Raw genomic sequence first — 57,671 nt, 5'->3', positions numbered from 1 at the left:
TGACATCCTGCTCGGTGGAGCGGGCAACGACTCCATTCTCGGCGGCTACGGCGATGACGTCCTCGTCGGTAGTTGGGGTAACGACACCCTCAACGGCCATGACGGCAGTGACACGTTCATCTTCAAGCGCGGTGATGGTCAGGACACCCTGACCGAGACCTATGAAAACACCGCCGACAACTATCTCTACACCGACATCATTCGCTTCGGCGAAGGTATCGATGTTGCCGACATTCGCATGAGTCGCGAAGGCAGAAACCTCATCCTGCACTACAGCGACACCGACAGCATCACGCTCACACACTGGTACACCAATCCGTACGTGCGGATCGAAAAGGTCGAGTTCGCCGATGGCAGCAGCCGCACCATCAACAGCCTGGAAATACAGCTAGGGGTCACTGGCACAGCCGGTGACGATGGCTTCGCGCCCTATGGCAACGATGCCGCGTACTTCAAGGGCATGGCAGGCAACGACATACTGAACGGCGCTGCCGGTAATGACATCCTCGATGGGGGTGACGACGACGACAGCATCAATGGGGGCTACGGTAATGACACCCTGCTCGGTGGAGCGGGTAACGATTCCATCCTCGGCGGCTACGGCGATGACATCCTTACCGGCGGCAAGGGCAACGACACCCTCGACGGCCATGAAGGCAGTGACACCTATGTCTTCAGCCTCGGTGATGGTCAGGACACCCTGGCCGAGACCTTTGCAAACGGCAGCGACAACTATCTCGCCACCGACATCATTCGCTTCAACGAAGGTATCGATGTCACCGGCATGCGCATGAGCCGCGAAGGCAGAAACCTCACCCTGCACTACAGCGCCACCGACAGCATCACGCTCGCCGGCTGGTACAGCAATCCATACCTCCGGGTTGAAAAGGTCGAGTTCGCCGATGGCAGCAGCCGCACCATCAACAGCCTGGAAATGGAGCTCGGGGTTACCGGCACAGCCGGTGACGATGGCTTTGCGCCCTATGGCAACGATGCCGCGCACCTCAAGGGCATGGCAGGCAACGACACGCTGAACGGCGTTGCCGGTGACGACATCCTCGATGGCGGTGACGGCAACGACAGCCTCAATGGGGGCGCCGGTAATGACACCTTGCTCGGTGGCGCGGGCAACGACTCCATCCTCGGCGGCCACGGCGATGACGTCCTCATCGGCGGCAAGGGCAACGACACCCTCGATGGCCATGACGGCAGTGACACCTACCTTTTCAGCCTCGGTGATGGTCACGACACCCTGGCCGAGACCTATGTAAATACCAGCGACAACTATCTCGCCACCGACATCATTCGCTTCGCCGAAGGAATCAATGTCTCGGACATGCGCATGAGTCGCGAGGGTAGCAACCTCACCCTGCACTACAGCGCCACCGACAGCATCACGATCCCCCTCTGGTACAGAAATCCGTATAAGCGGATCGAGAAAGTCGAGTTCGCCGATGGCAGCAGCCGTACCATCAACAGCCTGGAAATGGAGCTCGGGGTCACTGGCACAGCCGGTGATGATGGCTTCGGGGGCTACAGCAACGATGCCGTGCACTTCAAGGGCCTGGCAGGCAACGACGTACTGAACGGTGCTTCCGGTAACGACATCCTCGATGGCGGTGAAGGCAACGACACAGTCAATGGCGGCTATGGCAATGACACCTACTTGTTTGCCAAAGGGGATGGCCAGGACCTGGTAGCCGATGCAGATGGCAACGACACCCTTCTCTTCGGTGAAGGCATCTCCGCCAACGACATCTGGCTCCAACGCAACGGCAGCAACCTGGAGCTGACCCTGCGCGACTCCACCGACAAGGTCACCATCAGCAACTGGTACTCCAGCACCTCGAACCACATCGAGACCATCAAGTCCGGTGACGGCAAGACCCTTCTCGACAGCCAGGTGCAGAACCTGGTCAACGCCATGGCGGCCTTCGCGCCGCCTGCAGGCGGCAGTTCCAACCTGACGCCCGAGCAGAGGGCGCAGCTGGAGGTGGTGATCGCCGCGAACTGGCAGTAACCGCTGAGTAAATGAACAAGACCCCTCACGGGGCCTTGTTCATTTCCGGGGTTTGGAACTGTTCAGCGCGCCATCCACCCATCCCCTCACCTGCTCGGCGCTGGGTGCTTCGGGGGCGAAGAGGATGCGGTAGATCATCGGGGCGACCACGGCGTCGATCAGTTGTTCGGCGCTGGGGGCGGGGTCGTGGCGCTGGGCGGCGCGGTCGAGGATGAGTTGCAGCTGGCAGCGGACGAGATCGGCGCATTGGCCGGGGTAGTCGCCGGCAAGATCTGAGACGACGTCACGGATCAGGGTGCGGCCGAGTTCGGAGCTCATCTCGTCGAGGTATTGCTCGGCCCAGGCGTGCAGGTCGCCGGCGAGGGTGCCGGTGTCCTGGGGCTCGCCGGGGAGCATGCGCTCCAGGGCGACGTCGGCCAGCAGGGCGGAGAGATCGCCCCAGCGGCGGTAGATGGTGGAGGGCGTGACGCCCGCGCGGGCGGCGATCTGCGGGACGGTGAGGTCGGCGCGGTCGCGCTCCTCGAGCAGTGCACGCACTGCCGCGTGGATGGACTCCTGCACCCGGGCGCTGCGCCCGCCAGTGCGGCGGTTTTCTTTGATGGCCATGGCGGCGGACCTTATCACAAAGAATTTGCGTTAAGGAATTGCCGGGCGCAGACTGCGCAAACGCAATTACTTAGCTTTAGCGAGACGACCATGGCCCAGTCCGCCGACACCTGCCTCGACCAACGCCACGCCCGCAGCGGCATCGCCTTGCTGGCCGCCACCCTGCTGAGCTTCCTGGCCGCCTCCAGTGCGCCCACGCCGCTGTATCCGGTCTATCAGGCGCAGTGGAGCTTCAGCCCGGCGATGCTGACCCTGGTGTTCGCCATCTATGCCTTCAGCCTGCTGGCCGCGCTGCTCACCCTGGGCAAGCTGTCGGACTACCTGGGCCGGCGGCCGGTGATCCTCGCCGCCCTGTTGCTGGAGATGCTGGCGATGGCGCTGTTCATCGAGGCCGATGGTGTCGCCTGGCTGCTGGCGGCGCGGGTGATGCAGGGGTTCGCCACGGGGATGGCGACCAGCGTGCTGGGGGCGGCGCTGCTGGATCGCAACCCCGAGCGCGGGCCGCTGTTCAACAGCGTGGCGCCGCAGCTGGGCATGGCGTGCGGCGCGCTGGGTTGCGGAATGCTGGTGGAGTGGGCGCCCTGGCCGTTGCACCTGGTCTACCTGGTCCTGCTGCTGGTGTTCGCCACCCAGGCATTGCTGGCGTGGTGGCTGCCGGAATCCATCTCGCGCCGCCCGGGTGCCATCGCCTCGCTGCGTCCGACCCTGAAGGTACCGCCCCAGGCCCGTGGGGCGCTGTGGCGCACGCTGCCGGTGAACGTCGCGGTCTGGTCCCTGGGCGGCTTCTACCTGTCGCTCGCGCCGTCGCTGATCCGCGCGGCCACCGGCTCCAACTCGGCGCTGGTGGGCGGGCTGGCGGTGACGGCTCTGACCTTGAGCGGCGCGCTGTCGATCCTGTGGTTGCGCCAGCACACGGCACAGCAGGTGCTGCGCATCGCCACCGCCCTGCTGCTGGCAGGTGTGGGCGCCATGCTGGTGGCGGTGCAGGCCGGCTGGCTGTGGCTGTTCCTGGTGGCCTCGCTGGTTGCCGGCGGCGGCTTCGGTTCGGGCTTCCTCGGGGCACTGCGCAGCGTGATGCCGTTGGCTCATGCCCATGAGCGCGCCGGGCTGATGGCCACCTACTACGTGATCAGTTACCTGGCGTTCTGCGTACCGGCGCTGCTGGCGGGGGTATCGGCGCGCCACTTCGGATTGGTGGCGACCGCCACGGGGTTCGCGCTGGTCCTGATCGGCCTGATCCTCGTCGCACTGCGGGGCGTGTGGCGGGCCGAGCGCGCCTGAAGCAAGGGGCCCGTCCAGCCGACGATTGGATTACACCCGTAATATACAAGCGTTTGAATTACGCATATCATCCTAAGCATGCGCCTCGTCGGATCGCTCGTACCCCGGCGCTCCCGCCGGCTCCGCCCGGCCCAACCTGCAAGGACCCGAGATATGCAATCCATCGTCATCGCCGGTTTCGCCCGTTCGCCCTTCCACTTCGCCAAGAAGGGCGGGCTGATCAACATCCGCCCGGACGACCTCGCCGGCCAGGTCGTCAAAGGGCTGGTGGACCGCCTGGACATCGACCCCAGCGAGATCGAGGACCTGATCCTCGGTTGCGCCTACCCCGAGGCCGAACAGGGCATGAACCTGGCGCGCATCGTCGGCTTCCTCGCCGGCCTGCCGCAGAGCGTGGCCGGGGCCACGGTGAACCGCTTCTGCGGCTCGTCCATGACCTCCATCCACTTCGCCGCCGGGCAGATCCAGCTCGGTGCCGGCGAGGCCTTCATCTGCGGCGGCGTGGAATCCATGACCCGCGTGCCGATGGGCGGCTTCAACATCTCGCCCAACCCGCGCCTGACCAGCGGCGAGATCCAGGCCTATATCCCCATGGGCCACACCGCCGAGATCGTCGCCGAGCGCTACGCCATCAGCCGCGTGGACCAGGAGGCGATGGCCGTGCAATCCCACGGGAAGGCGGCCGACGCGCGCCTGCGCGGCCTGCTGCAGGACGAGATCATCACCATCGAGACACCGGACGGCCCGGTCACCGAGGACGGCTGCATCCGCCCCGGCACCAGCGCCGAGGCCCTGGCCCAGTTGAAGCCGGCCTTCGGCGGCAGCGTGACCGCCGGCACCGCCTCGCCGCTGACCGACGGCGCGGCGGCGGTCTTCGTCTGCACCGAGGCGTTCGCCCGGCGCTGGAAGCTGGACATCCTCGCCCGCATCAAGGCGGTCGCGGTGGTCGGCTGCGCGCCGGAAGTGATGGGCATGGGCCCCTTGCACGCCACCCGCAAGCTGTTGCAACGCAGCGGCCTGTCGGTGAACGACATCGACCTGTTCGAGATCAACGAAGCCTTCGCCAGCCAGGCGCTGGCCTGCATCCGCGAGCTGGACATCGACATCGCCAAGGTCAACCTGGACGGCGGCGGCATGGCCATCGGGCACCCGCTGGGCGCCACCGGCGCGCGTATCACCGGCAAGGCGGCCTCGCTGCTCAAGCGCACGGGGGGCCGCTACGCCGTCGCCACCCAGTGCATCGGTGGCGGCCAGGGCGTGGCCACCCTGCTGGAAAGCGTCGAGTGAGGCGCCGGGGGAGGTGCGAGCGCGCCTCCCCTTTCGTCGGCCATCGGCATCGCTGCGACGGCAACTGCATACAGGCGGTGAATATGGAATTACAATCGCCATACTAACGTCCGGAATTTGAGGCCACTGCCATGCGCTACTCGGAAGACCACAAGGCCGAAACCCACAAACGCATCATCGCCGAAGCGTCCCGCCGCTTCCGTGCGGACGGCATCGACGCCACCGGCCTGCAGCCGCTGATGAAGGCATTGGGCCTGACCCACGGCGGCTTCTACGCCCACTTCAAGTCCAAGGATGCGCTGGTGCAGGAAGCCCTGCGCGCGGCGGCCAACGACGCCAGCGGCCAGTGGGCCAAGGTGCTCGCCAAGCCGGAGCCGCTCAAGACCCTGTTCAAGCGCTACCTCTCGCCGGAACACCGCGACAACCCGGACGCCGGCTGCCCGCTGCCGACCATGTCCTCGGAGCTGGGCCAGCGCGGCCAGGCCAGCCCCATCAGCGACGAGGTGGTGGGCAACCTGCTGAGGATGATCGAGAAGGAAACGGGCGACCCGCAGGAAGCGATGGCGATGGTCGCCACCATGGTCGGCGCGCTGAGCCTATCCCGCAGCGTGGCGGACGAGGCCCTGTCCAAGCGCATCCTCGAGGATGCCTGCAGCAACCTGACCGCACGCCTGGAGGAGAAGAAAGGCGGCAAGGCCTGAGCCCGCCGCCACGATTCCCATGAGCGGCCGCAAGGGCCGCTCCATTCAGCCCATCCAGCGCCGGAACAGCGCGCTGGCATTCACCCCGCCGAAACCGAAGCCGTTCGACAGCGCGTAGTTGATGGTCATCGGCCGCGCCGCGCCATGGACGATGTCCACGCCGGCGGCGTCTTCGTCCGGTTGTTCGAGGTTCAGGGTGGGCGGCGCCACCTGGTCGCGGATGGCCAGTACGGTGAAGATCGCCTCCAGCCCGCCGGCGGCGCCAAGCAGGTGCCCGGTGGCGGACTTGGTGGCGGAAACCGCGATCCCACCCTCCTCGCCGAACACCGCCTTGATCGCCGCCAGCTCGCCTTTGTCGCCCACCGGCGTGGAAGTGGCATGGGCGTTGAGGTGCTGGATCTGCCGCGGCTCGATGCCGGCCTGGGCGATGGCGGTGCGCATGGCACGCTGGGCGCCGCTGCCGTCCTCCGGCCCTGCCGTGAGGTGGTAGGCGTCGGCACTGGTGCCATAGCCCACCAGCTCGGCGATGGGCGTGGCGCCGCGTGCCAGGGCATGGTCGAGCGATTCGATCACCAGCATGCCGGCGCCCTCCCCCATGACGAAGCCATCGCGACGGCTGTCGAAGGGCCGGGAGGCCTGTTCCGGGTGATCGTTGAAATCGGTGGACAGCGCCCGGGCCGCCGCGAAGCCGGCCAGCGCCACGCGGTCGATCGAAGCCTCGGCGCCGCCGCACAGGGCGATGTCCACCTCGCCGGAGCGGATCATCCGCGCCGCATCGCCGATGGCCTGCACGCTCGCGGCGCAGGCGGTCACCGGGGCGCCGATGGGGCCCTGGAAACCATGGCGGATGCTGACGTGCCCGGCGGCCAGGTTGACCAGGAAGGAGGGAATGGTGAAAGGCGACAGGCGTCGCGGGCCCCGGCTATCGGTGGTGCGCACGGCGTCGGCGATGGCACCGAAGCCGCCGATGCCGGAGCCGATCACCGTGGCGGTACGGGCCTTCTTCTCGTCGCTGTCGGCGACCCAACCGGCTTGCTGCAGGGCTTCATCGGCGGCGGCCAGGGCGAAGAGGATGAAGCGGTCCATCTTCTTCTGCTCCTTCGGCGGCGCCGCACTGTCGGGATCGAAGCCACCCTCGGGGTCTTCTTCCCGCGTCGGTACGCTGCCGCCGACCTTGGTCGCAAGATCCCGCACGGTGTCTTCGGGCAGGGCACGCAGGCCCGAGCGGCCCGCCAGCAGGCGCTGCCAGGCGGTTTCCACGCCGCAGCCCAGGGGCGAGACGAGCCCCATGCCGGTGACGACGATTCGTTGCGAGTTCATCATTTCCCTCCAAGTATCAGGCAGGTCGTGGAGCCGGTGGCGTAGAGCTTCCCGTCCACGTCATAGATGCGGCCCTCGGCCAGTGCGGTCGAACGGCCCACGTGGATGATGCGCCCTTCCGCCCTCACCGGCCCGGTGTCCATGGTCATGGCCCGCACGTAGCTGATGCGCAGGTCGGTGGTGGTGTAGCCCTGCCCCGGCTTGACGTGCATATGGATGGCGCAACCCATGCAGGAGTCCAGCAGGGTGGCCGCATAGCCGCCATGCACGGTGCCCAGCGGATTGTAGTGGCGGGCATCCGGAACGCCCTGGAATACGAAGCGCTCCTCTGACCATTCGATGGGCACGAAGCCCATCAGTTCACCTATCGGGGGCGAGGGCAGGTCACCCCGGCCGATGCCGTCGAAGAACTCGCGCGGACTCAGCTGGACCACCTCGGACATGCTCAGGGTGCCGGGCTTCAGTCGCTCCAACATGGCACGCTCGGCTTCCAGCCAGGCCTGCAGCTTTTCTTCACGGCTCGATTCGCTCATGGCACTTCCCCTCTCGCTTGGCCCGGGGGCCTGACTTGGATTTCAACCATCATATAACGAGGCGCAGGGCCTTGCGCAAGGCCACCCGATGGGCGCCTCGCACAGGGGGTCAGAGCCCCATCTGCTTGCTGATGATCTCGTTCATGATCTCCCGCGAGCCGCCGCCGATGGAGAGAATGCGGTTGTCACGGTACAGGCGCTCCACCAGGCTTTCGCGCATATAGCCCATGCCGCCGAGCATCTGCACGGCGTCGTAGGTGAGGCGGTCGGCGATGTCGGTGGCGAAGTTCTTGGCCATGGATATCTCCTTGATCACGCTCTTGCCGGCGGCCATCTTCGCCGCCTGGCGGTAGGTGAACTCGCGGGAGACTTCCAGTTGCGTGGCCATCTCGGCCAGGCGGTGCTTGAGCACCTGGAACTTGCCGATGGGCTTGCCGAAGGCCTCGCGCTCCCGCGCCCAGGCCAGGGACTCTTCCAGCGCCAGTTGCGCCGTCATGTTGGCCATGATGGCCAGGGCCAGGCGCTCGGATTGGAAGTTGGCCATGATACAGGCGAAGCCCATGTTCTCGACACCGATCAGGTTGGCCGACGGCACCCGGCAATCCTCGAAGAACAGTTCGGCGGTGTCGGAGGCCCACCAGCCCATCTTCTTCAGCTTGCGGCCCACGCTGAAGCCGGGGGTGCCCTTCTCGATCAGCAGCAGGCTGACGCCGCCGAAGCCATCGCCGCCGGTGCGTACCGCCACGGTGTAGTAGTCGGCGCGCACGCCGCTGGTGATGAAGGTCTTGCTGCCGTTGACCCGGTAGAAATCCCCCTCGCGCACGGCACGGGTCTTGAGGTTGGCCACGTCGGAGCCGCCGGACGGCTCGGTGATGGCCAGGGCCATGATCTTCTCGCCGGCCAGCACCTGGGGCGCGATGCGCTCGCGCAGTTCCGGGTGGCCCCACTTGATCAGCGGGGGCAGGCCTATATCCAGGGAGCCCAGCCCGGCCACCAGGCCGCCGGAACCGCTGCGCATCAGCTCTTCGCTGGCTGCCACCTTGGCGAATAGGTCACCCTCGTGGCTGCCGCCGTACTGCTCGGGGTAGCCGATGCCGAGGATGCCGGCAGCGCCGGCCTTGAGGTAGAGCTCGCGGGGGAATTCCTCGGCCTCCTCCCAGTCGCCGATGTGCGGGAGGATCTCCCGCTCGACGAAGCGGCGCACCGAGTCGCGCACCAGTTGATGGGATGGATCGAAGTATTCCTGGCAAGCGGACATGGCGTGGCTCCCTGTTTGAGTCAGAGAAACTTACCGAGCGCTTGCTTGGTTTTCAAGGCGTGACATGCGCCATCGATCAGGACGTATGCGCCGCTCCGAAGCGCTCCCGATAGGCCGAAGGCGGGAGCCCGACGGCGTTGCGAAAGGCCACGCGAAAGCTCTCCACCGAACGGAAGCCGCACAGCTCGGCAATGCGCTCGCTGCCGTCGACACCGCCCTCCAGCAGCTCGCGGGCACGGGCCAGGCGTTCGTGCTGCAACCAGGCCTTGGGTGTCATGCCGGTGGCCTCGCTGAAGCGGCGCAGGAAGGTGCGCTCGCTCATGGCCACGCGGCGAGCCAGTTGGCTCACTTCCAAGGGCTCGTGCAGGTGCTGCCGGGCCCACTGCATCAGCGCCGAAAGATCGTTACGCGGAGCACGGGCCACCGGGGCGGGAATGAATTGCGCCTGCCCGCCGGCACGCTGGGGCGACATCACCAGGCGTCGCGCCACGGTGTTGGCCACCTGGGTGCCGAAATCCCGCGCCACCAGGTGCAGGCAGGCGTCGATGCCGGCGGCGCTGCCCGCCGAGCTGATCAGTTGGCCGGCATCGACGTAGAGCACCTCGGGGTCCACCTCGATGGCGGGAAAGCGCCGCGCCAGCTCCTCGGCATAGCGCCAGTGGGTGGTGGCGCGCTGGCCATCCAGCAGGCCGCTGGCGGCGAGGACGAAGACGCCGGAGCAGATGGACACCAGCCTCGCCCCGCGTGCGTGGGCGTCGCGCAGTGCATTCAACAGCCGCTCGGGCGGGGCCTCGGCACGATCGCGCCAACCGGGGATGACGAGGGTACGGGCCTCGGCCAGGCGCTCCAAGCCGGCATCGGCCAGCACCTGGATGCCCCCCATGGCGCGCATGGGGCCGTCGTCCAGGCCGACGATGCAGTGGCGGTACCAGGGAAAATCGAACTCGGGCCGGGGCAGGCCGAAGACCTCCACGGCGATGCCGAATTCGAAGGTGCAGAGGCCGTCGTAGGCGAGGATGGCCACCAGGCCGGGGTCGTCGTTCATTTGGCGGATACTTACCAGTCGCTGTCCTGCCCGCCACTGTAGAGCAGCAAGCGCGCTGGATACAGTGGCGCCATCAAACCAACCGATGGAGAGCCACCATGCCCAGCCTCATCAGCCAGTTCCCCGCCGCCGCTCCCGATGCGGCCCTGGCCCACTTCACCCAGCGCCTGGCCTTCGAGACCGACTGCTCGGACGTGAACGCCAGCCAGCAGGCGGGCGAGATCGACTACGTGCTGGTCGATGTGCGTGGCGAAGCAGCCTACGCCGCCGGCCATGTGCCGGGCGCGATCAACATCCCCCATCGGCTGATGAGCGCCGAGTTCATGGCCTCCTACCCGCGCGACACGCTGTTCGTCGTCTACTGCGCAGGCCCCCACTGCAATGGCGTCCACCGCGCCGCCGTGCGCCTGGCCGGGCTGGGCTTCGCGGTGAAGGAGATGCTCGGCGGCGTCACCGGCTGGCTGGACGAGGGGCTGAGCCTCACCGGTGCGCAAAGCCCGCAGGAAGCCCGCCCGGCGATCGCCTGCGCATGCTGAGCCCCGTGGTACGGGAGGCGCGGGCCGAGGACGTGCCCGCCCTCCTCCCGCTGATGCGCGAGCTGGCCCGTTTCGAGGATTACCTGGAGGACTTCGCCGTGGACGAGGCGCAGTTGCTGGCCCGGGCGTTCGGCCCGGAGCCCCAGTGTCGGGTGTTCGTGGCCGAGGCCGCAGGCACGTTGCTCGGCTACGCGGTGGCGCTGGAGATCGCCTTCACCTATGACCTGCGCCCCAGCGTGCTGCTCAAGGAGCTGTTCGTGGCAGCGCCGGCACGATCGCTCGGCATCGGCGAACGCCTGCTCGCGGCCGTCGCGCGATTTGCGTTGGCGCGCGGGGCGGGGCGAATGAAGTGGGATGTACTGGCGGGCAACGATGATGCCGAGCGCTTCTACCAGCGCCTGGGCGGGCGGCCGGACGGCAAATGGATCGCCTATGGGATGGGTGCGGAGGCGCTGGCGGCCTTGGCGGATGAATCCGTGCCCGAGTCGGCAGCGGCCCCGGGCTGAAGCCGGGGCTATGTGCCGCCCCGATCAGAGGCCGATGGGGCGGCGACCGGCCAGGGCGTGGGTCAGGGTGCCGCCGTCCACCAGCTCCAGCTCACCACCCAGCGGTACGCCGTGGGCGATGCGCGAGGCGATCAGGCCCTTGGGCGCCAGCAACTGGGCGATGTAATGGGCAGTGGCCTCGCCTTCGACCGTGGGGTTGGTGGCGAGGATCACTTCGCTGAAGGCGCCGGCGTCGACCCGCGCCATCAGCTCGGGAATGCCGATGGCTTCCGGGCCCAGGCCATCGAGGGGCGAGAGGTGCCCCTTGAGCACGAAGAAACGCCCCCGGTAGCCGGTCTGTTCGACGGCGAACACGTCCAGCGGCCCTTCCACCACGCACAGCAGCGAATCGTCGCGACGCGGGTCGGCGCACTGCGGACAGAGGTCGTCCTCGCTGAGGGTGCGGCACTGCTTGCAATGCCCCACGCCTTCCATCGCCGAAGTCAGCGCCTGGGCCAGGCGCAGGCCACCGCTGCGATCACGCTCGAGCATCTGCAGCGCCATGCGCTGGGCAGTCTTCTGCCCTACACCGGGCAGGATGCGCAGGGCGTCGATCAGTTGGCGGATCAGCGGGCTGAAGCTCATCGGAAAGTCTCAAAGAAGAAAGCTGGAAGCTGGAAGCTGGAAGCTGGAAGCTGCAAAGAATCGGGGAAATCGTGCCAGGCCACCCGCTTCTGCTTGAAGCTTGCGGCTTGGCACTTGGAGCTATTTGATCAGAAAGGCATCTTGAAACCGGGCGGCAATTGCATGCCGGCCGTCATGCCGGACATCTTTTCCTGGCTGTTCTGCTCGATCTTGCGCACGGCGTCGTTGACGGCAGCGGCGATCAGGTCTTCGAGGATTTCCTTGTCTTCCTGCATCAGGCTGTCGTCGAGGGTGACGCGCTTGACGTCATGGCGACCGGTCATCACCACGCTCACCAGGCCGGCACCGGACTGGCCGGTGACCTCGGCATTGGCCAGCTCTTCCTGCATCTTCTGCATCTTTTCCTGCATCTGTTGGGCCTGTTTCATCAGGCCTGCCATGCCACCCTTCATCATGATGGTTGTCCTCAGCGGTCAAGGGGTTCAATGGTGTCCGGGCGAACGCTCGCGCCGAACTGTTCGATCATCTTCTGTACCAGCGGGTCGAGCGCGATGGATTCCTCGGCGTCACGCTGGCGCGCGGCGCGCTTGCGGGCGGCGGCCTGGGCGGGGGTTTCCTGCTCCGGCCTGCGCACCTCCACTTCCAGCACCAGGGTGCGCCCGTGGTACTGGTTCAGCGCATCGTTGATACGACGCTGCTGGTTGGCGTTGAACAGGGCACTCTGCGCCGGGTCGAGGTGCAGGCGCCAGACATCGCCCTCCACGGAGACCAGGGAGCAGTTGGCCGCGATGTTGCCGGTGAGGCCGCTGATGCCCAGGCGCGGGAACAGGTCCAGCCATTCGGCGGCGAGACCGGTGGCGGGTTGCGCGGCGGGTACGACCTCCGGCACGGCGACAGGCTCGGGTTCGGCGACCGGCAGCTCGTCCATGTAGGCGATGGAGTCGACATCGGCCTCGTAGTAATCGTCATAGTCGCCGGGCGGCGGCTCGTCGTCGTCCGCATCGTCGATGGCGACGGGCTCGGGAAGCGCCTGGGCGGCAACGGGCTGCGCCACGGCAAGCGGTTCGGCGGAGGGCTGCGCGGGGGGAGCGGCAATCTCCACTGCCGGAGCGGACGGCTCGATGGGCTGCTCGACCGGTGCAGGCTCGACGATCGCAGTCGCGGCCTGCGCAGGTTCGGCAGGACGCTCTTCCCACGGCAGGTCGATCACTTCGGCGGGCTGAGCGGCCTGGACCGGCTCGGCCTCTGGCTGCGGTTGCGGTTGCGGTTGCGGTTGCGGTTGCGGTTGCGGTTGCGGTTGCGGTTGCGGTTGCGGTTGCGGTTGCGGTTGCGGCGCAGTCTCTGCAACGGGAGTCGCCTCGGCCACAACGGGCGCAACCGGTGTTTCGACGACGGGAGCCGCAGCCACCGGCTCCGGCGCGACCGGGGTCGGCACGACGGCAGGAGGCGCAACCACGGGCTCGGCAACCGGCTGGGGAGCCGCTACCGTCGCGACGGGGGATACGGGAGCAACCGGCGCCGCGATGCTGGCGCCGGCCACTGGTGTGTTCGAGGAATCAGCCGTGGCCTTGCTGATTCCCGGGTCCTTTAGCGTGACCCTCGGGGCGCCGTCCACATCCGCTGGACGGAACGCCAGCATGCGCAGCAGCACCATCTCGAAGCCGCCGCGCGGGTCCGGCGCCAAGGGCAGGTCACGACGGCCGATCAGGCCCATCTGGTAATAGAACTGCACGTCTTCGGCAGGCAATGCCTCGGCCAGGGCCAGTACGCGATCACGGTCGCCCTGGCCGTTGTCCACCGCGTCCGGCAAGGCCTGGGCGATGGCGACACGGTGCAGCACGTTGAGGATCTCGGCAAGCACGCCGCTCCAGTCCGGGCCCTGCTCGGCCAGGTGGCGGATGGCTTCGAGCACGCCACGGGCGTCACCCTGCAGCAGCGCATGGAGCACGCCATAGACCTGGCCATGGTCGAGCGTGCCGAGCATGGCGCGCACGTCGGCAGCCAGGACCTTGCCCTCGCCGAAGGCGATGGCCTGGTCGGTGAGGCTCATGGCGTCGCGCATCGAGCCGTCGGCGGCACGACCCAGGAGCCACAGGGCATCGGGCTCGAACGGCACGTTCTCGGCACCCAGGACGTGGGTCAGGTGCTCTACCACACGCTCCGGCGGCATGTTCTTCAGGGAGAACTGCAGGCAGCGCGAAAGGATGGTGACGGGCAGCTTCTGCGGGTCGGTGGTGGCCAGCAGGAACTTCACATGGGGCGGCGGCTCTTCGAGGGTCTTGAGCAGCGCGTTGAACGAGTGCGTAGAGAGCATGTGCACTTCGTCGATGAGGTAGACCTTGTAGCGACCACGGCTCGGCGCGTACTGCACGTTGTCCAGCAGTTCGCGGGTGTCCTCGACCTTGGTGCGGCTCGCGGCGTCCACCTCGATCAGGTCGACGAAACGGCCTTCGTCGATCTCGCGGCACACCGAGCACTGGCCACAGGGCGTGGAGCTGATGCCGGTCTCGCAGTTCAGGCACTTGGCCAGGATGCGCGCGATGGTGGTCTTGCCCACGCCACGGGTACCGGTGAACAGGTAGGCATGGTGCAGGCGCTGGTTATCCAGGGCGTTGATCAGGGCCTTCAGCACATGGGTCTGGCCGACCATTTCGCGGAACGAGCGCGGACGCCATTTACGTGCAAGAACCTGATAACTCATTGAAAACCGTCGCAGCTTGGAAATCGGAAGGGGCTAATGCTAGCGGAGCAAACCGCAAATTGCATCCGATGCGAAGTGCTCTATTTTCATCGGATCAGACAAGGGGCATTGTGAACGCTCCTCCACGCCCCTACGAGGGAGCCCGATGCGCCCATTGCTGCTCTTCCCGCTGCTGGCCGCCAGCGCGCTGGCCTTGGCCGAGCCAGCACCCTTGCGTTTTTCCGCGGTGGACAGCTGGGCCATGCCGGTGGCGCAAATCGAGGGCAACGAGCTGACCGGCGGCATCCTCTTCGACATCATCCAGGGGCTGAGCCAGCATCTCGACCGCCCCCTGGAAGTCGAGGTGCTGCCGCGCACACGCGTACAGTTGGCGCTGGAGCACGGCGACATCGACGTGCGCTGCTACGTGAGCCCCAACTGGATGGGGGACCTGGGCGTGAATTACCTGTGGAGCGAGCCGATCCTGGTGCAGCGCGACCTGCTGGTGAGCGCTCCCGACAACGCGCTTCCCGTCGACCCGCAGCGCTTGCCGGCGCAGAACATCGGCACCGTGCTGGGCTACGCCTACCCGAGCCTGCAGCAGCGCTTCGACAACGGCACCCTTCAACGGGACGACGCACGTAACCAGGGCCTGGTGCTGCAGAAGCTCGGCGCGGGCCGCTACCACTATGCGGTGAGCAGCGAGCTGGCACTGAAATGGTTCAACCGCGGCATGCCGGCAAGCGAGCGCCTGGCTGCGGTGGCGGTACTGGAGGAGGAACCCGTGGCCTGCCTGGTGCGCAATGCGCCCGAGATACCGGCGAACGAGATCGTGCGTGCACTGGCGCGCATGCGCGCATCGGGGGAGATAGAGAGAATCGTTTCGCGCTACCGGTGAATCGCAGCGCTGGGAGGTGGGGGTGACCCTACCAGCCACACCCCGGCACACAATGTTCCCGCTGTGGCTGCTTCCTTCCGGATCTGACCAGGTTCACGGGTAATCGTTGCGGGGGGACCGGCAGGGCCACCATAACGCAGCTCGCCAGATCGGCGAGCCGCGCCATTGTACCGGCTCTTCGCCAACTTACAACTGCTAAAAACATTTCCGTTACAAGCACTTGCGGCTCATACCCGGAAGCGCCCGACCAGCTTCGCGAGGCCACTGGAAAGCTCGGACAGGTGCCGGCTCGCCTGGGTGCTCTGCTCGGAGGTCTGCGCGGCTTCGTTGGACAGGTCTCGGATGTCGCTGATGTTGCGGGCGATCTCTTCGGTCACGCTGCTCTGCTCCTCGCAGGCGGTGGCGATCTGCGCGGCCATGTCGTTGATCCGCTGCACCGAGTCGCCGGTGTCCGAGAGCGCCTGGTCGACACCCGCGGCACGCTCGACGCTGTCACGGGCCTGGACGCTGCCCGAGTGCATGGCCTTCACCGCGTTCTGTACGCCGACCTGCAGGCGCTCGATCATCTGCTGGATGTCCTTGGTGGAGTCCTGGGTCCTTGCGGCCAGGGCGCGGACCTCATCGGCCACGACGGCGAAGCCCCTGCCCTGCTCGCCCGCCCGCGCCGCCTCGATGGCCGCGTTGAGCGCCAATAGGTTGGTCTGGTCGGCGATGCCCTTGATCACGGCCAGCACGGCGCCGATGTTGGCGGTTTCCTGCTCCAGAGTGCCGATGGTGGTGGAGGCGCTTTCCACTTCCTGAGCGAGCTGGCGGATCGCCTTGATCGTCGCCCCCACTACCTGGGCTCCCTCGCGGGACTGGTTCTCGGCGAAGCGCGCGGCATCGGCGGCGTTCTGCGCGTTGCGCGCCACCTCATGGACGGCTGCGCTCATCTCGGTGGCGGCGGTGCTGACCTGGTCGACCGCGGCGTGCTCGCTGCTGATCAGCCGATCATTGGCGGCCGCGAGCCCGGCCAGGCTCTGCGCCGAGTCGGCTACCTCGCCGGTCACCCGGCCGACCTCCCTGATCAGCGGCTGCAGCTTGTCGAGGAAGCGGTTGAAGGCATGGCTGAGCTTGCCCAGCTCGTCACGCGAGGTGACGTCGAGCCGCACCCGCAGGTCGCCGTCGCCATCGGCGATCTGTTCGATGCGCTCGAGCAGGCGGAGCAGCGGCCGGGTCACCAGGGTTGGGAAGCCGATCACAAGCACCATGCAGATGCCCAGGCCGATGACGATGATCACGCCCTGCTGCCAGCTGCGCGCCTCACCGATGGCGATCGACTGCAGCCCTTCGGCATTGGCCGCGCTGTCTTCGAGCTCGCCCAGCTTGTCGATTGCATCGCGCATGTTCTGGAACTGGCTTTCACTGTCGCCGAAGCTCAGGGCGCTGGCGGCATCCGGGTCGGACGCGGCGAGTTGGACCACCTTGAGAGAGGTGATCTTCCACTTCTCGAAGCCGCTGTCGAACTGGGCGATCAGCTGGCGCGAGTCGGCACCGGTGCTCATTTCGGCGTACTTGTGCACGCGGTCATAGGCTTGCTGCAGGTTTTCCGCATGGTCGGCCTTGAGCTGGTCGATGTGCGCCCCGGCGCTTTCATCCAGCAGGCTGCGCTCGGCGGTGAAGGCCTGATAGAGGTCACGGTCGGCATTGAGCAACAGGCTGATGGCCGGCAGGTAGCGGTTGGTCAGCTGCTTGCTGGAGTCCGCGACCTGGGACACCCCCTGCATGCCCAGGCCGCCCATCAGCACCAGGAGGACCACCAGGAGCAGGATCGGCAGGGCGATCTTCCAGCGAAACCCCAGATCGGCAAAGGCACGTAGCATGGTGGATCTCCGCGATGTCATGGCGATGTAACAGCAAGCGTAGACGGCCCGGAACGGCCTGTCGGCCCCGTCGCGCCACACCCTGGCGATGAGCGGAAACACTTCGTCGCCGGCCCGACACGGCTTTTGTGCTAGCGTGCCGCCGGCTTCGCCACCGGGCCCGCTACCATTGCACTTTCAGCGCAGGCGCGGGTCTCAATCCGCGCCGGCGATCCCGGCGCGGCAGCGAGCCGAACCCACCCCCACTGGAGCTACACCATGGCAATCACCAAAGACCAACTGATCGCAGATATCGCGGAAGCCACCGACACCACCAAGGCCGCCGTGCGCGCCGTGCTGGAACAGCTGAGCGAGATCGTCAGCGATACGCTGGAGAACAGTGATGAAATCACCCTGCCGGGCATCGGCAAGCTGAAGACCACCGAGCGCCCGGCGCGTACCGGCCGCAACCCGCAGACCGGCAAGAGCATCGAGATCGCGGCCAAGAAGGTCGTCAAGTTCGTGCCGGCCAAGGGCCTCAGCGACGCCGTGAACAAGTAAGGGATCGGCAATGAAAAGGCCGGGCGGATGCCCGGCCTTTTCATTTGCGCTTTCGGTGCGCCCTGCGCTCGCGGGAGCGCCGGCGGATCAGACCGAGACGCCCAGCCCCTTCAGCTCGGCCAGGAACGCCTCCTCGTCCAGCACGCGTACGCCCAGCTCGGTGGCCTTGGCCAGCTTCGAACCGGCGCCGGGGCCAGCCACCACGCAATGGGTACGGGCCGAGACCGAGCCAGCCACCTTGGCACCCAGGGCCTCCAGCTTCTCCTTGGCCACATCGCGGCTCATCACCTCCAGGGTGCCGGTCAGCACCCAGGTCTGCCCGGCCAGCGGCAGGCCTTCCACGACCTTCTTCTCACTCTGCCAGTGCATGCCGAAATCACGCAGCTGCGCCTCGATCCGCGCGGCGCGCTCGGCATTGGCAGGCTGGTCGAAGAAGTCGCGCAGGGATTTGGCCGCCTTCTCGTTGAGGCGCTCCACCTGGCGCAGGTCCAGCCAGTCGGCCTTGATCACGCCTTCCAGGCTGCCGAACCTGGTCGCCAGTTTCTCTGCGCCGGTGGCGGCGATGAAGGGGATGTTGAGCTTGTCGAGGAAGCCCGGGAGAGTGGCGCAGGCGGCGAACTCGGGGCTGAGGTCGCCTTCCTCCTGCAGCACGACACCACGGGCCAGCAGGTCGTCGATGACCTTGAGGTTATGGGCGTCGCTGAAGAAGTTGTGGATCTCGAAGGCGACCTCCAGGCCCACGTCAGGCAGGTAGGTAAGCACCTCCGGCAGCGCCTGGCGGATGCGCGCCAGGGAGCCGAGGGCGCGGGCCAGCAGCTTGGCAGTCTCCTCACCCACATCGGGAATGCCCAGGGCGTAGATGAAGCGCGCCAGGGTCGGCCTGGCGCTGTCCCGGATCGCCGCCAGCAGGTTTCGGGTCGACAGGTCGGCGAAGCCTTCCAGCGCCACCACCTGGTCGTAGGTCAGGGTGAACAGGTCCGCTGGCGATGCGACCAGCCCGGTATCCACCAGTTGCTCGACGATCTTGTCGCCCAGGCCTTCGATATCCAGCGCACGGCGGGAAGCGAAGTGGATGATCGCCTGCTTCAACTGGGCGCCACAGGCCAGGCGGCCAACGCAGCGGTAGACCGAGCCCTCGCTGGTGGTTTCCTTGCCCTTGGCACGCTTGACCAGTTGCGTGCGCTCCACGGCGGAGCCACACACCGGGCACCGCTCGGGCACATGCACCTCGCGGGCGTTCTCGGGGCGGCGCTCGAGCACGACCTGCATCACCTGGGGGATCACGTCACCCGCACGGCGGATGATCACGGTGTCGCCGATCTTCAGGCCCAGGCGCGCGACCTCGTCCATGTTGTGCAGGGTGGCATTGGCCACGGTGACGCCGGCCACCTTGACCGGCTTCAGCCGTGCCACCGGGGTGACGGCACCGGTACGGCCGACCTGGAACTCCACGTCCAGCAGCTCGGTGAGCTCCTCCTGGGCGGGGAACTTGTGGGCCAGCGCCCAATGCGGGGTGCGGGCGCGGAAGCCCAGCTGCTGCTGGTCCTCGATGTTGTTGACCTTGAACACCACGCCGTCGATGTCGTAGGCCAGGCCCATGCGGCGTTCGCCGATGTCGTGGTAGTAGGCCAGGCAGGCTTCAACCCCCTTGGCCAGCTTCAGCTCGCGGCTGATGGGTACGCCCCAGGCCTTGAGCTGCTCAAGCATGCCGACCTGGGTAGCCGGCAGCTCGCCGCTGACCTGGCCGATGCCGTAGCAGCAGAACTCCAGCGGGCGGCTGGCGGTGATGCGCGGGTCCAGCTGGCGCAGGCTGCCGGCCGCGGCGTTTCGCGGGTTGGCGAAGGTCTTGCCGCCGCTTTCCGCCTGGCGCGCGTTGAGCTCCTCGAATCCGGCCTTGGGCATGTACACCTCGCCGCGCACTTCGAGCACGGCGGGCCAGCCCTCGCCCTTGAGCCTGAGCGGTACGTTGCGGATGGTGCGCACGTTGGCGCTGATGTCCTCACCGGTGCTGCCATCGCCCCGGGTGGCGCCGCGCACCAGCTGGCCGTCGCGATACAGCAGGCTGACCGCCAAGCCGTCGAGCTTGGGCTCGCAGCTGTATTCCACCTTGGCGCCACCGCCGAACAGGTCGCCGGAGGAAAGCCCCAGGCCGCTCTGCACGCTGCGGTCGAAGGCGCGCAGGTCTTCTTCCTCGAAGGCGTTGCCCAGGCTGAGCATGGGCACCTCGTGGCGCACCTCGCCGAAGGCGCTGAGGGCTTCGCCGCCCACGCGCTGGGTGGGCGACTCCGGCGTCACCAGCTCGGGATGCTCGGCCTCCAGGGCCTGCAGCTCGCGGAACAGGCGGTCGTATTCGGCATCGGGCACGCTGGGTTCGTCCAGCACGTAGTAGCGGTAGTTGTGCTCATCCAGTTCGGCACGCAATTGGTGGATGCGCTGGGCGGCAGTCTGGGCGTCGGTCATGGTTCGTGCTCTTTTCTATGCAAACGAAAAGAGCAGCCTGAGCTGCTCTTTCGATGGATCCTGTGGTTCAGCGCTTGTGAGTCAGGCTGCGGCGCTCGAACTCGACGATGCGCTGGCGGTAATGCTCGATCGTCTGCGCGGTCATCACGCTGCGCTGGTCGTCCTTCAACTCGCCGTTCAGTTCCTGGGACAGCTTGCGGGCCGCAGCGACCATCACGTCGAAGGCCTGCTTCGGGTGGCGCGGGCCGGGCAGGCCGAGGAAGAAGCTGACCGCACGGGTGCTGAAATGGTCGATGTCGTCCAGGTCGAAGGTGCCGGGCTTGACGCCGTTGGCCATGGAGAACAGCACCTCGCCGTTGCCGGCCATGCTCTCGTGGCGATGGAAGATGTCCATCTCGCCGAAGCGCAGGCCGCTTTCGAGAATGTTCTGCAGCAGGGCCGGGCCCTTGAAGCCGTCCCCGTCGCGGGCCACCACGTTGATCACCAGCACTTCCTCCACCGGAGGCAGTTCCTGGGCGGGGGCGTGGGCCTTGCCGTTCTTGGCGCCCTTGGCTGGAGCAACCTCGTCGACCGGATTGAGCAGGGTCGGCACCGGCTCGTCGAGGTTGAGGTCACCCTGGTGAGGCTCGCTGCCACGGCGCTTATTCAGCTCCTTGGCACTCATGGGCGGCAGGTCTTCCTCGTCCAGCGAGGGCTCCTGATGGCGTTCCTTGACGCGTACCGGACCGACCAGGGCGGGGTCCTCCTCGTCGTCCGGCAGGTTGGAGAAACTACGATCGAGCTTGAACTTGAGTTTTCCCTTGCCGCCGCTCATGCGGCGCCAGCCATCGAACAAAATGCCGGCGATTACGATGATGCCGATGACGATCAGCCACTCGCGCAGACCGATATCCATTAATCCTGTGTCCCCTGGTCAAAAAATATTCTGATGATGGTGAAGAAAGGACATCCGGTCCTCTGAAAACGTGGCGCCCAACTCCATGTTCTGAATGGCGTTTTCCACGTGCGACAAAATTGGGCATTAAGCTAGCACGGCCAGCCCAGCAGAGAAACCTCTGATAGAGGCTTCACGGCCCTCCGGGCGAAAAGGTTGCACCCCCGCCCGATCAGGCCTCTACGAGGGAAAGAGCCTCCTCGACGTCCACCGCGACCAGGCGCGAGCATCCCGGCTCATGCATGGTCACGCCCATCAGCTGATCGGCCATTTCCATGGCGATCTTGTTGTGGGTGATATAGATGAACTGGACCTTCTCCGACATCTCCTTCACCAACCTTGCGTAACGTCCGACGTTGGCATCGTCGAGTGGCGCGTCCACTTCGTCGAGCATGCAGAACGGCGCGGGGTTGAGCTGGAAGATGGCGAATACCAGGGCCAGCGCGGTGAGCGCCTTCTCGCCACCGGAAAGCAGGTGGATGGTGCTGTTCTTCTTGCCCGGCGGCCGCGCCATGATGGCGACGCCGGTATCCAGCAGGTCTTCCCCGGTCAGTTCCAGGTAGGCGTGGCCGCCCCCGAAGACCTTGGGGAACAGCGCCTGCAGGCCGGAGTTGATCTGGTCGAAGGTCTCCTTGAAGCGGTTGCGCGTCTCCTTGTCGATCTTGCGGATGACGTTCTCCAGGGTCTCCAGCGCCTCCACCAGGTCGTCGTTCTGGGCATCCAGGTAGCGCTTGCGCTCGGATTGCTGCTGGTACTCGTCGATGGCCGCGAGGTTGATCGGCCCGAGGCGCTGGATGCGCGCCGCGAGGCGTTCGAGTTCTTCTTCCCAGGCCGCTTCGCTGGCCTCCCCGGGGAGCGTGGCGAGCACGCCGTGGAGGTCGTAACCGTCCTCGTGGAGCTGGTCCTGCAGCGTCTTGCGACGCACGCTCAGGGCCTGCCACTCCATGCGCTGCTGCTCCAGCTGGCCACGCAGCAGCTGCGACTGCTGCTCGGCCTGGGTGCGACGCTTCTCGGCATCGCGCAATTCGCGGTCGGCGTCCTCCAGGGCCAGGCGCGCGAGCTTGAGCTCTTCCTCCACGCCCATGCGTCGGTCAAGAAGCTCCTCGAGCTTCATGCGCAGCTCCTCCAGCGGAGCGGTGCCCTCCTCCAGGTTCAGGCTGAGCTGTTCGCGACGCTCCTCGAGGCGCTCGAACTGCAGGCTCAGGCGCTCCAGCGCCTGGCGCGTGGAGTCGTGCTGGGCGCGCAGCGAGCCGACGCGCACAGCCAGTTGGTGAGCGTGGTCCTTGTGCTGACGGGCCTCCTGGCGGATTCGGTCGAGGCGCTCGCGCAGGTTGTCGCGCTCGGCGAGCAGCTTCTCGCGCTGCTCGGTGTCGGTTTCCATCGCATCCAGGGCGTCCTGCAGGGTCAGGCGCGATTCGCCGAGCTGCTCGTGCTCGATGGCGCGCTGCTCGTCCAGTTCGGCCAGCTCGGCCTCCAGGCGGCGGCGACGCAGGGTGAGCTGCTCGACCTTGGCCTGCTGGGCGGACAATTGCGCTTTGAGCTCACCGAGACGACGGGATTCGTCCTGCGCGCGGCGACGCTGCTGCTCGCGGCTTTCCTCCTGCTGGCGCTGGTGGTCGCGCAGCTGTTGCAGGCGCTCCTCAAGGGCTTCCAGGGCAGCCTGCTGCTCGTCGCGCTCGCCGTGCAGGCGCTCCAGTTCCTGGCCGCGGGCCAGCACGCCGCTCTCGGCTTCGCTGGCACGGCGCACCCGCAGGAAATTGCGCCCGACCCAGTAGCCGTCACGGCTGATCAGGCTCTCGTCGGCAGCCAGCGTCGCGCGGGCGGCCAGGGCCTGGTCGAGGCTGTCCACGGGTCGCACCCGCGCCAGCCAGGGCGTCAGGTCGACGGCGGATTCGACCTTGTCCAGCAGGCTTCCGGGTACTCGGGCACCGCCGTTGCCGGCGCTCGCCAGGCGCAGGTCGCCCTGGGTGAAGCCACTCAGGTCGAGGGTGTCGAAATCATCCAGCAGCACGGCTTGCAGGTCGGCGCCGAGCACGGTCTCCACCGCCAGCTCCCAGCCCGCTTCCACGCGCAAACCCTCGGCCAGGCGCGGGCGCTGGTCGAGCCGCTGGTCGCGCAACCATTCGGCGGTGCCGGTGCCGGGGTCGAGCGCGGCCTGCTGCAGGGCCTCGAGTGAGGCGATACGGCCGTTCAAGCGCTGCAACTCGCCCTGGGCGCGCTGCTGGGCCTGGGTCGCCTGCTGCAGCTCCTCTCGCAGTTGCTCCAGGCGCTCGACCTGGGCCTCTTCGGCGGCCTGCAGCTCTTCCAGTTGCAGCTCGCCGGTGGCGAGCTGTTCGCTCAGTTCGAGAATGGCAGCGTCTTCCGGATCGGCCGCGAGCTGGGCGCGCTCGTCGTTGAGGCGACGCTCGCGCTCCAATAGGCGTTCCAGGCTCTGTTCCAGCTGCTGGATGCGTGCCTGCTGCACTTCGGCCTGGCGGCGCGGCTCGGCGCTGCGCTGGTTGAAGCCGTCCCATTGCTCCTGCCAGGCGTGCATGCCGGTCTCGGCTTCCTCCAGCTGGGCGGCGGCCTCTTCGGCGGCGGCGGCGCTGACTTCCTGCTCGGGCGCGAGCATCTCCAGCTCCTCGCCGAGGGTCGCCAGCAGGGTGCGATCGTGGCCGAGGTGGGATTCGGTTTCCTGGCGGGCACGTTCGGCGTCACGCAGGTCGTCCTGCAACTGGCGCAGGCGCTGCTGGCCGTGCTGGATGCTCTGCTCGACCCGGGCGATATCGCCCCCCACCGAGTAGAAGCGACCCTGGACCAGGTTGAAGCGCTCGGACAGCTCGTGGTGGCCGTCGCGCAGGCGCTCGATACTGGCGTCGGCGCTGCGCTGCTCGGCTACCAGCGCTTCGAAGCTGACTTCCTGGCTGCCGATCACCGCTTCGCGCTGGCCCACCTGCTCGTTCAGCGCCTGCCACTTGAGGGCGGCGAGCTGGGCGCGCAGCTGGCGCTCCTCGGCCTTGTATTCCTGGTACTTCTCGGCGGCCTGGGCCTGGCGGTGCAGGCGTTCGAGCTGGCGCTCCAGCTCTTCGCGCAGGTCGGTGAGGCGCGCGAGGTTCTCGTGGGTGCGGCGGATGCGGCTCTCGGTCTCGCGGCGGCGCTCCTTGTACTTGGAGATGCCGGCGGCTTCCTCGATGAAGTTGCGCAGGTCCTCGGGCTTGGCCTCGATCAGCTTGGAGATCATCCCCTGCTCGATGATCGAGTAGCTGCGCGGGCCGAGGCCGGTGCCGAGGAAGATGTCGGTGATGTCGCGGCGCCGGCACTTGGTGCCGTTGAGGAAGTAGGTGTTCTGCCCGTCGCGGCTAACCCGGCGGCGGATGGAGATCTCGGCGAAGGCCGCGTACTCGCCCACCAGGGTGTTGTCGGAGTTGTCGAAGATCAGCTCGATGCTGGCCTGGGCCACCGGCTTGCGGGTGTTGGAGCCGTTGAAGATGACGTCGGTCATCGACTCGCCGCGCAGGTTCTTCGCCGAGCTTTCGCCCATCACCCAGCGCACGGCGTCGATGATGTTGGATTTGCCGCAGCCGTTGGGGCCGACGACCGCGGCCATGTTGCTGGGGAAGCTGACCGTGGTCGGGTCGACGAAGGATTTGAACCCCGCCAGTTTGATGCACTTGAGCCGCATCCCTGCCTCCCTCGGTCAGTGAACCGTCAGCGCCCGGCCAGCGCGGCGAGCACCAGCTGGCAGTTGTGCTGGCCGTAGGCGAGCAGTACGTCGCGGATACGCGCCGGCTCGCGGGCGATCACCGCCTGCAGCAGGTCGGCGAAGGCGAGCATGAACTGGGCCATCTCGCCTTTGCGCTGCTCCAGCGCCAGGTGATAGGTGCGGCTGATGGCCGGCAGCAGGTTCTCCACCGTCTCTTCCAGGTAGGGGTTGTCGGCGAAGGGATAGGCGGCACGCATGATGTCGAAGCTGGCGTCGACGAAGTTGCCGATGTCGTGCTCCTTCAGGCACTCCTCCAGGCGCAGCTGGATGGCGCGGAAGGGCGCGAGGTCGTCATCGGTCCGCCAGCGCTGGGCCACGGCATTGGCCAGCAGGATGTACATCTCCATCATCAACGCATAGAGGCTCTGCACGTGATGAGGGGTGAGCTCGGACACCTGCGCCCCGCGGCGCGGGAGGATATTGATCAGGTGGCGACGCTCGAGGATCAGCAATGCCTCGCGCACCGAGCCGCGGCTGACGTTGAGGGACTGGGTGACCTTCTGTTCCTGAATCCGTTCGCGGGCCTTCATCTCGCCGCGGATGATGCGCTCGGCGAGGTGGTGGGCGATCTGTTCGGCGAGGCTGTCCGGTGCCTTGAACGTCATGGTTTTCCTTCGGTCATGGAGGCTGGGGATGTCCGTAAGGCGCCCTCGGCGATAGCTCCGGCGTTGGCGAAAGCCCGGGAACGCAGCAGCTACAAGGGTTTGCGGCCCGCAGCGGAACGCTGCAGGGGGCGAAGTGTAACACAGGGTGTTACCCCGCAAAGGTGACATCAAGCGGGCATTCAGACCTAAAGGTCGGTCGCCGGGCGGGGCTGGGAGGCGCACGATTGTCTGACAATCTTACAAGAACCCATCCACCTCGACGCGGAGACCACCCATGTTCGAACGCCTGCCTTCCAACTGGATGCTCGCCCTGAAAAAGGTCGGCTACTGGATCTGGCTGATCCCGGTAGCCGGGATCCCCATGAGCTTCTATTGGTCGCTGGACAGCAGCCATCCCAATGCGTGGCCCTGGCTGGTGATCACCGTGGTCTTCGGGGTGATCCCGATCCTCGACGCCATCGTCGGCCGCGATCCGGCCAACCCCGACGAGGCCGAGCAGGTGCCGGAGATGGAGCGCCAGGACTACTACCAGGTGCTCAGCCTGGCCACCGTGCCGCTGCTGCTGGGCATGCTGGCCTGGAGCGGCTGGGTCTTCATCCACCACGAGGACTGGAACTGGGTCGGCCGCCTCGGCTGGCTGCTCTCGGTGGGCACCGTGATGGGCGCCATCGGCATCACCGTCTCCCACGAACTGATCCACAAGGACCCGAAGATCGAGCAGAACGCCGGCGGCCTGCTGCTGGCGGCGGTGTGCTACGCGGGGTTCAAGGTCGAGCATGTGCGGGGCCACCACGTTCATGTGTCGACGCCCGAGGACGCCTCCTCCTCCCGCTATGGCCAGAGCCTCTACGCCTTCCTGCCCCACGCCTACAAGCACAACTTCCTCAATGCCTGGCAGCTGGAGGCCGAGCGCCTCAAGCGCAAGGGCCTGCCTGCACTGCATTGGCGCAACGAGCTGATCTGGTGGTACGCCATCAGTGCAGCCTTCACCGCAGGGTTCGGCCTGGCGTTCGGCTGGCTCGGCGTGCTGTTCTTCCTCGGGCAGTCGGCCATGGCCTTCACCCTGCTGGAGATCGTCAACTACGTGGAGCACTACGGCCTGCACCGGCGCAAGCTGGAGAACGGCCGCTACGAGCGGACCAGCCCGGCACACTCCTGGAACAGCAACTTCCTGCTCACCAACCTGTTCCTCTTCCACCTGCAGCGCCACTCGGACCACCACGCCTACGCCAAGCGCCGCTACCAGGTGCTGCGCCACTTCGACGACAGCCCGCAGCTGCCCAACGGCTACGCGGGGATGATCGTCCTGGCACTGATCCCGCCGCTCTGGCGCGCGGTGATGGACCCCCGCGTCCGTGCCTACTATGCAGGCGAGGAGCACCAGCTGACGGAGTCGCAACAGGCCGCCTGACCCCTTCCCCGCCCGACCTTTCGACCGACGCCCCCGCATGGGGGCGTCGGCGTTTCTACACTTGCAGATGACTGGCACGGATTAAGCAACTTTGCCGTGCCAGAGCGGGCGCGCCGGCCTCATGGCCCATTGGCGTGAAGATTTTCTGACTTTTGAGTCAAATATTTATTGACCAGAAAGTCAGGGGATTCTAAATTCGCCGCCATACGAGCCCTCGTAAAAACAATAAAGTGCCTGGAGGTCGTCCTTGATCCAGTTTTTAGTCAATCGGGAGCTGCGCACCGAGCGCGATCTCGATCCCAACGTCACCGTGCTCAACTACTTGCGTGAACACCTGGCCAAACCCGGAACCAAAGAGGGCTGTGCCTCGGGCGACTGCGGCGCCTGCACGGTCGTCGTCGGCGAGCTGCAGGGGGATCGCATCCGCTATCGCACCCTCAACTCCTGCCTGACATTCGTTTCGTCCCTGCACGGCAAGCAGTTGATCACCGTGGAAGACCTCAAGCACAAGGGCCAGTTGCATTCCGTGCAACAGGCCATGGTCGACTGCCATGGCTCCCAGTGCGGCTTCTGCACCCCCGGCTTCGTCATGTCGCTGTTCGCCCTGCAGAAGAACAGCGATGGCTACGACAAGGCCCAGACCCTGGAAGCCCTGGCCGGCAACCTGTGCCGCTGCACCGGCTACCGCCCCATCATCGACGCCGCCGAGCAGGCCTGCTGCCAGAAGCAGCCGGACCAGTTCGACGCCTTCGAGGCCCAGACCGTGGCCCAGCTCCAGGCCATCGCCCCGCGCGAGACCGCCGAGCTCAACAGCGGTGACAAGCGCTGCCTGGTGCCGCTGACCGTCGCCGACCTGGCCGACTTCTACACCGCCAACCCGCAGGCGCGCCTGCTGGCCGGCGGCACCGACCTGGCCCTGGAGGTCACCCAGTTCCACCGCGAGCTGCCGGTGATGATCTACGTCGGCCACATCGAGGCCATGAAGCGCGTGGAGATCGGTCCCGACTTCATCGAGATCGGTGCCGCCACCGCGCTTTCCGACTGCTACGACGCACTGGCCCGCGAATACCCGGACTTCGGCGAACTGCTGCACCGCTTCGCCTCGTTGCAGATCCGCAACCAGGGCACCCTGGGCGGCAACATCGGCAACGCCTCGCCCATCGGCGACGCCCCGCCGCTGCTGATCGCCCTCGGCGCGAAGATCGTCCTGCGCAAGGGCAACCAGACCCGTACCCTGCCCCTGGACGAGTACTTCCTCGACTACAAGGTCACCGTGCGACAGGAAGCCGAGTTCATCGAGAAGATCCTCGTGCCGCGCGCCCGCAGCAACCAGGCGTTCCGCGCCTACAAGGTGTCCAAGCGCCTGGACGACGACATCTCCGCCGTGTGCGCCGCCTTCAACCTGGTGATCGAAGACGGCGTGGTGCGTGAAGCCCGCATCGCCTTCGGCGGCATGGCCGGCATTCCCAAGCGCGCCGCCGCCTGCGAAGCCGCCCTGGTGGGCGCCGCCTGGTACCCCGGCGTGATCGAACGTGCCTGCGAGGCCCTGGCCCAGGACTTCACCCCGCTGACCGACTTCCGCGCCAGCAAGGAATACCGCCTGCTGACCGCACAGAACCTGTTGCGCAAATTCTTCCTCGAACTGCAGGCCCCCGAAGTCGAAACCCGGGTGACCGCCTATGTGTGATCTCAAGCATGTCGCGCACCAAGCGCCGCACCCGGCAGTTGCTGGCCAGGAAGCGCAGCACCGCAGGCTTAATCTGCACGTCGCGCCCGTCACCCTTCACGCGGGCGCAGCAGTCGTTGGAGGCACAGAGCATGTCTAACCACCACAAGATCAAATCCCAGGAAGAACTGGCCGCGCTGTTCCGCGCCGACATCACCACCGGCATCGGCAAGAGCGTCAAGCACGAGAGCGCGCCCAAGCACGTCTCCGGCGAAGCCGTGTACGTCGACGACCGCCTGGAGTTCCCCAACCAGCTGCACGTCTACGCCCGCATGAGCGACCGCGCCCATGCCCGCATCCTGCGCATCGATACCACCCCCTGCTACGCCTTCCCGGGCGTGGCCATCGCCATCACCGCCGAGGACGTGCCCGGCCAGCTGGACATCGGCCCGGTCGTGGCCGGCGACCCGCTGCTGGCGGACGGCAAGGTCGAATACGTCGGCCAGGTCGTCCTCGCGGTCGGCGCCGACAGCCTGGAGACCGCCCGCAAGGCCGCCATGGCAGCGATCATCGAGTACGAGGACCTGGAGCCGGTGCTCGACGTGGTCGATGCGCTGCGCAAGAAACACTTCGTCCTCGACAGCCACCAGCACAAGCGCGGTGACTCGGCCAGCGCCCTGGCGCGCTCGAAGAACCGCCTGCAGGGCAACCTGCACATCGGCGGCCAGGAGCACTTCTACCTGGAAACCCAGATCTCCTCGGTGATGCCTACCGAGGACGGCGGCATGATCGTCTACACCTCCACGCAGAACGCCACCGAGGTGCAGAAGCTGGTCGCCGAGGTGCTGGGCGTGCACATGCACAAGATCGTCATCGACATGCGCCGCATGGGTGGAGGCTTCGGTGGCAAGGAAACCCAGGCCGCGGGCCCCGCCTGCCTCTGCGCGGTGATCGCGCACCTCACCGGCCGGCCGACCAAGATGCGCCTGCCGCGCATGGAAGACATGACCATCACCGGCAAGCGCCACCCGTTCTACGCCGAGTACGACATCGGCTTCGACGACAACGGTCTGCTCACCGGCATCGAACTGGAGCTGGCGGGCAACTGCGGCTATTCGCCGGACCTCTCCGGCTCCATCGTCGACCGCGCGATGTTCCACTCGGACAACGCCTACTTCCTCGAACACGCCACCATCAACGGCCACCGCTGCAAGACCAACACCGCCTCGAACACCGCCTACCGCGGCTTCGGCGGCCCGCAGGGCATGGTGGTGATCGAGGAGATCATGGACGTCATCGCGCGCCACCTGGGCAAGGACCCGCTGGAGGTGCGCAAGACCAACTACTACGGCAAGGACGAGCGCAACGTCACCCACTACTACCAGCCCGTCGAGCACAACATCCTCGACGAGATGACCGCCGAGCTGGAGGCCAGCAGCGAATACGCCAGGCGCCGTGAAGAAATCCGCGCCTTCAACGCCAGGAGCCCGGTGCTGAAGAAGGGCCTGGCGCTGACCCCGGTCAAGTTCGGCATCAGCTTCACCGCCACCTTCCTCAACCAGGCCGGCGCGCTGGTGCACATCTACACCGACGGTTCGATCCACCTGAACCACGGCGGCACCGAGATGGGCCAGGGCCTGAACACCAAGGTCGCCCAAGTGGTGGCCGAGGTCTTCCAGGTGGACATCGGCCGCATCCAGATCACCGCGACCAACACCGACAAGGTGCCCAACACCTCGCCGACCGCTGCCTCCAGCGGCACCGACCTGAACGGCAAGGCCGCCCAGAACGCCGCCGAGACCATCAAGAAGCGCCTGGTGGACTTCCTCGCCAGCCACTTCAAGGTGACCGACGAGGACATCGAGTTCCGCAACGAGCAGGTGCGCGTGCGCGATCACTTCCTCTCCTTCGAGGAGATGATCCAGCTCGCCTACTTCAACCAGATCTCGCTCTCCAGCACCGGCTTCTACCGCACGCCGAAGATCTTCTATGACCGCGAGAAGGCCGCCGGCCGCCCCTTCTACTACTTCGCCTACGGCGCCGCCTGTGCGGAAGTGCTGGTGGACACCCTGACCGGCGAATACAGGATGCTGCGCACCGACATCCTGCATGACGTCGGCGCCTCGCTGAACCCGGCCATCGACATCGGCCAGGTGGAGGGTGCGTTCGTCCAGGGCATGGGCTGGCTGACCATGGAGGAGCTGGTGTGGAACGCCAAGGGCAAGCTGATGACCAGCGGCCCGGCGAGCTACAAGATCCCCGCCATCGCCGACATGCCGCTGGACCTGCGGGTCAAGCTGGTGGAGAACCGCAAGAACCCCGAGCAGACCGTGTTCCACTCCAAGGCAGTGGGCGAGCCGCCGTTCATGCTCGGCATCGCCGTGTGGTGTGCGCTCAAGGACGCCGTGGCCAGCCTGGCGGACTACAAGGCGCAGCCGAACATCGATGCACCGGCCACTCCGGAGCGCGTGCTCTGGGGCGTGGAACAGATGAAGAAGCTGCAGCAGGCGGCCAACAAGCCCGCTGCCAACCAGGTGGAGCCCGCCTGACGGCGGGCCGGGAGCCGAGATGAACAGCCAACCCGCCTTCAGTCGCGAAAACCCGGAACAGCAGGCCGCACCGACCCAGCCGACCGACGCCTTGCGCCGTCCGGAGCAGGATGTCTGGCGCCTCTCGCGCTCCGCCAAGCCCCTGCGCACCTGGAGATTGAGCAAATGAGCTGGATCAGCGCCCTGGCCGAACTCCAGCAACGCGGGGACGCCTGCGTGCTGGTGACCATCATCGAAGAGCGCGGGTCCACCCCGCGCAATTCCGGCTCGAAGATGGTGGTCAGCGATGACCGCATCTACGAGACCATCGGTGGCGGCCACCTGGAATTCAAGGCGATGGAGATTGCCCGCGAAATGCTGCGGACCCGCTCCCAGGAAACCCGCCTGGAGCGCTTCAGCCTGGGCGCCAGCCTCGGCCAGTGCTGCGGCGGTGCCACGGTGCTGCTGTTCGAGCCCATGGGCCAGCCCCAGGCGCATATCGCCCTGTTCGGCGCGGGCCATGTGGGCCGTGCCCTGGCTCCGCTGCTCGCCAGCCTGCCGTGCAAGGTGCGCTGGATCGATTCACGGGAGAACGAGTTCCCGGCGTCCATTCCCGCCGGCGTCGAGAAGGTGGTCAATGACGAGGTGGTCGATGAGGTCGAGCGCATGCCCGCCGGCAGCTACTTCATCGTCATGACCCACAACCACCAGCTCGACCTGGAACTCACCGCCGCCATCCTCAAGCGCAACGACTTCGCCTACTACGGCCTGATCGGCTCGAAGACCAAGCGGGTGAAGTTCGAACACCGCCTGCGCGACCGCGGCTTCGCCCCGGAAACCGTGCAACGCATGCGCTGCCCCATGGGCATCGCCGAGGTGAAGGGCAAGCTGCCTGCGGAGATCGCCATCTCCATCGCCGGCGAGATCATCGCCACCTACAACGCCACCTTCGGTCAGAAGGAGGAAGGCCAGGACGTGAAGAAAAGGGAAACAGTCGCCAAACTGGTGCCCTCTTCCCGCCGCGAACAGGCCTGACCCCGAGATTCATGCAGGAGGACACCGGGCCGCCTCGGCTCGGCGCTCGCCTGCGCGGAGCCCCGCCATGGGGCATCAAGATCACGAAAGAACGAGATTCAACATGACCAGCCCCGTAAAAGCCTATCGCGCCGCCATCCTGCACAGCATCGCCGACCCCGCCGACGTGGGCGTCGAGCAGTCCTACGAGTACTTCGAGGACGGCGTGCTGGTGATCGAGGACGGCAAGGTCGCCCGCGTCGGCCATGCCGCCGACCTGCTGCCCAGCCTCAAGGGCGTGGAGGTGCGCGAATACCGCGACGCCCTGATCACCCCCGGCTTCATCGACACCCACATCCACTACCCGCAGACCGGCATGATCGCCTCCTACGGCGAACAGCTGCTGGACTGGCTGAACACCTACACCTTCCCCACCGAGAAGGCCTTCGCCGACAAGGCCCACGCAGCCGACGTGGCGGCCATCTTCCTCAAGGAACTGCTACGCAGCGGCACCACCACCGCGCTGGTGTTCGGCACCGTGCACAAGCAGTCGGTCGACGCCTTCTTCGAGGCCGCCGAAGCCCTGGACCTGCGCATGATCGCCGGCAAGGTGCTGATGGATCGCAACGCCCCCGACTACCTGACCGACACCCCGGAAAGCGGCTACGCCGACAGCCGGGAGCTGATCGAGCGCTGGCACGGCAAGGGCCGCCTGCACTACGCGGTGACCCCGCGCTTCGCGCCGACCAGCACCCCGGAGCAACTGACCCTGGCCGGCCAGCTGTTCGGCGAGTTCCCGGGCCTGTACATGCACACCCACCTGTCCGAGAACAAGGCGGAGATCGAATGGGTGAAGGCGCTGTTCCCGGAGCGCAAGGGCTACCTGGACGTGTACGACCACTACAAGCTGATCGGCCCGCGCGCGGTCTTCGCCCACGGCGTCCACGTCTGCGACGACGAGTGCCAGCGCCTGGCGGAAACCGGCTCGGCCGTGGCCTTCTGCCCCACCTCCAACCTCTTCCTGGGCAGCGGCCTGTTCGACCTGCAGAAACTGGAAGAGCACGGCGTGCGCGTGGGCCTGGGCACCGACGTCGGCGCCGGCACCAGCTTCTCCCAGCTGCAGTCGCTGAACGAGGCCTACAAGGTCATGCAGCTGCAGGGCAAGAAGCTCGACCCGTTCAAGTCCCTGTACCTGGCCACCCTGGGCGGCGCCCGCGCGCTGTACCTGGACGACAAGATCGGCAACTTCGCCAGCGGCAAGGACGCAGACTTCGTGGTCCTCGACTACCAGGCCACCCCGCTGATCGCCTACCGCATGCAGCAGGCCAGGACCATCGAGGAAAAGCTCTTCGCACTGACCATCCTCGGCGACGACCGCACCGTGAAGGAAACCTTCGCCGCCGGCCGCTCCGTGCACCGCCGCGACTGATCCAACGCCGCACCCGAAAGCCCCGCCCATGCGGGGCTTTTTCATTTTCCCACGCGCGCGCCCTGTAGGGGCGAATTCATTCGCCCAAAAGCGCCCCGGCGCTCCGTGGCAGCGAATCCATTCGCGATCCCGCCCCCGGTTACACCCGACGACCCGCCCCACCCAAAACCACACACCCACAAAAAAGCCCCGCATTCGCGGGGCTTCTTCATCACACCCTGCTCAGGCGCTGCGCGAGGAAGCGCGGGTGCTTTTCTTCTTGCTCTGCAGCAGGTGCGAGAACACCGCGTGCAGGTCGTCGGAGGCGGTTTCGCCTTCGAGGTTGAGCTTGGCGTCGACGCTGTCCATGTGGCGCATCATCAGGTCGACCGCGACCTCGACGTTGTGCGACTCGATGGCGTCGATGACCTTGTCGTGTTCCTCGTCCGAGCAATGGGTGCGGCTGTTGCTCTCGTACAGGGCGATGATCAGCGAGGTCTGCGAAATCAGGCTGCGCAGGAAGCCCAGCAGGGTGAAGTTGCCAGCGGCCTCGGCCAGCTTCAGGTGGAACTCGCCGGACAGGCGGATGCCCATGCCGCGGTCACCACGGGCGAAGCACTCGCGCTCCTCAATGACCATCTGGCGCAGGCCGGCGATCTGTTCGGGAGTGGCGTTGACGCAAGCCAGTTCGGTGATGGCGCGCTCGATCATGCGACGTGCGTAGAAGATCTGCCGCGCTTCCTCGGCCCCCGGGCTGGCCACGACGGCACCACGGTTGGGACGCAGCAGCACCACGCCCTCGTGGGCAAGGCGCGACAGGGCGCGGCGGATGATGGTGCGGCTGACACCGAAGATCTCGCCCAGGGCCTCTTCGCTCAACTTGGTGGCCGGAGCCAGGCGCTGTTCGAGGATGGCTTCGAAGATATGTGCGTAGACGACTTCATCCTGGGTGCCATTGCGCGTGCCTTTGGCGGCACGCGGCGGCTTCTTCAAACTGTGTTCAACGTCGTTCATGGGGGCCCACGTAGAAGGATTCGAAAGCGGGAATAGGGCTGACACTACGCTGAGTCGGCATCGTATTGCCAGCGTCCAGCGGGGAAAGCCTCGGAAAAATGTGCGCATTGTACACAATCCGACCGGACAAAGGCACTGCCACCCCGCCCAGAATCCCGCCTACAGGGCCCTGGAGCCCTCCGGCAGCTCCAGGCGCAACCCCATCCGGCGACCTTCGGCGACCAGGTGGTCACGCATCAGCGAGGAGGCCAGCAGGCTGTCGCGCCGACGGATGGCCTGCACCAGGGCCTCGTGCTCGCGCACCCGCTCCTGCAACTCGTCACCGCGCTGGCGCAGCAGTGCGTCACTGCGGGCCAACGCAGCCCCCGCCTGCGTGACCAGGGACTGGAAGATGGGATTGGTCGTCAGCGAGCCCAGCAACTGATGGAAGCCTATATAGGCCTCGACGAAGGCATCCATGTCGTCGTCCTCCGCGGCGTCGCGCAGGTCCATCAGGCGCAGGCGCAGGCGGTCGAGGTCGCTTGATGCGATGGATTGCGCCACCAGGCCGACGATGAAGGGCTCCAGGGCATAACGCAGCTGGATCACATCCTCGATGCTGTGGTCGCGGGGCGCCGTGATGGCGAGTTCCGCAGCCTCGCGCCCCATCACCTGGACGCCCTTGCCGGGCAGCGAGCGGACCATGCCGAGGGTTTCCAGCACCGTCACCGCCTCGCGCAGGCAGGGCCGGCTGATGCCCAGTTGCTCGGCCAGTTCGCGCTGGCCCGGGAGCATCTCCCCGACGGCCCAGCGCCCCTGCTCGATGGACTCGCGCAGTGACTGGACGATGGACCCCACCAGGGTCGATGAGCTGTTCACTGTTCCTTCCTCCTTGTGAAGCCGGACCAGGCAGGCCGGGCCGCAGCATCATGCAGCCCGGCGACGCCCTTCTCAATCCGCCGTCGGCTTGGCACCGAGGCGGTCCTTGAACGCAAAGCCCTGCTCGCCCGCCAGCACGCTGCGGGCGCGGCCCAGGTCGATGTCCTTTTCCCAACGGGCGATGGCCACGGTGGCGATGCAGTTGCCGATCAGGTTGGTCAGCGCGCGGCCGATGCCCATGAACCAGTCCACGGAGAGCACCAGCACCAGGCCCACGACGGGTATGGCCGGCACGGCTGCAAGCGTGGCGGCGAGGATCACCAGGGCCGAGCCGGGAATGCCGTGGGCGCCCTTGGAGGTGACCAGCGACACCAGCAGGATGGTGACCAGGTCGTTCATCGCCAGCGGCGTGCCGGTGGCATGGGCGATGAAGACGATGGCCAGGGTCAGGTAGATGGAGAAGCCGTCCAGGTTGAACGAGTAGCCCGTGGGGATGACCAGGCCGACCGTGGAACTGCGGATGCCCAGGTGCTCCAGCTTGCGCATGATCTGCGGCAGCACGGCGTCCGAGGAGGCGGTGCCGAGGACGATCAGCAGCTCCTCGCGCAGGTAGCCGAGGAACGGCCACAGGCGCAGCCCGGAAACCCGTAGCACGGTCCCCAGTACCAGCAGCACGAACACCGCGCAGGTGGCGTAGAACACCACCACCAGGCCGCCCAGGTGGCGCAGCGAATCGACCCCATACTTGCTGGTGGTGAACGCGATGGCGCCGAACACGCCGATGGGCGCCAGGCGCACGATCATGCCCATGATGCGGAAGATCACATGGCTCATCTCGTTGATCAGCCGAGCCACGCCCGACGCCGCCTCGCCCACCTGGTTCAGCGCGCAGCCGAACAGCACCGAGAACAGCAGCACCTGGAGGATGTCGTTGCTGGCGAAAGCACCGATCACGGACGCCGGGATCAGCCCCATGACGAAGTCCACCGGCCCGTGCAGGTCACCGGTGCGCGAGGTGTAGAGCGCGGCATCGCCGGCCGGCAACTGGCCGAGGTCGATGTTGGCGCCCACCCCCAGCCCGCCGCCATAGGCCACCAGCAGGCCGATCAGCAGCGCCACCGTGGTCAGCACCTCGAAATACACCACCGCCTTGAAGCCGATGCGACCGACCTTCTTCAGGTCCCCCGCGCCGGAAATGCCGCTGACCACCACGCAGAACACGATCAGCGCGATGAGCATCTTGATCAGCTTGATGAAACCGTCGCCCAGGGGCTTGAGCTGCGCCGAGAACTCGGGGAAGCCGATACCGCAGAGGATGCCGATGACCAGGCCGATGACGACCTGCAGGAATATCGAGCGCGAGCACCACTTGAGCATGGGGGGAATCTCCGTTGCGGTGCCCCCGGAGCGCTGGCGCGGCTACGCCCTTGTGCGAGATCCGGAGGCTTTGTTGTTGTGGTCTTACCGGTCAGTCCAGCACGCGCAGTCTATGCCCCCGAAAAGCTGCACACAAGCCGACAAACATTAATTGACTTTTTTGTACACAAACACATAATCCGACTGCGTACTTTTGACCCAAAAGTCAGAAAATTCGTACCGCCCCGTGAGGCACCAAACCTCAGGCTTTTCGCTGCGCAAGGGACCCAGGTAACCAGCCGGCCGAACAGCTAAAAACAACTAAATGAGAGGTACCTGCTGTGGAAAGCACCAAACAACAAGAACAAGGAACGTACGCTGCTAGCCCCCCCGCCAAAGGCCTGCTTGAACGCCTCTTCAAGCTGACCGAACACCGCACCACCGTGAGAACCGAACTGGCCGCCGGCCTCACCACCTTCATCACCATGGCCTACATCATCTTCGTCAACCCCAACATCATGGCGGATGCCGGCATCGATCACGGTGCGGCCTTCGTGGCCACCTGCCTGGCCGCCGCCTTCGGCTGCTTCCTGATGGGCCTGTACGCCAACTGGCCGGTGGGCCTGGCACCGGGCATGGGCCTCAACGCCTTCTTCACCTACACCGTGGTCAACACCATGGGCTACAGCTGGCAGATCGCCCTCGGCGCGGTGTTCCTGTCCGGTGTGCTGTTCATGATCCTGACCTTCTCGCGCATCCGCGAATGGCTGCTCAACAGCATCCCAAGCAGCCTTCGATTCGCCATGGGTGCGGGGGTCGGATTGTTCCTCGGGCTCATCGGCCTGAAGACCGCCGGCATCGTGGTACCGAACTCCAGCACCCTGGTGCACATCGGTGACCTCACCTCCCCCGCCCCGCTGCTGGCCGCGATCTGCTTCCTGATGATCGCCGTGCTGGAATACCGTCGCGTGTTCGGCGGCATCCTCATCAGCATCCTCACCGTCACCCTGATCGGCGTCGGCCTGGGCATCGTCAAGTTCGGCGGCGTCTTCTCCATGCCGCCGAGCCTGGCCCCGACCTTCATGGCCATGGACATCACCGGCGCGTTCGACGTGACCATGATCAGCGTGATCCTGGCCTTCCTCTTCGTGCACATGTTCGACACCGCCGGCACCCTGATGGGCGTGGCCCAGCGCGCGAACCTGGTGAAGGAAGACGGCCGCATCGAGAACCTGTCGAAGGCCATGAAGGCCGATAGCGCCTCCAGCGTGTTCGGCGGCGTGCTCGGCGTACCGCCGGTCACCAGCTACGTGGAAAGCGCCGCGGGCGTCGCCGCCGGTGGCCGCACTGGTCTGACCGCCGTCACCGTCGGCATCCTCTTCGTCGCCGCGATGTTCTTCGCCCCGCTGGCCGGCATGATCCCCGCCTACGCCACCTCCGGCGCGCTGATCTACGTCGCCATGCTGATGATGGGCGGCATGGCCCATATCGACTGGGACGAGCACACCGAAACCATCCCCGCGATCGTCACCGTCATCATGATGCCGCTGACCTTCTCGGTCGCCGACGGCATCGCCCTGGGCTTCGTGACCTACGTGGTGATGAAGGCCTGCACCGGCAAATACCGCGAGGTATCGCCCAGCCTGTATGCACTTTGCGCCATCTTCGTCGCCAAGTTCATTTTCCTGTAAGCTCGCTCCGCAACACCCAAGGGCCCTGGCGCTGAAACGCCGGGGCCCTTTTCATTGTCCGGAGACGAGCGAATGAGCCTGGAAACCTGGCTGCTGTTCAGCAGCGCCGCGCTGGTGGTGATCCTCATCCCCGGCCCCCTGTCCCTGCTGATGGTCAGCAACAGCCTCAACTACGGCATCCGCCGCTCGCTGCCCGCCTTCCTCGGCGGCGTCAGCGCCGCCACCGGCCTGCTCGCCGCCTCCGCACTTGGCCTCGGCGCCTTGCTACTGGCCTCCGAACAGCTGTTCAGCCTGCTCAAGCTCGTCGGCGCGCTCTACCTCTTCTACCTCGCCTGGCAGAGCTGGAAGCAATCGCGCAACGCCGGCAAACCGGTGGCGGCCGAGGAGCAACCGACCAACCCGGGCTTCCGCGCCTTCTACTGGAAAGCCTTCGGCCTCGCCGCCAGCAACCCCAAGGACATCCTCTTCTTCGCCGCCTTCCTGCCCCAGTTCATCAGCGCCGACCGCCCGCTGCTGGGCCAGCTCTCGGTGATGATCGCCACCTGGGCCGTGCTGGACCTCGCCTGCAAGCTCTTCTACGGCCTCAGCGCCCACGCCGCCGCCCGCTACCTGCGCTCCGGCGAAGGCCAGACCTGGTTCAACCGCGTCAGCGCCGGGCTGTTCGGTGCGGCGGGCACGGCGGCGTTGATATCCCGCTGAAACGGCCCTCCTGAAATGACGAAACCCGGCGGATGCCGGGCTTTTTCATGGTGAAGCGAAAGGCTTAAAAGAAATACATCCATGTATGTCCATCAGCACGGACGTAGGGGCCAGATAGGTTCTGAAGTATCAGACATTCTTTCCTGGCCCCACTCCAGACAAGCGCTGACCAAGTAGCGACTCAACCGGCAATCAAGGCATTCCGCTTGCGAACGACATAGGCCAGCGCGCCGCAATAAAGCAATACCACCACCCCATATCCGGCGGCAAAGATCAGCATCGAGTAATCGAAAGCAGTCGAGAAGTCAGCTTTCTCAGTTTCCATCACATGCCCTACTACACCCCAAGAGGCCCCGGTGATCAGGCTGATCACCAGCGCCGGTAGGTAGGTCCAGAACACCACGGCATGGGAACGCCCGTGCTCCTTGCGGGCCAGCAACCACGACGCCAGGTAGAGCGCCGATACAGCCAGTGCACTAAGCCATATCCCCATATTCAGTGACCAATGTGAAAGCGGGCGCTCTCCCAGCGTCGGCACAGTTATCAGCACCAGGGCACCGGACAGGAGCAGAAAAAAAGCGATGAGGATGAGGGAGAAGGTACGCATGACTTTCCTTTTTTGGGCTGGCTATTCAACTGCGCCCGTAAACACCATGACCAAGGTGGCACAGGGATTATTCGATCAGGCACTCAGGCTTGCCGCAATCGCTACCACTTGAAGCGGAGGATGAAACGTTCTCGGATTGCTCATAGGCCAACTTGTCGAAAGGCGGGTCGGCGAGCACTTGGGCGACGAAGGTATCGACGATCACCCGCACGTTCGCTCCTCGAGCGTCCCCGGTTGGGATCAGGCCTATCCTGTGCTCGGTGTGATTGGCAATCTCGTAGCTGCGGAGCGGCTTCTCACCTTTGCTGACCAGGAAGCCGATACGGCTATCCCAGTACGTCGGGGCGGGCACGAGGAAGAAGGTGAACGCACTCAGGAACATCCTGGGAATGTTGTGCCACCGCCAGTAATTGCTCTGGGAAATGACCACCAGGTTGTAACCGTCCCGATCATAGCCCTCGGTCACCTGCTCGAACGCCCCGGTACCTCGCAGATAGTTGCGAATGAGAGGCGCCGGTACATCTCCACTCATCACGACGTTGATGGGAGGCAACGGCTCGCCGAGCACGATGTTGGGCTCCTTGAGCGTGTGATGGATCTGGCAGCCTGTCAGGAGCAGTAATGCTGCAAGCAATAGCATGCACTTCTTCATTGCAGCTCTCCGGACATCAGTGCCCTGTAGACAGAGGCCTTGGGCCCGTTCTGGTCGATAATCGTCGGATAAGCACCATCGAGGTACTTGAGGTCGAGTTCCTCAATGGAAGGCAACTCAGGGTGCGCTGCTCTTGCGAGCGCTAAATCCCGCTCCGGATGGCGGCTATGGAAATAGGTACAGGCATTCCCGACGATGATGCAGGCGCTGCGGAAATCACCGATGTAGTAGGCCTTGCCAGCCTCCAGATTCAGCGGAATCGAGAAATCCTCCCGACTCCAGGAGCGAGTACGTCCAGTATCGAACCAGACATTGAAGAGCTCGTAGCGACCTGGCTTCAGCGGCATAACGAAAAGCGAGCCGATTCCTCTCGATCGATCATGAACATCCCGTGGCGTCCGGACGAACCAACCATTGAGCGACTGTGCAGAGGCGAACTCATGTCCGCCGCGCTGGCGCAGTAGCAGTTTCTGCTCCTCGGCAGCGATATAGGCATCCGGCCAGATACCCACGACACCGATCAGATAACTGGTGCCAGAAGTGGCGGTAGGTTCGTAGGAGGCAGGTACCGATGTGGTGGGCATGCTGTAGCAGCCCCCCAGACTGACAAGGGCAAGAGCGATAAAGAACTTCTGGAGCATTAGGCGACCGATAACGAAGAAAGAGATGGCTGCCCCGACCGGATAATGGCCGGAAGCACAATATCTGAGGAGAGTGACGCCGGCACCGTGACCTGTGCCGGCACTATCGACTTGAAGTCAGTCCTTTGCTTTCAGCAAGACATACGCCTCACCGCCACTCCGGTCATGAGCGAGGATGAAAACCTGGCCACCGAGCGTGACCATGGAAGGAGCGGTTTGCGCAACCGGAGTGCCGGATAGACCACGAGCAGAGTCCAGCAATTGCCGGGTAAGGCTCTCGTCCCGCTGCGAAGGCGTTGTCACAGCACACTCCTTCCCTGCCTGGATCTGGACACTCATGCTCTTGTCAGCGTTGAAGCCCGCCATCATGAAGCCCATATCGGTAACTTCGACACCAAGTGTCTTGGCGACCACTGCGGCCTGAGAGAAGTCGGGCGCAGTCTTCAGGCAGATATCACGGAAGGCCTGTATAGCAGCAGAAGGTGCTTCATTAGAAGCAACTGGAAGAGTTGCCGGGTCTTTATTGGAGCATGCAGCCATAAGAGCCACGATCGCGATAAGACAAGTATGCTTCATATTTTCCTTAACACCCTTTCATTGCAGCTTGGTCAGATCAAAAACCTATTAGACACCCAAAAAATCTTAATAATTCAAATACCTATCTGCTTTGACCCGCACCACAATGAAGCCAAACAGAGCAATGACGCAATTATTTATTTAAGCAGCAACATAGCTGCCTGTATAAATCTTCCTTTTAGCGCCAAGAAACATATCCACCCATTTTAGAAAATCACATTTCACCACACCCCAACACAACGAAACAGAACAAGAGCCACTTTATTCAAAATAAAAATGCTCTTCATCATCATCACATACCCTTCTAACAGACACCACTCCATTAACCCCCACATAAACCCAACCCTCACCAACGGGATCTGGAATATAACACTCGACCCCCAGAATAGAAGATGAAGAAATTATTTTTCCTTTTAATTCTGCGGCACTCATCTCACATCTAAACAGCTGCAGCAACATAGCAGCCTCTCCATGGACATACGAAAAAACACATAAACATCTGCAACTGGATAAATCCAATGCGCCCGCCTTCTCATAAAATTCAGCATCCTGACAAACAACGACCTCATCAACAGACACTCCCACAACCAGAGCGATGAAAGTCCTTAGCTCTTGGATAGAAATGCGATATCTCAACAAAAAATCAATCATTATTTATAGCCCTCCAAACCTTTAAAGCCTCAGCCCTTGCTTGGTCGTCGATCTTCATACTCTTCAAGATCTCGTCTGCTCTGGGTGAGTTGCCAAATTTATTCAGAACGCCCAGAGCCTTATACCCCCCCCTATCCAACAAATAAAGACCAGGCCCAGAAATCGGGTAAAGAGTTCCGTCATGTGCGCCATATATCCTGTCATTAATAATGTAATTATCTCCGACTTTCTGAGCCTGCCCTGCACGAATCGCAGTGACATCTGCATTTAGATCAACCACAGATCTATCTACCACCGTATTCTTATCCTTAGCAAGCGACCCCTGTGTCACTTTGTCAGCATAATGGCGTGTGTTAGGGGCTTTTAGAGAGACCAATTCCTTTATTACTGCCCCATCGGGATTTACCGCGCAATTTCCTCCCTTGCAAGCAGGCTCTTTACATGGACCTGAATTATGCACCCATGCCTTAAGGCCACCCACATAAAACGTATGACCTATATCCACCGTCAGGTTATATGTAGTTCCCTGAGGCTTGACCAACTCGATGGACTCAACTGCAATAGTGGCATTATTGCTTCCACCATCACTCAAGGACTGTAGCTGATCGCCAGGGCTAAGTTTGATCAGGGGGACAAAGTCATGCCGTGCCGGAACGTAGAATGGGTGGCTATCTGTTACCAGTAGAGTATCGGTGAGCGCCCCATCAATAGACTTCAGCTTTAAACGATAGATCGCCTGATCAGTTCGTACATGGGTGGCAGTAACGGCAGCGGCAAATGGTTCGCCACCTTTTTCAGGCTTACTCCAGACAATATCCCCAATCTTGAGGGCCTCAATGGCTTTATCGCCTTTAGGAGTCGAAACCATTGTGCCTGCGGCAAAGCAGCAAGGCCCTGGCTTTTCAGTTTGATGCCCAGCAACATCTTTAGAGCCAGGCTGTATAGGACCACTTCCGTCCTTAGTCGGATGAGGCGATGAGCCTTTAGTCACACTAATTTTTTTCAGAGAGCCCGGACCTATTCCACCCAAGGCAATATCAATCAGGAATTCAGCACCTATAACATAGGTATTCCCGTCAAGCTCCGACTTCCCTTGCTGATAGTCCTGTTTCGCTTGGTCATGGCTACCCTTGAGCTCACTATCAGTCGGCCTAACCAGAGGGTCGGCAGCACCGATAGCAAGCTCTTCTTTGACTTCAGCGATTTTGTCTCCAAAGAACCAATTAACCGCCACGCTGCTGGCTACCCCCAACGCAGCTTTGACTGGCCCCATGAGAGCCTGGATTGCAAGCATCGCAGCTTGAGCTTCAGCTACAGGTAATTTATCCAACTGCTGCTTCAAGAAAGTTGCATGATCAAGAAGCAACTCTCCTTTTGTTTGCACATCGAACGAATCACCCTCGTCTAAAGTCAAGACTCCAGCGCTGCTTACCTTGCATGATCCAGCAGCCTCGCATTTTGCGACGACCAAATCGAAATCATTACTCCGCACCAAGAACAGTTTCAGCGACTCGACGACATCACTATTCGGCAGCTTGATCTCTTCGACAGAAACACCATTCCTGACAGCATTCTTCGCAATCAAGAGAGCCTGCTCATCACCAAAGGTCTCACGGAGACTCGCAGGAACCTGATCCATCCCTACTCGTTGCGCCTGAATCTCTCGTCGTATGTCCTCAACAGCGTTCAAGGAACCCTTGTAGAGGCGCTCGGCCATCTCCCGGTTCCCGCCGAGCTTATCTTTATAGGCCGTCAGCTCATCCTTCCAGTTACTGAGCGTATTGACATCGGAAACAGCATCGATTGATGACTTACTTGCGTAGATATCTGTCCTGTCTTCCTTGTCCCTCGTGATCTCATATGCACGATCAACGTCTCTATTCAAGCCAGCAGTTGAATCACCACCAGTCGAAGAGTCACTTCTAACCTTAAGCTCACCCTCTCCAACTGTGGCCCTAACGATTTGCTCACGGTCTTTCCGATAGTCATAACCACTGACGCTCCAGTTGTTATCACCCGATTTATCACCCTGGCTTTTGTCCACCACTGCGGAAGTTGCTGCTTCTTTGCCATCTGCGGAGGCAGGCTTACTGGCTTCATTGGTAGACCAACTGTAGGAGCCGCCGCCGTTGATGTACCAAGCGTGCTCCTTGTCACTACCCTTGATATCCCGGAAGCCAAGCGTGTCGGTATCGAGCTTTAGCTTTCCGGTATCCGACGCAATCAAAGCGCCGTCGAGCTGGGTGTGCTTCTCGGTTCGTATATCCAGTTGATCACGAGCGACGATGCTGGTCTGGTCCTGTACCCAGTTGGTGGAGCCACTGGTCTTCCCAACACCGAGAGAGCCGCTGACGCTGAAGGTCTGATAGCCAACGCTTACCGTGAGACTGGCATCCAGCTCCTTGCCGCTCACCTTGCCGGTATCCGGTAAGGATGAAACGGTCAAATCCCGCCCTACCTTCCCTTTTACGTTTTCGCCATCCAGATGTGCGCCGGCCACAGTAGTATCGCGGCCGCTTTCGAAATTCAGGTTCTTACCCGCGTAGAAATAAGCGTCCTGCTGTTTTTGAGCATCCCGATCAAGCCGTCCCTTGCCGATATCCACACTGCCGTACAGAGAGATGAAATCGCTTCCACCAAGCGCAACACCAATCTCACCACCACCGCTCTTGCGCCGGGTTTCCTGGTCGGATGCGTTTTGCGCAGCCCTAATCTCAAGATCATTCCCAGCCTTTAGATTGATGTCGCGCTCAGCCTGAACATGCGTACCAATCGCCTTCAGGTCGTTACGGGCCTCGAGATTGATATCGCGCTCAGCAGAGAGACTCGCTGGCAAGGATGTACCATCGATACCAGTTTCCTTATTAGTCCCATGACTGGCACCCGCCCCCATACGAGCGCTGTTGAAGGTCGTCCCGCCGTTCAGACCAGATTGGCTAATGTAAGACTCACTGCTACCGCCTTGAGCGCCACGAGCCACATCCAAGGTGACATCATCACCTTTGATGTTGATGTCCCGGCCTGCCCCTATTTGAGTTCCACGGGCAGTAACGTTGTTCTCTGCCGAGAGGTTCACATCTCGGCCAGCACTCAACGTCGATGGACGATTGGAGACGCTCTCCTCGAATGTGGTGCTTCTGGTGCCTGCATTCCCGACATGCACGCCCCCTGAGGGTCCAGACACGAACTGGGTGATGGCATCAGCGGTTTTAAGCACGCTGGAACCTTGGCTGATCGCGTTATAGCCTTTACCAGTTCCGTTGATTGCGTCCAGGGTATTGCCGTAGTTATGACTGACATTGACCGTCAGCCCGCTGCGGTCCTTGCTCTCAATTTCCTCGCGGGTGTAGCGCTCCTGACTGGCGTCCAGATTGATATCGCGTCCAGCCTTCAGGTTGATATCGCGCTCCGCGCCAATATCGGAACCCTGCTGGTTAATATCCCTTCCGGCTCTTACATCTACGTCATTTCCAGCCTGGACAACGCTAGCCGACGCAGTCTGTTGCGAGGTCCTCGTGACCTCTTTCAGCGTCTCTTTGCCGATGAATCCCGAGAAACCGTTTCGATCACTGTCAATCGCAATACCGCTTCTACGCTCACGCTCCCAGGATTTACTGGCTGCGACGCTCTGACCGGCCACCACGTTTACGTCACGGCCAGCATCGAGCAACACGTTTCGACCTGCTGCTACGCCGCTGCCAACGATATTGATGTCCTGCTTGGCCTGCAGCGTCGCATCCCGGTCCGCATACACCTGGCTGCCGACACTGGTACTGCTCTGCGCCTCGCGACCGGCCTCCTTGGCCGAGGAGAAAGACAGGAAGCCACCCGACGTGGAGAGACCGACCTTCTTCTTGTATTCCTTGGTGAGGCTATATGCCGTGTCGTTGGCGGAAACGAGGTTGATGTCGCCGGTGTCCTTCACCAGGCCGGCACGCAACTCCACGTCATTACCCGCGCTGGCTTCACTGGCGCGCAGGCGGATGTCGTTACCCGCCGCGATCACGACATCGTTGCCAGCCTCCAGCTCGCTGGCCACCTGGGTCGCGCTGGTCTTGAGCTGGCTCTTGCCGCTCTTCGACATGCCGAGAAAGCCGGACTTGGTCTTCTTGCTGTAGGAGCCGTGCTCCTCGACTCCGGACAGGACTGCGACATCGCCGGTCGCGCCTACCAGCAGGTCATTACCGGCATGCAGTTCGCTGCCGATCACGGTGACGTTGCGCCCACCGTCGATGTTCAGGCTGCCATTGGCCGCCGTGCTGGTATTGAGGGTGAGATCACCACCCGCCTCGACCACGGACGCGATATTGGTGCTGTCGTAGCTCTCCCGCTGCTCAGTCTTCTTGCGCCCGAAGGAGCCCTTGCTCTTCTTGAAGTAGAAGCTGGCGTCCTCGTCCTTGGCGGAAAGCAGGTTCGTGTCCCGCTCGGCATCCAGGGCCACATCCTTCGCGCCCTTGATCTGGCTGGCGACCAGGGTCAGATCCTGACCTGCCTCGATAGAGATATCGCCACCGGCCTGCACAACGGACGCCTGCTGACGAATCTGGTCGTTGCTGCTCTGGACCTTCTTGCTCCGAGAAGCGCGATGGCTCTCGTTGGCGGCCGACTCGATGCTGACATCGCGCCCTGCGACCAGCGCCAGCTCCTGGCCGGCAGTCAACTTGCTCGCGACTATTCCCAGGTCCTGTCCCGCCTCTGCTCGGAGGGCGCCACCGACCTGCACATCACTCCCATGCTGGGTGGTGCTGGTGGTGCTCCAGAAATGGCGCTTGTCCTGGCGCATGCTGCCGTTCTCTTCGGCAGCGGAGGCGATGACCAGGTCGTTGCCGGCGCTCAGCGTGGCGTTGCCGCCGGCCTTGAGGCTGCCGCCGATGTTCTGGATATCGCGCCCGGCGGAGAGGTTCAGGCTGTTGCTCGCCTCGATCCCGGCGGCCTTGTCCACCACGCTGGTGAGCTGGCTGAAGTTCTTGCCGCTGCGGGCGTCCTGGCTGATGGTGCGCTCGTTGATGATGTCGCCGGTGAGGGCGATGGCGCTGACGTCCTTGCCGTTGATGAGGCCGCCACGGGCGTTGCGGATGCTGTCGGTGGCCAGCAGGGACAGGCGCTCGCCGGCCTGCATCAGACCTGCGTTGCTGACATTGAGGGCCGAGGCTTGGAGGTTGTTGCTGGCCCGCAGGGTGCCGCTGTTGGTGAGGGTGGTGCCGCTGATCAGCGCCACGTCGCGGCCCTGGATCAGTGCGCCGCTCGGCGCCAGGCGGTCCTTGGCCTGGGCCAGGTAGAGCACCGGCACCAGCACCTTCTCGCCATTCACCTCCTGCTCCTGCATCCACACGATGTCGTGGGTCAGGGCCGCCACCTGTTCGGCGCTCAGGCCCACGCCCGGGGCGAGATTGAGGGCTTCCTTGCTGGCGATGGCGTTGTCCATCAGGTACTTGAACTGGGCCTCGTCCGAGGCCAGCCCATCGATGAAGCGCTTGCCAGTGCGAGCAACAATTGCTTCGCGGATCAGGCGCTGCTCGTACAGGCCATCACCCAGGCGCTTCTGCGCCTGGTCGGCGTCGAAGCCGAGGCGGCTCAGCATGTAGTCGGAGCTGAGGAAGCTCCTGAGATTGGCGAACTCGGCGCGGGTCTCGACCAGGTAGCGATGACCGGGGCCGTCATTGACATGGAACAGGCCGTTCTGCCCCTGGGGCAGGCCGAAGCCCGGCAGTGTCAGCGGGTTGACCGCCTGCTGGTTGGCGTCCGGCGCCAGCTGTGCGTTGAGCTGCACCACCAGCGGTTGGCTGGTGAGGCCCACCTGGCTGTCCAGGCTCTGGGCGTTGCCGCCCTGGGGAGCCTGGTTGGCCAGGACCGAGTCGTTGGTGATGGGCTGGGTGGCCTGGATGCTGACATTGCCGCCGGCCTGGATGATGGCCGGTGAGCCGACACCGGTGGGCGTGCGCGTCTCGATATCGCTGGTCAGCGCCCAGCTGTAGAGCGCGCTGGGCACCTCCTTGGGCATCGGCTGGGCGTTGTAGGGGTTGATGTAGTTGTCGCGGAAACGCTCGTCGGTGCCGTCGGTGACGCGGCCGGTGTTGAAGCGGCGTACACGTTCGATGATGCCGCTGGCGGCACCGGCGTTTTCCAGGCTGGTGCCCTGGATGCCGATGTTGCCGGTGGCGCTCAGGCTGCTGTAGCGGTTGGCGATCACGCCGCCCTGGATATCGAGGTTGCCGCCGCTGTGGATGCGCGAGGCGGCGGAGTCTTCCAGCACCGAGCTTTCGAAGCGCTCGGTGGCGACGTAGTCGACGTTGTGGTGGTCACCGCTGCAGTCGTAGCAGACCACGCTGATGGAGCCGGCAACCAGCGTCTTGCCGGGGGTGAACAGCTCCTTGCGGTTGGTCAGGGTGGCGGCGCGCAGGGTCATGTCGCCGCTGGATTCGATGCCGCCGGAGCGGTTCTCCAGCAACGCCATCTGCCCACTCGCATCGTCCTTCGCCGCGCTCAGGGCGCCCAGGCTATAGATGTCGCCCTTGAGGTTGGTGAGGCTGTCGGCGCGCAGGGCCATGTCGGCGCCACTGAACACCAGGCCCTGGTTGAGCAGGGTCGGGGCTTCGATGCGCAGCTTCTGCGCGGCGCCGAGGGTGCCGCGGTTGTCGAGGCTGGCGACGATCAGCAGGGCATCGCCCACGGTGCTGATAGTGCCGGCGTTGACCAGGCTGCTGCCGAGGCGGAACTCGCCCTTGCCGCCGCTGCGCAGTTGGGCGCCCTGGCCGAGTTCGGCGCTGGCGGCGCTGAGGGTCATGTCGCCCAGGCTCTTCAGGCTGCCGTTGCCCTGGTAGCGGCCGCTGAGGGCCAGTTGCAGCCTGCCTTCGGTTTCGATGGCGCCGTCGTTGGTCCAGTCGCCGCCGCTGGCGGTGATGTCGTCGATGGACACCAGCTTGCCGCTGGCGGTCTGGGTGAAGGTGCCGACCTTGAGGTCCAGGCGCTGGGCCTGCAGCAGGCTGCTGTTGGTCCAGTCGGCGACGTCGAGGCTGAGCACGCCGTTGGTGATGAAGCTGCCGCCGGCCTGCCCGGCATCGGCCAGGCTCAGGGCGAAGCCCTGGGTGCCGACGTGGCGCAGGGTGCCCTGCTGGTTGCTGAGGCTGGCGCTGGTGAGGGTGAAGCCGGCGTTGCCGATTTCCACCAGGCCGCCGTCGTTGTCGAAACGGCCGCCGATGGCGAAGGTGCTGCTGCCGGTGCTGCCGAGGGCACGCAGCTTGCCGCCGGCGTTGCTGGCGGAGCCGAGATCGAGATTCAGCGTCTTGCTGGCTTCGATCAGGCCGCCGTCGTTGGCCAGTTTGCCGCTCAGCGTGAGGCTGACGCTGTCGCCGCCGAGGGTGCCGCCTTGGTTGCGCAGGCTGTCGGCGTCGACCTTGACCGTCTGCTTGGCGAGCAGCTGGCCGCCGTCGTTGATGACTTCGCCGCGCTTGATCTCCAGGTCGCCCTGGGTGGCGACGATCTGGCCCTGGCCGTTGTCCAGGCGGGTGCTGCTGGTGAGCTCGACGCTGTCGCCCTGGAGGCGGCCCTGGCCGTTGCCGAGGCTGTCGGTGGTGGCCTTGAGGGCGCCGCCCTGGGCGTTGAGGCGGCCCTGCTGGTTGTGCAGTTCGCCGGCTGCGAGGGTCAGCGTGCCGTCGCCGGTGAGGACCTTGCCGCTGCGGTTGTCCAGGCGCGTACTGGCAGTGGCCTTGAGCTCGCCGCTGTCGGCCTGGAGGGTGCCGCCCTGGTTGTCCAGCACGGCGGTGGTGAGGGTCAGGTCGTCGGTCTTGGAGAGGATCAGGCCGTCGCCGAGGTTCTTCACCTCATCGGTGACGGTGACGGTCAGCGCCTGGTTGGCGGCCAGGGTGCCGCCGCTGTTGTCCAGCTGCTTGCCGTCGACCGTCAGGTCCTGCCGGCCGATGAGCTGGCCGCCCTGGTTGTGCAGGGTCTGGGCCTTCACCTGGGCGGAGCCGGCGGCGACCAGCTGCGCCCCCTGGTTGTCGAGCGTCGTGAGGTCGGTGGAGAGGGTGCCCTGGGCCAGCACCTGGCCACGGTTGGCCAGGGTGCCGCCCTGGATGTCGAGGACGCTGGCGGTGTTGGCACTGCCGTCGGCGCGCACGCCGGCTTCCAGGTGGCCCTGGTTGTCGATGCGCGCGGCGTTCAGGTTCAGGTCGCCGGCGGCGGCCAGGCTTTCCTTCACCTCGACGCTGCCGGCGCTGGTGACGCGGGCCTTGCCGCCGGCGTAGGCGCCACGGGTCAGGTCGATGTCGGTGGCCTTGAGGGCGATATCGCCGCTGGCGGCGGTGCGCGCGAGGGTCAGCTTGCCGTTGGCGTCGATCTGGATGTCGCCGCCGCTGGCGGCCATGTCGCCGGCCAGCTTCACGCCCACGCCCTGCTCGGTGCCGACGAGGCGGATCGCGCCGGCGTACATGCCGCCGAGGGCGGAGCTGTCGATGGCCAGTTGCGGCTGGGCGCTGCCGTCGTCGGCCTTGGCGGTGGCGGCCAGGGTGGTGGCGTCCACCTCGTTGCGGCCGGTGACCATGGCCAGCTGCCTGGCGTGCAGTTCGGCGTTGATCTGCGCACTGCGGGTGATCAGCTCGAACTGGTCGACGTTGCCGGCGTTGAGGCCGGCGCCCTCGATGGCGATGGCGCCGCCGTCCACGTCGTAGCGGTCGAGACGGCCGTTCTCCACCACCGGCTTGCCGGTGCTCAGGGTGACCTTGGGCGTGTTGATGAAGCCGCAGCCGTCACAGGTGATGCCGTGGGGGTTGGCGACGATGACATGGGCGCCCTGCCCGGCCACCTCGGTGTAGCCCTTGAGCTGGCTAGGGCTGCCGCCGCTGACCTCGTTGAGGATGAGGCCGGCGGCACGGCCGTTGAGGTTGGCGTTGCCGATGATGTAGCCGCCGAGCTGGGTGTTCTGCAGCTTGTCGGTGGCGTTGTTGAGGATCAGCCCCTGCTGGCCGACGTTGTAGTCGGTGAAGCGGTTGTGGGACAGGCCGTTGGCATTGGGCGTGGCGATGTTGACCACCGGCACGCCGTTGCCGGCGCTGCCGATGCTGGTGTTGCCACCGGCAGCCGCGTCCACTGCCAGGTCAGCGGCGGTGGAGACGATGGGGTTGAGGAACATCACGCCGACGAGGACGGTGGCGATGTTCTGGAAGAAGGGGCTGCGAACGTCCATGTACTGGAACTCCGGGCGAAGCTGAAATCAGAAGAAGAGGTCGAAGCGGAAATACACCGGGTGCTCCTGGCGCGTGATGGCGTCAGGGCGTTCCAGGGACCGCGCGAAGGTGACCGAGGCGGCCAGGTGCTGGCCCCGGGCACTGAATTCGAAGGCGTTGCCGCTGAGGCGGCCGCTCTGGCCGGGGTTGTAGCGATCGCCGTGGATCACCCCCAGGTCGTAGGCGAAGGCGGCGCCGTATTCCTGCACGAAGGGCTGCAGCGCCGCCCAGGTCACCGGCCGGCGCCAGCGCAGCTGGTTGCGCCAGTAGGCACCGGTGTCGCCGGAGAGGGATTGCTCCTTGAAGCCGCGCACCGAGCTGAGGCCGCCGACGCTGATGCGCTGCGGGCTGTAGAGCACGTCTTCGCTGTGCTGGCCGTTGACCAGGCTGTCGACGCTGAAGGATTCGCCCAGCAACTGGAATGACTGCAGGTAGCTGGCGGTGAGGCTGTACTTGTTGTAGCGGGCCTCGGGCGAGTAGTGGAACGGTGTGCGGTCGTGCTGGGCGTCGAAGGCGCCGATGCCGCGCTGCCAGCCGACATCGACGTTGACGAAGGCGTTGCCGATGCGGCGACCGTGGTTGAAGCCCAGCTGGGATTCGGTGAGGCGCGGGCTGGAGTTGCCGAGCAGGCTGTTTTCCACGTAGTTGCGCGTTTCCAGGTGGGCGATGCCGAGGCTGGCGGCGGTCTTGCTGACGCTGTCGCGGTGCAGCACGCGCTCGGCACGCAGCTGGTGGTTCTTGCTCTCGCCGTCGGTGCCGAAGGCGAAGCCGTCGCCCTGGTTACGGGTGCGGTAGTAGCTCTGGCTGTAGGCGTAGCTGAAGTTCCACCAGCCGTAGGGCAGGTTGTAGAGGACGCTCTGGTTGGCCGAGTGCTTCCAGTGGTCGCTGGCCAAGTCGCCGCCGCCGCGCAGGCTGAGCTGGTCGGCCAGGCCGAAGGGGCTGTCCCAGTCGAGGCTGGCGCCCCACTGCTGCTCGCCGGTGCTGCGCTGGCCGTCGTTGTGGCGGTTCAGGCCCACGCGCCAGGGCTTGGTCGGCTCGCCCTTGAGCTGCACGCGGCTGCCGCCCACGTCCGCACCGGGCACTAGCTCCAGTTGCGCGGGGCGCGACGGCAGGCGGTTGATCTGGTCCACCAGCTGTTCCATTTCGCGCAAATCGAGCACCTCGCCGTCGCGCGCGGGCGAGGCCATGGCCAGTTCGCGGTCGCTGGCGATGGCGGAGCTGTCGAGGCCTTCGAGCTTGCCCTCGACCACGATGACGTCCAGCTCGCCGTCGGCCAGGTCCTGCTGCGGCAGGTAGGCGCGCGAGGTGACGTAACCCTTGTCGATGTAGTGCTGGGTGATGGCCTTGAGCAGCTCGTTGAGACGACCGCTGTCCAGGCACTGGTTTTCGAACGGCTTGAGCAGCTCGCGCTGGCGCGGCGCGGTAATCAGGCTGGCACCCTGCAGGCGGATGCTGCGGATGTCGAAGCACGGCCCCTGGCTGGCGGGAGCGCTGGGCTGGACGGGGGCCTCGCGGCCGGGCAGTTGCTGCAGGTCCTGCAGGCGCTTGCGCTGCTCCTCGAGGATGCGGTCCTGGCGTTCGCGGATCAGGTCGCGATCGCCAGCGAAGGGCGCACCAGGGCTATCAGCCGCGAAAACGGAAAAAGCAGGAAAAAGCAGGCAGAAACCCGCAGCGAAAGACTGCAGACGCATTGCGACCGTCCTTGGAGTAATGGCATATCGACATCGGGGCGGCATTTTTATGGCGCCGGGAACTTCGCTCAAGCCCTTTCCCGACCAAATGCGAACCACTCGTCAGATGACTTGCAAAATGCCATCACTCTGGCACGGCAGTGCCAGAGCCTGCGGTCCAGACGGGACTTTCCTGTCCAGCTTCCTGCCGGCAGGCCCGAATCGCGGGCAAAAAAAAGCCCGCAGTGTGGACGGGCCGGGAAAAAGGACTCGCTGATGAGTCAGGGGTAAGACGGTTACTAGCTGCCGCGATAGGTGGAGTAGCTGTAGGGGGAGATCAGCAGCGGCACGTGGTAATGGTCCTGCTCGGCGCTGATGCCGAAGCGCAGCACGACCACATCGAGGAAGGCCTGCTCGGGCAGCTTCACGCCGCGCTTGCGGTAGTAGTCGCCGGCGTGGAAATGCAGCTGGTAGACGCCGGTGGCGTAGTCATCGCCCTGCAGCAGGGGCGCGTCACAGCGGCCGTCGTCGTTGGTGGTGGTGCGGGTGATCAGCTCCAGGCCGCCGTTCTCGACGCGGTAGAGCTCGATGCTGATGTCGCTGCCAGGGCAACCGTGGGCGGCATCCAGTACGTGGGTGGTCAATCGTCCCATTGCTTTCCGGGCTCCCGCTGCGGTCATCGACCGGCGACAGCCACACCTCCTCTTCTCGTTGAAATCGGTGCATCAGGAGTGCCCAAGCCCTGAAAAGGGGCGGCCCGGGAACTTCGATGGACCAAATATAAGACATTATCCAGAAGAATTGTACACAATTATTCGAGAATTTTTAGCACCTCGACGGCGGCTGGATTCGCCAGCACCATTTTGATGCAGACCGGCACAGAGCAAGGGTTGTATTGCAAAGAACTGACCAATCAGGCAAGTTTTTTGCAAACCTGCAGGACGTCGATCGGGACAAATATTTCATTTACAAAACTCGATGACGTTTGTATACAATCACTCATCGCGTTCGCGCAGCCCGGCTCCGCGAACCCTCCACAGACAAGAAGGAATCCAGTAGTGAGCCTCGACTACCCCCGCGACCTGATCGGCTACGGCAGCAATCCCCCGCATCCGCACTGGCCGGGCGAGGCACGCATCGCCCTCTCCTTCGTCCTCAACTACGAGGAAGGCGGCGAGCGCAACATCCTCCACGGCGACAAGGAATCCGAGGCCTTCCTCTCGGAGATGGTCGCGGCGCAGCCCCTGCAGGGCGCCCGCAACATGAGCATGGAATCCCTCTACGAGTACGGTAGCCGAGCCGGCGTCTGGCGCCTGCTCAACCTGTTCAAGAAGCACGACATCCCGCTGACCATCTTCGCCGTCGCCATGGCCGCACAGCGCCACCCGGACGCCATCCGCGCCATGGTCGAGGCCGGCCACGAGATCTGCAGCCACGGCTACCGCTGGATCGACTACCAGTACATGAGCGAGGAGCAGGAGCGCGAGCACATGCTCGAGGCCATCCGCATCCTCACCGAGCTGACCGGCGAACGTCCGCTGGGCTGGTACACCGGCCGCACCGGCCCGAACACCCGTCGCCTGGTGATGGAGGAAGGCGGCTTCCTCTACGACTCCGACACCTACGACGACGACCTGCCCTACTGGGACCCGGCCAGCACCGTGGAGAAACCGCACCTGGTGATCCCCTACACCCTCGACACCAACGACATGCGCTTCACCCAGGTGCAGGGCTTCAACAAGGGCGACGACTTCTACGAATACCTGAAGGACGCCTTCGACGTGCTCTACGCCGAAGGCGCCGCCGGCGCGCCGAAGATGCTCTCCATCGGCATGCACTGCCGCCTGCTGGGCCGCCCCGCGCGCCTCGCCGCCCTGGCCCGCTTCATCGAATACGTGAAGAGCCACGACAAGGTCTGGTTCGCCCGCCGCGTGGACATCGCCCGCCACTGGCACACCACCCACCCTTTCCAAGGCAACGCCCAATGAGCAGCTTCCAGAAGATCACCCCGTCCAGCCTGTCCCGCGAGGCCTTCGTCAGCGCCTTCGCCGACATCTACGAGCATTCGCCCTGGGTCGCCGAGAAGGCCTACGACCTCGGCCTGGATGCCAGCGTCGACCAGATCGACGGCCTGCACCAGCGCATGTCCGACATCCTGCTCAGCGCCAGCCACGACGCCCAGCTGGCCCTGATCAACGCTCACCCGGACCTGGCAGGCAAGGCCGCCGTCCGAGGCGAGTTGACCGAAGCCAGCACCAGCGAACAGGCCGGTGCCGGCATCCACGAATGCACGGCTGAAGAGTTCGCACGCTTCACCGAGCTGAACGACGCCTACAAGGCCAAGTTCGGGTTCCCTTTCATCATGGCGGTGAAGGGCAGCAACCGGCACCAGATCCTGGCGGCGTTCGAGGAGCGCATCCACAACACCCCCGAAGCCGAGTTCAGCCGGGCCCTGGCCGAGATCAACCGGATCGCGCTGTTCCGCCTGCAGCAGATGTGACCCCGGCTGCACGCACGCCGGACACGCCGATGCTCCCGTTCCAAGGCAGACCGCAATGAAGAGCTACGCAGTACCCTTCGAGAAGTACATCAACCTCGCCGACGCCCGTCTCGGGACCCGAGCCCTCTCGGTCACCGACGACTGGTTCGCCGACGTCAACCGCCTGTTCCAGCCGACCACGGCCGTGTGGAAGGAAGGCGTGTTCGACGACAACGGCAAGTGGATGGACGGCTGGGAATCCCGCCGCAAGCGTTTCGAAGGCCATGACCACGCTGTGATCCGCCTGGGTGTAGCGGGCTCGATCAAGGGCGTGGACATCGACACCAGTTTCTTCACCGGCAACTACCCGCCGTCCGCGTCCCTGGAAGGCTGCTTCGTGGCCAACGGCGACCCGGACGAGACCACCGCCTGGAGCGAAGTGCTCGGCTCCGTCGAGCTCAAGGGCGATAGCCACCATTACCATGCGATCGACAACGACCAGGCCTTCACCCACCTGCGCTTCAACATCTATCCCGACGGTGGCGTGGCACGCCTGCGCGTATACGGCATCCCCCATCGCGACTGGAGCGCGGTGGGCGACTTCGAGCAGGTCGACCTCGCCGCAGCCCTCAATGGCGGTCGCGCGCTGGCCTGCTCCGACGAGCATTTCGGCCGCATGGGCAACATCCTCAACCCGGGCCGTGGCATCAACATGGGCGACGGCTGGGAAACCGCCCGCCGCCGCACCCCGGGCAACGACTGGGTGATAGTCGCCCTCGGCCACCCCGGCGAGATCGAGCGAATCGTGGTCGATACCCTGCATTTCAAGGGCAACTACCCCGACAGCTGCTCGATCCAGGCGGCCTTCGTCAAGGGCGGCACCGACAGCCAGATCGAGACCCAGAGCCTGTTCTGGCGCGAGCTGCTGCCGAGCCAGAAGCTCTCGATGCACGCCGAGCACGAATACACCGAACAGATCCGGGCCCTCGGCCCCGTCACCCACGTACGCCTGAACATATTCCCGGACGGAGGCGTCAGTCGCCTGCGCCTGTTCGGCAAGGTGGCCAGATAACGCCGGGCCAACCCCGGCAACCCCGTCACCGTGGCGGGGCGACAGCAAGGACAAGAAGAACAGCATGCGCACTCTCAAGATCGAGCCCCTGACCAAAGAAGCATTCGCCCCGTTCGGTGACGTCATCGAAACCGAAGGCAGCGAGTTCTTCATGATCAACAACGGCTCAACCCGCCGTTACCACAAGCTGGCCACCGTCGAGACGGCCCAGCCGGACGACAAGGCGATCATCAGCATCTTCAGCGCCGAGTCCCTGGAGATGCCCCTTCCCATCCGCATGCTTGAACGACATCCGCAGGGCAGCCAGGCCTTCATACCGCTGCTCGGCAACCCCTTTCTGGTCGTGGTCGCGCCGGTTGGCGATGCACCTGTACCGGGTCTGGTCCGTGCCTTCCTCACCAATGGCAGGCAGGGCGTTAATTACCATCGCGGCGTCTGGCACCACCCGGTGCTGACGATCGAAAAGCGGGATGACTTCCTGGTGGTTGATCGCAGCGGTTCCGGCAACAACTGCGACGAGCATTACTTCACCGAGGACGAGCAACTGCTCCTCGACCCCCACCACTAATAAGAGAAGCCCAGCGATCGCCGTGCCGATCGTCCGGGAAAGAGGTACGTACTGTGGAAGCACATCTGACCGAATGGCTGAACCTGAGCATCCGCTGGGTTCACATGATCACCGGCATCGCCTGGATCGGCGCATCCTTCTATTTCGTCTGGCTGGAGAACAACCTCAACCGCAAGGCCCCGCGCGAGGGGTTGGCCGGTGACCTGTGGGCGATCCACGGTGGCGGCATCTACCACCTGGAGAAATACAAGCTCGCCCCGCCGAAAATGCCGGACAACCTGCACTGGTTCAAATGGGAGGCCTATTTCACCTGGCTGTCGGGCGTCGCCCTGCTGACCGTGGTGTTCTACCTGAACCCGACCCTGTACCTGATCGCCCCCGGCCTGGACCTCGCCCCGGCTGCGGCCATCGCCATCGGCGTCGGTTCCCTGATCGCCGGCTGGTTCATCTA

The 57,671-nt window shown here is 64.7% G+C and carries 44 protein-coding genes, 1 other RNA gene and 2 pseudogenes (2 of these 47 cut by a window edge); 21 read left to right on the top strand and 26 right to left on the bottom strand.

Going from position 1 to position 57,671, the window contains the following annotated elements:
* A protein-coding gene (locus WFQ67_RS12075) for a calcium-binding protein (RefSeq protein WP_337056990.1) crosses the window boundary here: on the top strand, positions 1-2,020 show its 3' end. 2,660 nt of this gene lie to the left of the window's left edge; the window shows 2,020 of its 4,680 coding nt (coding positions 2,661-4,680); the start codon falls outside the window, past its left edge; it ends in the stop codon at positions 2,018-2,020.
* Positions 2,021-2,059: 39 nt separating this feature from the next.
* Here WFQ67_RS12075 and WFQ67_RS12070 read toward each other — a convergent pair whose 3' ends face one another.
* Positions 2,060-2,626 (bottom strand): TetR/AcrR family transcriptional regulator, encoded by a 567-nt coding sequence (locus WFQ67_RS12070; RefSeq protein WP_337056988.1) that lies wholly within the window; start codon positions 2,624-2,626, stop codon positions 2,060-2,062.
* A gap of 90 nt (positions 2,627-2,716) precedes the next feature.
* On the opposite strand from WFQ67_RS12070, the gene WFQ67_RS12065 reads away from it, so the two are divergent.
* The 3 genes from WFQ67_RS12065 (at position 2,717) to WFQ67_RS12055 (ending at position 5,895) form a co-directional block, all read left to right on the top strand.
* On the top strand, positions 2,717-3,907 hold the full coding sequence (locus tag WFQ67_RS12065) for an MFS transporter (protein ID WP_337056987.1): 1,191 nt from the start codon (positions 2,717-2,719) through the stop codon (positions 3,905-3,907).
* 153 nt (positions 3,908-4,060) lie between these two features.
* Positions 4,061-5,194 carry a thiolase family protein gene (locus WFQ67_RS12060; RefSeq protein WP_337056986.1) on the top strand — a complete coding sequence of 378 codons (1,134 nt, stop codon included), beginning with the start codon at positions 4,061-4,063 and terminating at the stop codon, positions 5,192-5,194.
* 131 nt (positions 5,195-5,325) lie between these two features.
* Positions 5,326-5,895, top strand: coding sequence for a TetR/AcrR family transcriptional regulator (locus tag WFQ67_RS12055; RefSeq protein ID WP_173179366.1), 570 nt, complete (start codon positions 5,326-5,328; stop codon positions 5,893-5,895).
* Between the two features lie 45 nt (positions 5,896-5,940).
* Here WFQ67_RS12055 and fabF read toward each other — a convergent pair whose 3' ends face one another.
* The 4 genes from fabF to ftrA form a co-directional block, all read right to left on the bottom strand.
* Complete coding sequence (fabF, locus tag WFQ67_RS12050) at positions 5,941-7,215, bottom strand: beta-ketoacyl-ACP synthase II (RefSeq protein WP_213625393.1); 1,275 nt, start codon at positions 7,213-7,215, stop codon at positions 5,941-5,943.
* Complete coding sequence (locus WFQ67_RS12045; RefSeq protein WP_213625394.1) at positions 7,215-7,748, bottom strand: PaaI family thioesterase; 534 nt, start codon at positions 7,746-7,748, stop codon at positions 7,215-7,217. The genes fabF and WFQ67_RS12045 overlap by 1 nt, the downstream gene beginning before the upstream one ends.
* A 109-nt stretch (positions 7,749-7,857) precedes the next feature.
* Positions 7,858-9,006 carry an acyl-CoA dehydrogenase family protein gene (locus WFQ67_RS12040; RefSeq protein ID WP_337056984.1) on the bottom strand — a complete coding sequence of 383 codons (1,149 nt, stop codon included), beginning with the start codon at positions 9,004-9,006 and terminating at the stop codon, positions 7,858-7,860.
* Between the two features lie 76 nt (positions 9,007-9,082).
* The gene (gene ftrA, locus WFQ67_RS12035) at positions 9,083-10,051 is read right to left on the bottom strand and encodes a transcriptional regulator FtrA (protein WP_337056983.1); all 969 of its coding nucleotides are present in this window, start codon (positions 10,049-10,051) and stop codon (positions 9,083-9,085) included.
* A 98-nt stretch (positions 10,052-10,149) separates the two neighbouring features.
* On the opposite strand from ftrA, the gene WFQ67_RS12030 reads away from it, so the two are divergent.
* Together WFQ67_RS12030 and WFQ67_RS12025 are read left to right on the top strand one after the other, a co-directional pair.
* Positions 10,150-10,587, top strand: coding sequence for a rhodanese-like domain-containing protein (locus tag WFQ67_RS12030; RefSeq protein ID WP_337056981.1), 438 nt, complete (start codon positions 10,150-10,152; stop codon positions 10,585-10,587).
* A 32-nt stretch (positions 10,588-10,619) separates the two neighbouring features.
* On the top strand, positions 10,620-11,093 hold the full coding sequence (locus WFQ67_RS12025) for a GNAT family N-acetyltransferase (RefSeq protein WP_337056980.1): 474 nt from the start codon (positions 10,620-10,622) through the stop codon (positions 11,091-11,093).
* A 24-nt stretch (positions 11,094-11,117) separates the two neighbouring features.
* On the opposite strand, the gene recR is transcribed toward WFQ67_RS12025, so the two are convergent.
* The 3 genes from recR to dnaX all read right to left on the bottom strand — a co-directional run bounded on the left by recR (position 11,118) and on the right by dnaX (position 14,418).
* Positions 11,118-11,717 (bottom strand): recombination mediator RecR, encoded by a 600-nt coding sequence (gene recR, locus WFQ67_RS12020; protein ID WP_111263429.1) that lies wholly within the window; start codon positions 11,715-11,717, stop codon positions 11,118-11,120.
* A 128-nt stretch (positions 11,718-11,845) separates the two neighbouring features.
* Positions 11,846-12,172, bottom strand: a complete 327-nt coding sequence (locus tag WFQ67_RS12015; protein WP_111263428.1) for a YbaB/EbfC family nucleoid-associated protein — start codon at positions 12,170-12,172, stop codon at positions 11,846-11,848.
* Between the two features lie 11 nt (positions 12,173-12,183).
* Entirely contained in the window at positions 12,184-14,418 is a 2,235-nt protein-coding gene (gene dnaX / locus WFQ67_RS12010; protein WP_337056978.1) for a DNA polymerase III subunit gamma/tau, read from the bottom strand.
* A gap of 145 nt (positions 14,419-14,563) precedes the next feature.
* On the opposite strand from dnaX, the gene WFQ67_RS12005 reads away from it, so the two are divergent.
* Complete coding sequence (locus WFQ67_RS12005) at positions 14,564-15,295, top strand: substrate-binding periplasmic protein (protein WP_213625400.1); 732 nt, start codon at positions 14,564-14,566, stop codon at positions 15,293-15,295.
* Positions 15,296-15,321: 26 nt separating this feature from the next.
* On the opposite strand, the gene ffs is transcribed toward WFQ67_RS12005, so the two are convergent.
* From ffs to WFQ67_RS30380, 3 genes and pseudogenes are all read right to left on the bottom strand, one after another.
* Positions 15,322-15,418, bottom strand: an RNA gene (gene ffs, locus WFQ67_RS12000) — signal recognition particle sRNA small type.
* Positions 15,419-15,522: 104 nt separating this feature from the next.
* Positions 15,523-16,119 (bottom strand): annotated as a pseudogene (locus WFQ67_RS30385) (methyl-accepting chemotaxis protein); the annotation flags it as partial.
* Between the two features lie 261 nt (positions 16,120-16,380).
* Positions 16,381-17,061 (bottom strand): annotated as a pseudogene (locus tag WFQ67_RS30380) (MCP four helix bundle domain-containing protein); the annotation flags it as partial.
* Between the two features lie 294 nt (positions 17,062-17,355).
* Here WFQ67_RS30380 and WFQ67_RS11990 point away from each other — a divergent pair.
* Positions 17,356-17,697: an HU family DNA-binding protein gene (locus WFQ67_RS11990; protein ID WP_280527462.1), complete on the top strand. Its 342-nt coding sequence runs from the start codon at positions 17,356-17,358 to the stop codon at positions 17,695-17,697.
* Positions 17,698-17,784: 87 nt separating this feature from the next.
* Here the strand turns inward: WFQ67_RS11990 and ligA are convergent, their stop codons facing one another.
* From ligA to WFQ67_RS11970, 4 genes are all read right to left on the bottom strand, one after another.
* The gene (gene ligA, locus WFQ67_RS11985) at positions 17,785-20,157 is read right to left on the bottom strand and encodes an NAD-dependent DNA ligase LigA (protein WP_337056977.1); all 2,373 of its coding nucleotides are present in this window, start codon (positions 20,155-20,157) and stop codon (positions 17,785-17,787) included.
* A 67-nt stretch (positions 20,158-20,224) separates the two neighbouring features.
* Positions 20,225-21,052, bottom strand: coding sequence for a cell division protein ZipA (gene zipA, locus WFQ67_RS11980; RefSeq protein WP_213625404.1), 828 nt, complete (start codon positions 21,050-21,052; stop codon positions 20,225-20,227).
* A 211-nt stretch (positions 21,053-21,263) separates the two neighbouring features.
* The gene (gene smc / locus WFQ67_RS11975; protein WP_337056976.1) at positions 21,264-24,752 is read right to left on the bottom strand and encodes a chromosome segregation protein SMC; all 3,489 of its coding nucleotides are present in this window, start codon (positions 24,750-24,752) and stop codon (positions 21,264-21,266) included.
* Positions 24,753-24,778: 26 nt separating this feature from the next.
* Complete coding sequence (locus WFQ67_RS11970) at positions 24,779-25,438, bottom strand: GntR family transcriptional regulator (protein WP_173179342.1); 660 nt, start codon at positions 25,436-25,438, stop codon at positions 24,779-24,781.
* A 274-nt stretch (positions 25,439-25,712) separates the two neighbouring features.
* Here WFQ67_RS11970 and WFQ67_RS11965 point away from each other — a divergent pair, with 274 nt between their 5' ends.
* The 6 genes from WFQ67_RS11965 to guaD all read left to right on the top strand — a co-directional run bounded on the left by WFQ67_RS11965 (position 25,713) and on the right by guaD (position 33,486).
* Positions 25,713-26,849, top strand: a complete 1,137-nt coding sequence (locus WFQ67_RS11965) for an alkane 1-monooxygenase (protein ID WP_213625406.1) — start codon at positions 25,713-25,715, stop codon at positions 26,847-26,849.
* Between the two features lie 247 nt (positions 26,850-27,096).
* A complete protein-coding gene (gene xdhA / locus WFQ67_RS11960; protein ID WP_213625407.1) occupies positions 27,097-28,536 on the top strand; it encodes a xanthine dehydrogenase small subunit in 1,440 nt (479 codons plus the stop codon).
* Positions 28,537-28,667: 131 nt separating this feature from the next.
* Positions 28,668-31,064, top strand: coding sequence for a xanthine dehydrogenase molybdopterin binding subunit (xdhB, locus tag WFQ67_RS11955; RefSeq protein WP_337056975.1), 2,397 nt, complete (start codon positions 28,668-28,670; stop codon positions 31,062-31,064).
* 19 nt (positions 31,065-31,083) lie between these two features.
* The gene (locus tag WFQ67_RS11950) at positions 31,084-31,233 is read left to right on the top strand and encodes a hypothetical protein (protein ID WP_337056974.1); all 150 of its coding nucleotides are present in this window, start codon (positions 31,084-31,086) and stop codon (positions 31,231-31,233) included.
* Positions 31,230-32,078: a xanthine dehydrogenase accessory protein XdhC gene (gene xdhC / locus WFQ67_RS11945; protein ID WP_263150200.1), complete on the top strand. Its 849-nt coding sequence runs from the start codon at positions 31,230-31,232 to the stop codon at positions 32,076-32,078. The genes WFQ67_RS11950 and xdhC overlap by 4 nt, the downstream gene beginning before the upstream one ends.
* Positions 32,079-32,181: 103 nt before the next feature.
* On the top strand, positions 32,182-33,486 hold the full coding sequence (gene guaD / locus WFQ67_RS11940) for a guanine deaminase (RefSeq protein ID WP_213625410.1): 1,305 nt from the start codon (positions 32,182-32,184) through the stop codon (positions 33,484-33,486).
* Between the two features lie 222 nt (positions 33,487-33,708).
* Here guaD and WFQ67_RS11935 read toward each other — a convergent pair whose 3' ends face one another.
* The 3 genes from WFQ67_RS11935 to WFQ67_RS11925 all read right to left on the bottom strand — a co-directional run bounded on the left by WFQ67_RS11935 (position 33,709) and on the right by WFQ67_RS11925 (position 36,714).
* Positions 33,709-34,479, bottom strand: coding sequence for a GntR family transcriptional regulator (locus WFQ67_RS11935; protein ID WP_111263414.1), 771 nt, complete (start codon positions 34,477-34,479; stop codon positions 33,709-33,711).
* A gap of 159 nt (positions 34,480-34,638) precedes the next feature.
* A complete protein-coding gene (locus WFQ67_RS11930) occupies positions 34,639-35,337 on the bottom strand; it encodes a FadR/GntR family transcriptional regulator (protein WP_111263413.1) in 699 nt (232 codons plus the stop codon).
* A 72-nt stretch (positions 35,338-35,409) separates the two neighbouring features.
* On the bottom strand, positions 35,410-36,714 hold the full coding sequence (locus WFQ67_RS11925) for a C4-dicarboxylate transporter DctA (protein ID WP_213625411.1): 1,305 nt from the start codon (positions 36,712-36,714) through the stop codon (positions 35,410-35,412).
* A 320-nt stretch (positions 36,715-37,034) separates the two neighbouring features.
* Between WFQ67_RS11925 and WFQ67_RS11920 the strand changes: the two genes are divergently transcribed.
* Together WFQ67_RS11920 and WFQ67_RS11915 are read left to right on the top strand one after the other, a co-directional pair.
* Positions 37,035-38,384 (top strand): NCS2 family permease, encoded by a 1,350-nt coding sequence (locus WFQ67_RS11920; protein WP_043243483.1) that lies wholly within the window; start codon positions 37,035-37,037, stop codon positions 38,382-38,384.
* 72 nt (positions 38,385-38,456) lie between these two features.
* A complete protein-coding gene (locus WFQ67_RS11915) occupies positions 38,457-39,083 on the top strand; it encodes a LysE family translocator (protein ID WP_337056973.1) in 627 nt (208 codons plus the stop codon).
* A gap of 181 nt (positions 39,084-39,264) precedes the next feature.
* Here WFQ67_RS11915 and WFQ67_RS11910 read toward each other — a convergent pair whose 3' ends face one another.
* The 8 genes from WFQ67_RS11910 to uraH all read right to left on the bottom strand — a co-directional run bounded on the left by WFQ67_RS11910 (position 39,265) and on the right by uraH (position 53,754).
* Complete coding sequence (locus WFQ67_RS11910) at positions 39,265-39,690, bottom strand: hypothetical protein (protein ID WP_213625414.1); 426 nt, start codon at positions 39,688-39,690, stop codon at positions 39,265-39,267.
* A 67-nt stretch (positions 39,691-39,757) separates the two neighbouring features.
* On the bottom strand, positions 39,758-40,342 hold the full coding sequence (locus WFQ67_RS11905) for a hypothetical protein (RefSeq protein ID WP_213625415.1): 585 nt from the start codon (positions 40,340-40,342) through the stop codon (positions 39,758-39,760).
* On the bottom strand, positions 40,339-40,983 hold the full coding sequence (locus tag WFQ67_RS11900) for a hypothetical protein (protein ID WP_213625416.1): 645 nt from the start codon (positions 40,981-40,983) through the stop codon (positions 40,339-40,341). Before WFQ67_RS11900 ends, WFQ67_RS11905 begins: the two co-directional genes overlap by 4 nt.
* 117 nt (positions 40,984-41,100) lie before the next feature.
* The gene (locus WFQ67_RS11895; RefSeq protein WP_213625417.1) at positions 41,101-41,559 is read right to left on the bottom strand and encodes a hypothetical protein; all 459 of its coding nucleotides are present in this window, start codon (positions 41,557-41,559) and stop codon (positions 41,101-41,103) included.
* A 261-nt stretch (positions 41,560-41,820) separates the two neighbouring features.
* Positions 41,821-42,210 carry a hypothetical protein gene (locus tag WFQ67_RS11890; protein WP_213625418.1) on the bottom strand — a complete coding sequence of 130 codons (390 nt, stop codon included), beginning with the start codon at positions 42,208-42,210 and terminating at the stop codon, positions 41,821-41,823.
* Positions 42,203-51,391: a hemagglutinin repeat-containing protein gene (locus tag WFQ67_RS11885; RefSeq protein ID WP_337056972.1), complete on the bottom strand. Its 9,189-nt coding sequence runs from the start codon at positions 51,389-51,391 to the stop codon at positions 42,203-42,205. Before WFQ67_RS11885 ends, WFQ67_RS11890 begins: the two co-directional genes overlap by 8 nt.
* A 27-nt stretch (positions 51,392-51,418) precedes the next feature.
* Positions 51,419-53,122 carry a ShlB/FhaC/HecB family hemolysin secretion/activation protein gene (locus WFQ67_RS11880; RefSeq protein ID WP_337056971.1) on the bottom strand — a complete coding sequence of 568 codons (1,704 nt, stop codon included), beginning with the start codon at positions 53,120-53,122 and terminating at the stop codon, positions 51,419-51,421.
* 278 nt (positions 53,123-53,400) lie between these two features.
* On the bottom strand, positions 53,401-53,754 hold the full coding sequence (gene uraH, locus WFQ67_RS11875) for a hydroxyisourate hydrolase (protein WP_111260831.1): 354 nt from the start codon (positions 53,752-53,754) through the stop codon (positions 53,401-53,403).
* Positions 53,755-54,159: 405 nt separating this feature from the next.
* Between uraH and puuE the strand changes: the two genes are divergently transcribed.
* The 5 genes from puuE to WFQ67_RS11850 all read left to right on the top strand — a co-directional run.
* Positions 54,160-55,089, top strand: coding sequence for an allantoinase PuuE (gene puuE / locus WFQ67_RS11870; RefSeq protein WP_213625421.1), 930 nt, complete (start codon positions 54,160-54,162; stop codon positions 55,087-55,089).
* Positions 55,086-55,601 (top strand): 2-oxo-4-hydroxy-4-carboxy-5-ureidoimidazoline decarboxylase, encoded by a 516-nt coding sequence (gene uraD / locus WFQ67_RS11865; protein ID WP_111260833.1) that lies wholly within the window; start codon positions 55,086-55,088, stop codon positions 55,599-55,601. Before puuE ends, uraD begins: the two co-directional genes overlap by 4 nt.
* Positions 55,602-55,656: 55 nt before the next feature.
* Positions 55,657-56,652, top strand: a complete 996-nt coding sequence (gene alc, locus WFQ67_RS11860) for an allantoicase (protein ID WP_337056969.1) — start codon at positions 55,657-55,659, stop codon at positions 56,650-56,652.
* Positions 56,653-56,716: 64 nt separating this feature from the next.
* Entirely contained in the window at positions 56,717-57,220 is a 504-nt protein-coding gene (locus tag WFQ67_RS11855) for an ureidoglycolate lyase (protein WP_173177884.1), read from the top strand.
* A gap of 53 nt (positions 57,221-57,273) precedes the next feature.
* Positions 57,274-57,671 carry the 5' portion of a urate hydroxylase PuuD gene (locus WFQ67_RS11850; RefSeq protein ID WP_337056968.1) on the top strand. It continues 913 nt past the right edge of the window, so the window shows 398 of its 1,311 coding nt (coding positions 1-398); the start codon lies at positions 57,274-57,276; its stop codon lies off the right edge, out of view.

This window comes from Pseudomonas sp. USHLN015 (assembly GCF_037153275.1).
Taxonomy (GTDB): Bacteria; Pseudomonadota; Gammaproteobacteria; order Pseudomonadales; family Pseudomonadaceae; genus Metapseudomonas; species Metapseudomonas tohonis.
This window is presented reverse-complemented; position numbering and strand designations above follow the sequence as displayed.

Excerpts from the sequence above, each read along its gene's own strand:
- WFQ67_RS12070 (WP_337056988.1), bottom strand. The coding sequence starts at position 2,626 with ATGGCCATCAAAGAAAACCGCCGCACTGGCGGGCGCAGCGCCCGGGTG.
- WFQ67_RS12065 (WP_337056987.1), top strand. The coding sequence starts at position 2,717 with ATGGCCCAGTCCGCCGACACCTGCCTCGACCAACGCCACGCCCGCAGC.
- WFQ67_RS12060 (WP_337056986.1), top strand. The coding sequence starts at position 4,061 with ATGCAATCCATCGTCATCGCCGGTTTCGCCCGTTCGCCCTTCCACTTC.
- WFQ67_RS12055 (WP_173179366.1), top strand. The coding sequence starts at position 5,326 with ATGCGCTACTCGGAAGACCACAAGGCCGAAACCCACAAACGCATCATC.
- fabF (WP_213625393.1), bottom strand. The coding sequence starts at position 7,215 with ATGAACTCGCAACGAATCGTCGTCACCGGCATGGGGCTCGTCTCGCCC.
- WFQ67_RS12045 (WP_213625394.1), bottom strand. The coding sequence starts at position 7,748 with ATGAGCGAATCGAGCCGTGAAGAAAAGCTGCAGGCCTGGCTGGAAGCC.
- WFQ67_RS12040 (WP_337056984.1), bottom strand. The coding sequence starts at position 9,006 with ATGTCCGCTTGCCAGGAATACTTCGATCCATCCCATCAACTGGTGCGC.
- ftrA (WP_337056983.1), bottom strand. The coding sequence starts at position 10,051 with ATGAACGACGACCCCGGCCTGGTGGCCATCCTCGCCTACGACGGCCTC.
- WFQ67_RS12030 (WP_337056981.1), top strand. The coding sequence starts at position 10,150 with ATGCCCAGCCTCATCAGCCAGTTCCCCGCCGCCGCTCCCGATGCGGCC.
- recR (WP_111263429.1), bottom strand. The coding sequence starts at position 11,717 with ATGAGCTTCAGCCCGCTGATCCGCCAACTGATCGACGCCCTGCGCATC.
- WFQ67_RS12015 (WP_111263428.1), bottom strand. The coding sequence starts at position 12,172 with ATGATGAAGGGTGGCATGGCAGGCCTGATGAAACAGGCCCAACAGATG.
- dnaX (WP_337056978.1), bottom strand. The coding sequence starts at position 14,418 with ATGAGTTATCAGGTTCTTGCACGTAAATGGCGTCCGCGCTCGTTCCGC.
- WFQ67_RS12005 (WP_213625400.1), top strand. The coding sequence starts at position 14,564 with ATGCGCCCATTGCTGCTCTTCCCGCTGCTGGCCGCCAGCGCGCTGGCC.
- ligA (WP_337056977.1), bottom strand. The coding sequence starts at position 20,157 with ATGACCGACGCCCAGACTGCCGCCCAGCGCATCCACCAATTGCGTGCC.
- zipA (WP_213625404.1), bottom strand. The coding sequence starts at position 21,052 with ATGGATATCGGTCTGCGCGAGTGGCTGATCGTCATCGGCATCATCGTA.
- smc (WP_337056976.1), bottom strand. The coding sequence starts at position 24,752 with ATGCGGCTCAAGTGCATCAAACTGGCGGGGTTCAAATCCTTCGTCGAC.
- WFQ67_RS11970 (WP_173179342.1), bottom strand. The coding sequence starts at position 25,438 with ATGACGTTCAAGGCACCGGACAGCCTCGCCGAACAGATCGCCCACCAC.
- WFQ67_RS11965 (WP_213625406.1), top strand. The coding sequence starts at position 25,713 with ATGTTCGAACGCCTGCCTTCCAACTGGATGCTCGCCCTGAAAAAGGTC.
- xdhB (WP_337056975.1), top strand. The coding sequence starts at position 28,668 with ATGTCTAACCACCACAAGATCAAATCCCAGGAAGAACTGGCCGCGCTG.
- WFQ67_RS11950 (WP_337056974.1), top strand. The coding sequence starts at position 31,084 with ATGAACAGCCAACCCGCCTTCAGTCGCGAAAACCCGGAACAGCAGGCC.
- xdhC (WP_263150200.1), top strand. The coding sequence starts at position 31,230 with ATGAGCTGGATCAGCGCCCTGGCCGAACTCCAGCAACGCGGGGACGCC.
- guaD (WP_213625410.1), top strand. The coding sequence starts at position 32,182 with ATGACCAGCCCCGTAAAAGCCTATCGCGCCGCCATCCTGCACAGCATC.
- WFQ67_RS11935 (WP_111263414.1), bottom strand. The coding sequence starts at position 34,479 with ATGAACGACGTTGAACACAGTTTGAAGAAGCCGCCGCGTGCCGCCAAA.
- WFQ67_RS11925 (WP_213625411.1), bottom strand. The coding sequence starts at position 36,714 with ATGCTCAAGTGGTGCTCGCGCTCGATATTCCTGCAGGTCGTCATCGGC.
- WFQ67_RS11915 (WP_337056973.1), top strand. The coding sequence starts at position 38,457 with ATGAGCCTGGAAACCTGGCTGCTGTTCAGCAGCGCCGCGCTGGTGGTG.
- WFQ67_RS11910 (WP_213625414.1), bottom strand. The coding sequence starts at position 39,690 with ATGCGTACCTTCTCCCTCATCCTCATCGCTTTTTTTCTGCTCCTGTCC.
- WFQ67_RS11905 (WP_213625415.1), bottom strand. The coding sequence starts at position 40,342 with ATGAAGAAGTGCATGCTATTGCTTGCAGCATTACTGCTCCTGACAGGC.
- WFQ67_RS11900 (WP_213625416.1), bottom strand. The coding sequence starts at position 40,983 with ATGCTCCAGAAGTTCTTTATCGCTCTTGCCCTTGTCAGTCTGGGGGGC.
- WFQ67_RS11895 (WP_213625417.1), bottom strand. The coding sequence starts at position 41,559 with ATGAAGCATACTTGTCTTATCGCGATCGTGGCTCTTATGGCTGCATGC.
- WFQ67_RS11890 (WP_213625418.1), bottom strand. The coding sequence starts at position 42,210 with ATGATTGATTTTTTGTTGAGATATCGCATTTCTATCCAAGAGCTAAGG.
- WFQ67_RS11885 (WP_337056972.1), bottom strand. The coding sequence starts at position 51,391 with ATGGACGTTCGCAGCCCCTTCTTCCAGAACATCGCCACCGTCCTCGTC.
- WFQ67_RS11880 (WP_337056971.1), bottom strand. The coding sequence starts at position 53,122 with ATGCGTCTGCAGTCTTTCGCTGCGGGTTTCTGCCTGCTTTTTCCTGCT.
- uraH (WP_111260831.1), bottom strand. The coding sequence starts at position 53,754 with ATGGGACGATTGACCACCCACGTACTGGATGCCGCCCACGGTTGCCCT.
- uraD (WP_111260833.1), top strand. The coding sequence starts at position 55,086 with ATGAGCAGCTTCCAGAAGATCACCCCGTCCAGCCTGTCCCGCGAGGCC.
- alc (WP_337056969.1), top strand. The coding sequence starts at position 55,657 with ATGAAGAGCTACGCAGTACCCTTCGAGAAGTACATCAACCTCGCCGAC.
- WFQ67_RS11855 (WP_173177884.1), top strand. The coding sequence starts at position 56,717 with ATGCGCACTCTCAAGATCGAGCCCCTGACCAAAGAAGCATTCGCCCCG.